Raw genomic sequence first — 57,671 nt, 5'->3', positions numbered from 1 at the left:
ATCTGCAGCTAAGGCGAAGACAATGATTAAACGCAAAGTTATCTCTGTTTTTCTCTGCTGTTTCTTTATGACAGCGTGCGATGAAAAAAAAGAACCGGAAGCGCCGCCGCCCCGCGTCGTTAAAGTTTTTACGCTTGAATCGGACATGGCGCAAAATATCCGGGTCTTTCCTGCGCGTATTCAGGCCGGAGATAATACCGATCTCGCCTTTAAACGGCCTGGCCAGTTAATTCAGCTCGATATCCGGGATGGCACCGCGGTGAAAGCGGGACAGGTTCTTGCCAGCCTGAACGATGCCGATGCGAAGCTGCGGGTGCGGGACCGGCAGACGGCGCTGCAACTGGCAGAGCGGCAGTTTCAGCGTTTCCGCACGCTGGAGCAGCGCAGCGCCGTGTCGAAGTCAGAGATGGACGTGCAGCGAGCTAACCGCGACACCGCCGCGACGGCCCTGAAAATTGCGCAGGAAGAGTTGCAGTTTCTTACCCTGCGCGCGCCTTTCGACGGGGTGATTGCAAAAGTGCAGGCGCGAAATCATCAGGTGGTGGCCGCCGGGCAACCCATTGCGCTGCTGACGCGATCCGATCTGCTGGACGTTATCTTTACCGTGCCGGAAACCCTCTTCTCCGCGCTGGACGTTCAGAACCGTCACTATCAGCCCGAAGTGCAGTTTCACGCCCTGCCGGGCCGCATTTTTACCGCGCAGTACAAAGAGCACACCAGCCAGACCAACGCCGCGACGCTGACCTGGGAGGTGGTGCTGACCATGCCGCGTCCGGCCGATCTTCCGGGCGTCAGCGGCCTCAGCGGCTCGGTTCGCGTCAGGCTGCATGATCTGCCGAATGCCGTCGCCCAGCCGCGGCTGGTGGTGCCGGTGGCCGCCGTGTTCAATCCGGACCACAGCCCGACGAATCAACCGCACGTCTGGCTGGTCGACGAGGCGGACGACAGCTTGCGCGTCATTGACAGGCCGGTTACCACGGGGCGGCTGACGGCTCAGGGCATTGAGATCCTGAGCGGGCTGAAGCCGGGAGACCGTATTGTCGCCGCCGGTGTGGGGGAGCTGCGCCAGGGTGAAGCGGTGCGCATCTGGCAACGTGAGCGGGGGTTATAATGGGTATTCAGGCGCATTTTCTTGATAAGCCCGTCCGCATCTGGCTGGTCATTCTGCTACTGGGCGTGGGAGGGATCTACGCCCTGCTGAATATTGGCCGGCTCGAAGATCCGCTGTTTACGATTAAGTCGGCGGTGATTGTCACCCACTATCCCGGCGCATCCGCGCAGCAGGTGGAGGAGGAGGTTACGCTGCCGCTGGAAAATGCGCTGCAACGCCTGCCTTATCTGGACAACGTCACCTCCATTTCAGGCAACGGCCTGTCGCAGATTACCGTGAATATTCACACCCGCTATCTGGCCGATCAGCTGCCGCAAATCTGGGATGAGTTGCGCCGCCGGGTTGGCGATGCGGCCCGACAGTTTCCACCTGGTGTGCAGGCGCCGCTGGTCAATGATGACTTTGGCGACGTGTATGGCTACTTCTTCGTCATCCACGGCAAAGACTTTACCAACAGCGAGCTGCGTAACTACGCCGATCAGCTGCGCCGCGATCTGGTACTGGTGCCGGGTGTGGCGAAAGTAGCGGTGGCAGGCGTTGAGCAGGAGGAGATCCGCATCGCGCTCTCCACCAGCAAAATGACCGCTTACGGCATAACGCCGCAGCGCGTGGCGGACCTGCTGAGCCGCAACAATGGCGTGGCCAGTGCCGGTGCGCTGCGGGTTGAGAGCGAGTCGATCCGCTTTCATCCCACCGGCGAGCTGGTGACGCCTGACGATCTGGCTGATCTGCCCCTTCTGCCCGCCGGCAGTCCGCAGAATCTCCATCTGCGTGATATCGCGACCCTGACACGCGGCGTGACCGATAATCCGGCCAACCTCTACTTTGCTGACGGGGAAGCGGCGCTGGCAATTGGCGTTTCGTTTGCGCCAGGCGTCAATGTGATCGACGTCGGCAATGCCCTCACCGCGAAGCTGGAGCAGGATCAGCAGGACACCCCCGTGGGGATCAGCCTGAAGGTTTTCTATAACCAGGCGCACGAAGTCAGGCAGTCGGTCGATGGCTTTATCCTCAACTTTCTGATGGCGCTGGCCATCGTGGTGGGCACGCTGCTGCTGTTTATGGGCCTGCGCAGCGGCATGGTGATTGCCGCCTCGCTGGCACTTAACGTGCTCGGTACGCTTCTGATCATGCTTCTTTTTAATCTCGAGCTGCAACGGGTGTCGCTGGGTGCGCTGATTATTTCACTCAGCATGCTGGTGGATAACGCCATCGTGGTGGTGGAAGGGATAAAGATCGATCATCAGCGCGGCCGCCCTCTGCAACAGGCCATTGCCCGCATGGTGCGTCGCAGTGCCCTGCCGCTGCTGGGTGCCACGGTCATCGCGATTCTTGCCTTTGCGCCGATTGGACTGTCGCAGGATTCCACCGGTGAATATTGCAAATCGCTGTTTCAGGTGCTGCTGATCTCCCTGATGCTGAGCTGGATAACCGCCCTCACCCTGACGCCGGCGTTTATCCACTGGAGTGAACGGCGACGGGGTGCGATTCAGCCTGAGCAGAACGCCGCCTCTGCGCCTTATCAGGGAGTGGTTTTCCGGCTCTATCGCAAGGCGCTGGGTGGTCTGTTGCGTTTTCGCCTGACCACACTGACGGTGATGGTGGCACTGTTAGCCCTGTCGCTGTATGGCTTTACCCTGGTGAAGCAGAACTTCTTTCCTTCCTCCGGCACGCCGATCTTTTTTACCGATCTCTGGCTGCCCTACGGCACCGATATCCACTACACCGCCGGGACGGCAGCGGACATTGCGCGCTTCATCAATCAGCAACCGGGCGTCGCGGCGACGGTAACCACCGTCGGCCAGGGCGCGCTGCGCTTTACGCTTACCTATGACGCCGCACGCCAGTACAGTAACTTCGCTCAGATTATGGTGAGGGTGAAGGATGGCAGGCAGATGGAGGCGCTGTCGCTGAAAACCGAGAGGTTTATCCAGCAGAACTATCCGCAGGTCAGGCCACGCATTAAGCGCATTCAGTTCGGCAGCGCCAGCGACAGCGCGATCGCACTGCGGGTTATCGGCCCCGATCCTGAAGTCCTGCGTCATATCGGCAGCCAGCTGGATGCGATTTTCCTGGCTGATGGCTCAGCCTTCCCGCTACGTAACGACTGGCAGGAGCGCAGCAAGGTGCTCCGCCCGCTCTACTCGGCGCTGCGCGGGCAGGAGCTGGGCATTGATAAGCGGGATATTGACCAGGCGCTGAGGATGAATTTCAGCGGTGACGCGGTAGGCCTTTTCCGTGACGGTTCGCGGTTGATGCCGGTAATGCTCTACCCCGCCGATGAGGAGCGGCAGAGCGTCGATCATATTGAGAATATCCAGCTCTGGAGCGCCGCGCTCCAGCACTTTGTGCCGATGAGCAATGTGATCGCTGACTTCCGGCTGGCGTGGGAAAATCCGCTGATTATGCGTCGCGATCGGACGCGCGTTCTGACCGTGCAGACCGATCCCGATCCGGCTTCGGGGCTGACCGCCGCCCAGGTGGTGGCCCGGGTCCGGCCCCAGATCGATCAGCTCAGACTGCCCGCGGGCTACCGGCTGGAATGGGGTGGCGAGCTGGAGAGCTCACGTGAAGCGCAGAGCGGCCTGCTCAGTTCGCTGCCGGTGGGCTTCCTGGCGATGTTCATCATTACCGTGCTGATGTTCAACTCGCTGCGCGACGCCGTGGCTATCTGGATTACGGTGCCGCTGGCTTTGATTGGCGTGACCTGTGGCTTTCTTCTCACCGGCATTCCGTTTGGCTTTATGGCGCTTATTGGCCTGCTGAGTCTGTCGGGTATGCTGATCCGCAACGGGATCGTGCTGATTGAAGAGATCCGGCTGTTCCGCCAGGAGAAACCCTTGCAGCAGGCGATTACTGATGCGGCGACGTCACGCCTGCGCCCTATCCTGCTGACCGCCTTCACCACGGTACTGGGTCTGCTGCCGCTGCTGCGCGACGTTTTTTTCCAGAGCATGGCGGTGGTGATTATCTTCGGCCTGGGATTCGCCACCGTGCTGACGCTGCTGGTGCTGCCGGTACTCTATCGCTGCTTCCACGGTCGGGAGCAGGAGGCGCAGGGTGAATAAGAGCGGGCTGGCGATGCTGAAGACGCTGGCCTGCATCACGGCGGTGTCGTTTTTTACGCTTTATCAGAGTTACGATCGTTACTACTACGATGTCAGCCTGACGCTCAACGTGCTGAGCTTCGTCTCCACCATCGCCACGCCGCTCTATTTTCTGCTCAGCGGCTATATGGATGCGGGTGAGCAGCCTACCCCTGCGTGGCAGCTCGGCAGGATTCGCCGCATTCTGCTGATCTTTCTCTTCTGGTTCAGCTTTTTCTGGCTTGCCGGGATGCATCACAAGGGGTATCTGATTCAGCCGTGGTTTGTGATCGCGCTGATTGTGATTTATGTGTCGCATCCCCTGATCGACCGGCTGGTCCGGCGGCCGGGCGTGATGGCGTTACTCATTTTTCTGCTGCTGCTTTTCGCGTTCACCTATGACCTGCTTGCCAGTCTCTCTCCGGAGAGGCGGTTGTTTTCACTGCCGCCGCAGTATCGCATCTGGACATGGGTGCTCTACTACCTGTCGGGCCGGCTGATTGCCGCACCGGCGGTCATGCCCTTTTTCACTTCACCGCGGGTGATAAAAACCAGCCTGCTGCTGCTGCCTGCGGTCTACCTGTTTACCTGGCTCTACGAGCGGTATTACTTTATTGCGCGTTTCCTGGCGACCAGCAACGAGGTGCTGCTGACCGGTTCACAGGTTTATCTGCTGGTGATACTGATCGTCATCAGCATCAACGCCATCCGGCTGCCGGCGCGCGCCCGGTGGGTGACGCCGCTGCTGACCACGCTGGGAAAGACCATGACGGGTGTTTACATCCTGCACTATCTGATTTTTGGACTGCTGGCCGCAGCGATCCGCATCGAGACGCTGGGCGATAAGCTGCTGGTTATCGCCCTGACCCTGATATTCAGCATGACACTGTCACTGCTGCTGCTGCGTATCCCCGGCGTGCGCAAACTGATCAGCCTGTAGCCGCGCTGCTGCCGCTTCGGTGGCCGCACGGCGCGTGGCGATAAACGTCGCCATCTTCGCCCGGGCTGCTTCGACTTCCTGAGGGGGAGCACTCTGCGGAGAACCGCTGTTATAGGGCGGCGCGGGATCGTACTCCATCTGCAGCTGAATCGCTCTGGCTGTCGCGTCATCTGCAATCTCCGCCACCAGCGTCAGGGCAAAATCGATGCCGGAAGTCACGCCCGCTCCGGTGATGCGATTGCGGTCCCGGACCACCCGCTCACTCACCGGCTGCGCACCCAGCAGAGCCAGCTGATCGAGGGAACCCCAGTGTGAGGTGGCCCGGTAGCCCTGTAACAATCCGGCGGCCCCCAGCACCAGCGAACCGGTGCAGACCGAGGTGACCCATTGCGCCTCACCGGCTCGCTGCCGGAGGAAGTCCAGCGTTTCCGTGTCCGACATCAACGCAATCTGGCCCGGCCCGCCGGGCACAAAAATCACATCCAGTGGCGGGCAGGCTTCAAAGGTGGTGGTCGGTACAATCGACAGGCCACGATCGGATCGCACCGGCTGACTATCCTTCCAGATCAGATGGCACGCCACGCCGGGCGTGCGCGCAAAGACTTCCCAGGGACCGGTCAGATCAAGCTGGGTGAGTTCAGGGAACAGCAGCAGACCTATCTGTAACGGACGAGGCATGGAAAACTTCCTGTCAGGAGGTAAAGGATCATCATGCCGTGATCCCAGATCCGAATACAACGCCCCGCCCCTTTTTTCGGTCTGAGGAGTCCCGCGTCGTCAGGGCACACCGAGAAACCGCAGCAGCGCCGTCATCGCCGCCGCTCCGAGAATAATCATAATCAGCGGTGCCCGACGCCAGGCCAGCAGCAGGGCAAAGCCGACTCCGGCTACCCGGGCCACCCCGGCAAAATGGTGACCTTCAAACAGCGTCGTGGTCGCGGCCACCGCCAGCAGCAGGATGGTTGCAGCATCGGAGAGCATCTGCTGTGAGCGCTCACTGATAGGAAGACGGTTGCCCAGCCTGACACCGGCAAAACGCATCAGCCAGGTGCCGGCGGCCAGCAGGGCGATGCCTGCGATGAGGGTTCCCTGATGCGTCATTTGCGCGATCTCCATGTCAGCAGGCCCAGCAGCGAAAACAGCACCGGCATGCCTGCCGGTACCAGCGGCGTCGCCACCAGTGACAGCAGCGCGCCAACGGTGGCGGGGATCCGGGTGCGTCGCTGCCGCAGCGCCGGGAAGATCAGAGCGATAAGAATCGCCGGAAACACTGCATCCAGCCCGATGACCGAGATATCGGGGATGAACTGACCAATCATCGCCCCGGTCATCACGGTGATCGGCCAGATCAGCCCGATACCGATGCCGCACAGCCAGAATGCGCAGCGCCGCTGAGCCAGCTGCGGCTGAGAGATGCCAAAGACCACGCTTTCATCGTTCATGATGTGACAGCCAAACCAGCCCCGTGGTCCCTGACCCACCAGATCCTTGACCGCGATGCCAAACGGCAGGTGACGCGCGTTCACCAGCAGGCCCGCCGCGGCGGCGGTAAAGGGACTGCCTCCGCCGGCTACGATGCCGATGAACAGAAATTCTGACGCCCCCGCCAGCACCAGCGTTGAGAGGGCCAGCGGCACCCAGAGCGGGAATGCGTCGGCAGACGCCAGCGAGCCATAGGATAAACCGACAATACCGTCAGCGACGCAGACAAGAAAGATCGCTTTGATCACCCCCTTGTCCAGAACCTGCATGTGCGGAAAAAGCATCACTCCCTCTCATAATGAACATATAATCCGATATAATGAACACGTTATAATCGATTTACAAGTCGAACGTTTCGTTCGATATAAAAAACATTGCATCTGTCAGGAGTGCAAGTGAATACCCCTATCAGCATTATCGCCAGTGCATTAGTGCGGGAACGTCAGCGGGCAGGCCTGTCGCTGGCCGAAGTGGCACGCCGTGCCGGGATTGCCAAATCGACCCTGTCACAGCTGGAGGCCGGTGTGGGCAATCCCGGCATTGAAACGTTGTGGTCACTCTGCGTGACGCTGAACATCCCCTTTTCGCGCCTGATGGAGCCGGACACCCGTCAGCTGCAGGTGATCCGCCGAGGAGAAGGCCTGTCAGTGACCGCTGAGCTGGCCGATTATCAGGCCATTTTACTGGCTTCCTGTCCTCCCGGTGCCCGGCGTGATATCTACCTGCTGGAGGTTCAGCCTGGCAGCGAGCGCGTTTCACATCCGCATAATCCCAATACGGTCGAGCATATTATTATTGCCCGCGGCCGGGCGCTGGTCGGGCCGGTCGATACGGCGGTCGAACTGAACGTCGGGGATTACATTACCTATCCGGGTGACGAACCTCATCTTTTCCGCGCACTGGAAGCGGATACGCTGGCGATGATGATTATTGAGAATCACTGATCACCCTGCGGTCAGGAGAGACTGACTCTGTTCGGGCGTCAGGTGGGTAATCAGCTGCACCTGACACGCCAGCGTGATGGCCGGATAGTGCTCACGCATCCCCGCCAGCAGCACCGCATCCGGCCACTCTGCCTCTTTTCCCAGTGCGGCGGCGACATCGGATAACCGCAGGGTGTCGATCCGCGTCACCCACACCACCACCGAGTCCGCCGCATTCTGCTGATTGACCAGCCTCAGCGGACCGGTGACGATCTCGCCCTCCTGCCAGCGCACCGTCGAGGTTTTTTCGCCACGCCTGACGTCAGGCATCAGGCGCGGGACGAGCATGAGTTGTTGCATGACCTCTCCTTTTTTTGCGTCCCGGTTGAAAAGAGCGCCATAAATGTTATGTTATAACATATCAATTGGTCACTCATTACAGGTAATACTATGCCACTTTCCACCCTGACATCAGAAGATCCGCGTCTCCCCGTTGCGGTTCTCTCCGGCTTTCTCGGTGCCGGTAAAACCACCCTGCTTAACCATATTCTCAACAACCGGGAAGGACGCCGCATCGCGGTCATCGTCAATGATATGTCTGAAGTGAATATTGACGCGGCCCTGGTGCGTAACGGCGGTGCGCAGCTGTCGCGCACCGATGAAAAACTGGTTGAAATGAGTAACGGCTGCATCTGCTGCACGCTGCGTGAAGATCTGCTGGTAGAGGTAAAAAGGCTGGCTCAGGCGGGACGTTTTGACCATCTGGTGATTGAATCCACCGGTATTTCGGAGCCGCTGCCCGTAGCGGAAACCTTTACGTTTGAGGATGAAGAGGGTGAAAGCCTCTCCGCCTATGCCCGGCTGGACAGTATGATCACCGTAGTGGATGGCTTTAACTTCCTGCGCGACTACCGTTCGGTGGACGATCTGCAGTCGCGCGGCGAGTCGCTGGGCGCGCAGGATGAGCGCGCGGTGGTGGATTTGCTGGTGGATCAGATCGAGTTCTGTGATCTGCTGGTGCTGAACAAAACGGATCTGCTCAACCCGGCGGAGCTGCATCAGCTGCAGGGCATGCTGCGGGCCCTCAATCCCCATGCCCGCATCGTAAACAGCGAATTCGGGCAGGTTCCGCTGGCGACGCTGCTCAACACCGGCCGGTTCGATTTCGACCGGGCCGCGCAGGCTCCCGGCTGGCTGCAGACGCTGCGCGGTGAGCATCAGCCGGAATCAGAAGAGTATGGAATTCGCAGTTTTGCCTGGCGTGCCCGTCGTCCTTTTCATCCGGCGCGCTTCTGGCAGGTGGTCAATCACCAGCTGGAGGGCGTGATCCGCTCTAAAGGGTATTTCTGGCTCGCCAGCCGGCCGGGTTATGCGGCGCTCTGGTCACAGGCGGGCGCGGTAGCGCGCCAGGGTTACGCCGGACGTTGGTGGGTCAGCGTGCCACGATCCGACTGGCCGCAGGATGCGGACACCCTTAACTTCATCGCTGAACAGTGGCAGGAAGGCGTCGGGGATGCACGTCAGGAGCTGGTCTTTATCGGTATTGAGATGGACGAGGCACATATACGGGACGCGCTGGAACAGGCGCTGCTGACCCCTGAGGAGATGGCGATGGGACCGGAGCAGTGGGTCACCCTGCCCGATCCGGTGCCCGCCTGGTTTGATGAGGTGACGGCCTGACAGGAGAGTTGACGGCACTTCCGGGCTCCGTAATAGTGAACTGACCCGGCGGGCGACCCTCGCCCGCCGATCTTCATTCCGGGGAAGCCAACTATGCCACAACGTATTGCCGTTATCGGTGCCGGCGTGCTGGGTTTAGCCGTTGCACAGTCGCTCTCCCGCCGCGGCGCGCAGGTGACGGTCTTTGATAAAAACCTTCCCGGCTGCGGCACCAGCCAGATCAGCTATGCCTGGGTTAACGCCAACGGCAAAGATCCCGCCCGTTACCATGAGCTTAATGCCGCTGCGATTGACGAACACAAGCGCTGGCAGGCTGCACACCCGTCATCGCCACAGTGGCTGCTGGAAACCGGTACGCTGGAGTGGGCGAGCGATGAAGCCACTCAGCGTCAGCTGGAGCAGCGAGCCGCGAAACTCTCCGCCCTGCACTATCCCGTCGAAACCCGCGATCGTGCCGCGCTGCTGAGCGCACTGCCGGAGCTTCGACTCGATCCCCGCGTTCAGCAGGGATGGTTTTTTCCTTCGGAATGCCTGCTCTATCCGAGCCTGTTTATCGCCTCTCTGATAGCCGACCTGCGGGCCAGTGGTGGCCAGCTGGTCTGCAACAATGAGGTGACCACGCTGACCGAATCAGACCGCGATGTTCAGCTTACCCTGGCCAGCGGTGAAACCTGGCAGGGGGATCAGCTGGTGCTGGCCTCCGGCCGCTGGGCCCCGGAACTGATGAGCCAGTGCGGGCTGCAACTGGCGATGACCAATGCGAACCGGGCCGATCCTGTTGCCTGCAGTTTTCTGGCACAGACGCAGCCGTTACCTGTCTCGCTCAACTGCAATCTGATTACGCCGGAACTGAATGTGCGCCCGGATGGCGCGGGTCGTCTGATGCTGCAGGCACTGGATCTGGATCAGCACGCCGATCCGGCCCGTCCGGCTTCTCCTGATGGGCTGATTGGAAAAGAGATGCTGCGACGCCTGCAGCGGCTTTTCAGGCAGTGTGAGGGCGCGAGGATTGAGCGGATAGCAACGGGACAGCGGTCGCGGCCGTCCGATGGACTGCCTGCGCTGGGGTATATCAGTGATGCTTCACGTGTCTACCTGATGGTCAGCCATAGCGGGATGACCCTTGCCCCGTTGCTGGGCAGGCTGGTGGCAGAGGCGATGCTGAGCGGAACAGCTTCACCGATGCTGAGTGCTTTTGCTCCGCATCGGCTGCTGCGTCCGCTCAGTGCGGGTTCCAGACCCGCACCTGCCTATCTTCCGGCTGCACAGTAACGCTTAGCGGCGATTCTTCCACACGGTCTGGACGTTACAGAACTCATGTACGCCGAAATGTGACAGTTCACGGCCGTACCCGCTTTTTTTCACGCCGCCGATGGTGACACGCGGATCGGATGCGCCGTTGCCATTCACAAAGACGGCCCCGACCTCCAGCTGCAGTGCCAGCTGATCGGCGATCGCTTCGTTACCGCTCCAGACGGTGGCGCTGAGGCCAAAGTCGCTGTCGTTGGCGATCTCCAGTGCATGTTGTGGATCGCGTGCGACCGCAATGGCGGCGACGGGGCCGAACAGCTCCTCTCGGAAAGCGGTCATGGCAGGCGTAACATCGGCAAGAATAGTCGGAGCATAATAATTCCCCTCCCCTGCTACCTTCTCGCCGCCCAGTACCAGACGGGCGCCTTCACGCAGTGTCGCCTTAACCTGACCATCCAGTTCATCGCGCAGATCGGCGCGTGCCATCGGGCCCAGGAACGTCTTTTCGTCCAGTGGATCGCCCATGGTCAGGGCCTGCACGGCTGCGGTGAAGCGTTTTTCAAAGGCTTCTGCGATTGGCGCTTCCACAATAAAGCGCTTGGCAGCCATACAGACCTGTCCGGTGTTCTGGAAACGTCCGATGACGGCTGATTTCACGGCTTCATCAAGATCGGCGTCTGCCAGTACGATAAAGGGATCGGATCCGCCCAGTTCCAGTACGGTCTTTTTCAGTGCTGCGCCCGCCTGTGCGGCAATGGCGGCACCTGCCCGTACGCTGCCGGTCACCGCAACAGCGGCAATCCGGTCATCCCTGATGGCGACGGAGACCCCATCATTGTCGACGTTAATCAGGTTAAAGCCACCAGCTGGCAGATCGGTTGCTTCAAAGAGTTCCGCCATCAGCGTGGCGCTTCCCATGACGTTTGGCGCGTGTTTCAGCAGGTAGGTGTTCCCGGCCAGCAGCATGCTTACTGCACCGCGCAGAACCTGCCACAGCGGGAAATTCCACGGCATCACCGCCAGGATGACGCCCAGAGGACGAAACCGCTGCCAGGCATCGGCAACCTGCGTCGGCTGATCGGCCAGCATAGCCGGGCCATGTTCAGCATACCAGTCGCATAGGTTCGCGCATTTCAGAACCTCTGCGCGCGCCTGAGCAATCGGTTTGCCCATCTCGAGGGTAATGGTGCGGGAGAGATCGTTTTCCCGCAGTCGGATCTGTTCGCCCAGCTGACGCAGGACACGAACGCGATCGTCCATGCTGCTAAGCTGCCACAGGGCAAAGGCAGAGGCGCTTTTTGTCAGTGCCTGTTCAAGTTCTGCAGGGCTCTGAAGAGGATAACGAGCCAGAATTTCGCCGGTTGCCGGATTGCGTGAGAGTACATGTTCAGTCATGGTGCCCTTTCCTTATTCTTTCAGTGATGAAAAGACGATACGCGCTGAAGTTGATGATGAAAAATGAATAATAGTGAGGAAGTTGTTTATTTTTCGAGAATGCAGGTGGCAGTATTGCTGCGAACCGGCTTCCGGCGCGAAATGTGAAGAGAGACGAGATGCAGCCTGAACGCTTCTGAAGCATAAGCGAATGAGGAAGTTATCCACTTATACAGTGACCCGATCCTAAAAAACGATCCTTAATAGATCATATAGAGATCCTAAGAGATCCCCGATCGTCGCAGGCCGCACCCACCAAGGGCTGAAAGGGTGATCGTGTTCACTATAATCAGTAAAGTGTTCACTGTAATCAGTACTTTATTCACTGTACCAGGTAGCATGTTCACTGTAAACAGTGCTAATGTTCACTGTAGTCAGAAAATGATCCCTTTCATCCACAGAATGAAGATCCTACGCCATGGCAGATAAAGACAATGAAAACAAAGCGTTGCTAGAACCTTTTCTGTCAGTGACCAAAAACAGTGGTGAAGTTATTCAGCTTCATCCCAACAAGAATAATACCGTTCAGCCGGTCGCCTTAATGCGTCTGGGACTGTTCGTGCCGACCCTGAAATCGACGGCTCGCGGTAAATCCGGTGCGATGGCCTCAACGGATGCGACTAAAGAGCTGAAGAACCTGACGCTGGTGAAAGCCGAAGGTTACGAAAAGATTACCATTACCGGCGCGCGGCTGGATATGGATAACGATTTCAAAACCTGGGCGGGCATCATTCAGTCGTTCTCCCGTTATCCCACCAAAGGCGATACCGTCACACTCCCCTTTATCGACTTTGTGAAGATGTGCGGCATTCCCTCGGCAAACTCTTCAGCCGCACTGCGTAAGCGCCTGGACGCGTCGTTACGCCGTATCGCGACTAATACCCTCTCCTTTGAAGGCAATGGCAAGGCGTATCACACCCACCTTGTTCAGTCTGCTTATTACGATCGCGAAAAAGATATCGTGCGTATTCAGGCTGACCCAAAGCTGTTCGAACTCTATAACTTTGATCATAAAGTCCTGCTTCAGTTGCGCGCGATATCCCGTCTGAAGCGCAAGGAGTCTGCTCAGGCGCTCTATACCTTCCTGGAGAGTCTGCCCACCAATCCTGCCCCTATCTCCCTGGCACGCCTGCGCATGCGCCTGAATCTGGGCTCCAAGACCACGACGCAGAACCACGTGGTACGACGTGCGATGGAGCAGCTGAAAGAGATTGGCTATCTGGACTATTCAGAAGTAAAGCGTGGTCGCTCAGTCTTTTTTATTATCCACAGTCGTACGCCAAAGCTGGATGGCATCAGCAATCTGGAGAGTATCGACTCCCTGGATGACATCGAATTTGATGACTAACGGCTCGCGTTCACTGTAATCAGCAGACCGCGTGGCAGTGTCACTTTCCCGCTGCCGGTGGGAAGCGAGCCTCTCCTGACCATTCACTGTAATCAGTCACCACCACCCATTCACTGTATTCAGCAACGTTCACTGTAATCAGTAGCCTTTTACCTCTCAGAACGATAACAGCGATAATCCTTTTCCTGCAGGTTCCACCTTTTCAGACCCTTAGAAGAAAGTGTGTACTCACATACATTTCAAGGCATCCTTTCTGTGCTGACGTTTACTGATTACAGTGAACGTTCCAAACCGTCCTCTTTTGACCTGCTGCTGATTACAGTGAATGCAGGAGTCTCTCCCTGCTTTAAAGCAGCGTGATGATGATGCACCGGTTCAGCGCGCTGTGATCCTCTGCCGCCAGGGCCGGAATAGCAGGGTTGCGTGACTGATTACAGTGAACAGTTAAAGGCTAAGGCTGCCGTGATACAGGGTTGCGGCACGTTGCGTGACCGCTACTGATTACAGTGAATGTTTCTGACGCCTGCCTGAAGCTTGCATGCTGATCAGGAGACGAGCGGAAGCGTTGTACTGACTACAGTGAATGTTGTACTGATTACAGTGAATGCCCGGTAGTTAACAAACAATTCCTGCTCCTGTTTGCTGATTACAGTGAACGTTAGCAGGGAAATCAGAGATACCTTTTCAGGGAGGTTGTCAGTTACTGCGTCAGGCAGGGCCCTGATTAATCCTTACAGCAGCCAAACCGGATCTGACATTTTTGCTGATTACAGTGAATGTCAGCCTGGACTTTGTTCAACTACCGACTACAGTGAATAGTAGCCCACAGTGGACGCGACTGATTACAGTGAACGTTACCAGCCACACGCAGTTAGCTATCCGCCGCTGAAGTGACAGTTTCACCTATTATCTGCTGTTCCGCGTCATGTTTACCCTCCGCGAAGAAGGTCTGCAGACTATTGCTGATTACAGTGAATCTTTGCCCTGCCCTCTCTGCCTGACATGGCCTATAACCTCCCCTTGCTGATTACAGTGAACATCAGACTGGTCATCGTCGGCAGACTGAACGCTACTGATTACAGTGAACGTTTTGCTTTGTGCTGGCTGAGCCACGAAGCGACTCTTCCCTCTGGATGCAGATATCTGCAGGTTGCACAATTCTGATCTGGCGCGCCATCCAGCCGATCGTTACCGGCATTGTGATTAGGCTGCTGCTGATTACAGTGAATGTTTCCCACTTATCTCCCCATCCCTCCTGCTATTACCCTCTTCCATGTCATTGCAGTAATTCACTGCAAACCCTTAAGCGGTTCACTCATTACAGTGAACGTTGTGCTGCTTACAGTGAATGTTTCCGTTTCTGAGCGCACAGTATCGTTCCGCTCTGCAGCAATAGTGTGATGAAGCTCACTATCACCCGTGCTGTTACATAAAAACGCAGATTGTGTTGAGAAGATAATTTATTGCCTCATGTGCAGGATTTCTGTATAAAGTCGTAAATCCTACATATCTGGAGCAACTATGGCTAACGACGACAAGCAGGTGATGAAAGTTGCACAGCGTTCAGAACGCATGCTGCTCAGTCTCACCGAGCAGATTCAGGCGCAGAAGCAGGAACTGCATGAAAATACCTATTATCAGGTCTACGCCAAGGCGGCGTTAGCCAAGTTGCCTAAACTGACCCGAGCCAGCGTCGATTATGCCGTCAATGAGATGGAAGAGAGTGGCTATCAGTTTGATAAACGCGCCGCAGGGACGTCTGTTAAGTACGCCATGTCGATCCAGAATATTATCGATATTTATCATCATCGTGGCGTGCCAAAGTATCGCGACCGCCATGGTGAGGCCTATACCCTCTTTGTCGGCAATCTGAAGGGCGGCGTTTCCAAAACCGTTTCTACCGTTTCGCTGGCGCACGCCCTGCGCGCCCACCCCCATCTGCTGTTTGAAGATTTGCGTATCCTGGTTATTGACCTCGATCCGCAGTCCTCAGCCACGATGTTTCTGAACCACGAGCGCTCGGTAGGGCTGGTGGAAGCGACAGCTGCGCAGGCGATGCTGCAGAATGTCTCGCGGGATGAGCTGGTTAATGAATTTATCGTTCCTTCAATCATTCCCGGTGTAGATGTGCTGCCAGCCTCGATTGACGATGCCTTTATCGCTTCGCGCTGGGATGAGCTTTGCGCTGAGCATCTGCCACAGCAGAACGTTCATGCCGTGCTGTATGACAACGTTATCGCTAAGCTGAAAAAAGATTATGACTTCATCTTTGTCGACAGCGGGCCGCATCTGGATGCGTTTCTCAAGAACGCCATCGCAGCTTCTGACCTGCTGATGACGCCGGTTCCTCCGGCCCAGGTTGACTTCCACTCAACGCTTAAGTATCTGACTCGCCTGCCAGAGCTGATCGCGATTATTGAAGATTCTGGCGCAACCTGCCGCTTACAGGGCAACATCGGCTTTATGTCCAAGCTCTCAAATAAAGCAGACCATAAACTCTGCCACAGCCTGGCAAAAGAGATTTTTGGTGGCGATATGCTTGATGCAGCCCTTCCCCGCCTGGATGGTTTCGAACGTTGTGGTGAATCCTTTGATACGGTCATTTCCGCGAACCCGTCGACCTACGTTGGCAGCAGCGAAGCCCTGAAAAATGCGCGCTCCGCCGCAGAGGATTTTGCCAAAGCCGTTTTCGACCGTATCGAATTTATTCGCCTGAACTGAGGTTTGTATGAGCGCAAAAAGAATCACGATTGGCAGAACCTTCAGCCAGACGCCACTGGAAAATGATGCACCTGACAGCCAGCACAGCCAGACTTTCGTGCTGGCCACCGGCAAGCGTGCGCAGTTTCGTTTTGAACGCATTGCCGCAGGCAATGTTGAAAGCAAAACTTTTGTCACGATGGAAACCAACGGACGCGATCAGGCAGGACTGACACCGGATTCCCTGCGTGACATTATCCGCACCATCAAACTGCAGCAGTTTTTCCCTGCGATTGGTGTGATGCGTGACGGACGCATTGAGATCCTTGACGGCTCACGTCGCCGTGCCGCTGCGCTTTACTGCAAGACTGGCTTAGATGTCCTGATAACCGAATCGCCTGTCACCGCCGATGAGGCGCGCAGACTGGCGCAGGATATTCAGACGGCCCGGGAGCATAACCTGCGTGAAGTGGGGATGCGGCTGCTGACGCTGAAGGATGGCGGATTATCCCAAAAAGAGATTGCCGAAAATCAGGGGCTGTCTCAGGCAAAAGTCACGCGTGCGCTTCAGGCTGCCAGCGTGCCTGCCGATCTGATTTCGCTATTCCCTAATCAGGCTGAACTCACCTATCCGGACTATAAGGCGTTATTACAGGCAGCGGAGAAGCTGAACGAGTCAGGACAAAGCACAGAGGCGCTGATTGAAGCCATCTCGATGGAAATTGATGTGGTGTGCGCCCGCGAAGGTCTGGCGGAGGATGAGATTAAAAATCACATCCTGCGACTGATTCGTCAGGGAAGCCAGACGCTGATCAAGGAACCGGAGAAAGATAAAACGCACTCTGTGGCGCTCTGGTCATTTGCTGACAAAGATCGCTTTGCCCGCAAAAAGGTGCGTGGCCGGATGTTCAGCTATGAGTTTAACCGGCAGTCGAGAGAGCTGCAGGAAGAACTGGATAAAGTCATCGCCGAGACGCTAAAAAAATATCTCAATCGCTGAGTTCACGCTTTTCTCATCAGCCAGCCTTCGGGGCTGGCTTTTTTTTACGGTTTAACCTTCATACGCCGTCTGACAGACGACCTGAAGCCGAATTTCAGGCTGAAATCGCCATGATTTCAGCGTGTGGATAATGATTAACCTGTTGAATAGAATGTGTTTATTCATGAAGATTCTGCTTTCAACCGTCATGAAATCGCCACGTCATCAGCCCCTTTGACGCGCGCTTCGTTGCCGCCTGGTTTACGCTGAGGGCATAACCTCGCCTTTCTCTGCTTTAACTTTTTATTGCTCCGGTTCGGGCCGCCTGGTCAGCGTAACGGCATACTGCTGTCGCTAAGGTGCTTCATTAGTGACCAGCCCGGCCCGACTGATTTTGAGTCGTCGTGCCTTAGCTCAGAATTATTCAGCGCCGCCAGGCGAACCTTCAGTTAAAGTGCGCTTGTCTGCGTGGTGATTCTGCCCTTAACCCGTTGTATTTAATCTTTATGTACTGAGAATTTCAGCCTGAAATCGCCATTTGCGCCACTACCCCGTCACCAGCGTGGTGTTTACAAACGAACAGAAAGGAGGAGAAACGAAGCCTGTCTGAGTCATAGCCGGATGAAGCTCAGCCAGTATGAAAAGATACTCAGAAAATATCCCTCAGTTATCCACAGAAAAAGTGGATAACTTTTCTCTCCGGCAATAAGCCTGCTACTGTTTACAGTGAATCGGGAAGTCAACGGTTCCGGGGACTGCAACGACAGACTTTACGCCCTCCTTCCCACGGCTGTCCCTTTGCACTTACCGCCACACTTCGCCCCTGGCCACTGGCATCGATAAGGTAGCGCAATCATCCAATCTGGTCATAACCCGAGATATTCCACCTGCGCTGTCCACTGCAATCAGTAAAAGGCCGTTCAGGTGTCATCCAGGGTTGTCAGGATAAAATCGAAAAATGCACATTTCAGCCAGCCAGCTGACGCGGTATCCGCCGGACAGCATCACCATGAGCGATGTCATCACACCGGCAGAGGGTTAGTCAGTCAGCGCGACTATCACGCTGATTAACCTGTTTTAAAAGTCACGCTTTATAAAAAGTGCCTTGCCAGAGCTAACTCCAGAATACCGTCTACACTTCTTTACACAATTGGTGCGAATGTTCCATTTCTGGTCCGTATGAAATTTAATCAGGCGGGCCGCTTAACTTTTATGACAGGGATATGATGAGTATTAATACTTCAGACTCGGGTGATACAGGCGACCACGCGCCAGCCGATACGGTTCGCCAGCGTATTTTTCTGGTGGTACTGGTGGCGACGATGGGAGCGCTGGCTTTTGGTTACGACACCGGCATTATCTCAGGTGCATTACCTTATATGACGTCCCCGCCTGCTCAGGGCGGGCTGGGGCTTAACTCCTTCACCGAAGGACTGGTCGCCTCTTCGCTGGTGTTCGGGGCCGCGATCGGTTCTTTCCTCAGTGGTTTCTTCTCTGACCGCTTTGGTCGCCGTATTACGTTACGTTCACTGGCGGTGATTTTCGTGCTGGGTTCACTGGGAACTGCGCTGGCGCCTTCGGTCAACGTCATGGTGGCAATGCGCTTCCTGCTGGGTATCGCTGTCGGCGGTGGCTCGTCGACTGTGCCGGTGTTTATCGCCGAGATTGCCGGGCCGCGCCTGCGTGCGCCACTGGTCAGCCGTAACGAGCTGATGATTGTTACCGGGCAGCTGGTCGCCTACGTTGCCAGTACGCTGCTGAGCTATCTGCTGCATGATGAGCACCTGTGGCGCTATATGCTGGCGATTGCGATGGTACCGGGGCTTCTGCTGTTTATCGGCACCTTCTTTGTGCCTGCATCACCACACTGGCTGGTGGCGGAAGGCCGACTGAAAGAGGCGAAAAAGATCCTGAAGTACCTGCGCGAGACGCCGCGTGAGGTGCGCCATGAGATGGCGCAGATGAAGAAGCAGGCGAGGGCGGCAGAGCGGGGTCCTGATGCAAAAACCCTGATCCGTGAGAAATGGGTCATCCGGCTGATGATCATCGGCGTCGGTCTGGGCTTTGTCGCGCAGTTCACCGGCGTCAACGGGTTTATGTACTACACGCCTATTATCCTGAAGTCGACCGGTCTGGGCACCAGTGCCTCGATCGCCGCCACCATCGGTAATGGCGTGGTATCGGTACTGGCCACCTTTGTCGGCATCTGGGCTATCAGTCGCTTCCCGCGTCGCACCATGCTGATCACCGGACTTTGCCTGGTTGTCACCGCGCAGATTCTGCTGGGCAGCGTGCTGACCTTTATGAGCACCAGCCTGATGCAGAGCTATCTGGCGCTGGCCTGTATTCTGCTGTTCCTGTTCTGCATGCAGATGTGCATCTCGCCGGTCTACTGGCTGATGATGTCGGAGCTGTTCCCGATGCAGCTGCGCGGCGTCCTGACGGGCGGTGCAGTGTCACTTCAGTGGATTTTCAATGCGGTAGTCGCGTTTGGCTTCCCGCCGATCATGGAATATGCCGGCAGCACCACCTTCTTTATCTTTGCCGCGATTAACGTCGGATCGCTTATCTTCGTGATGGCGATGGTGCCGGAAACGCGCGGAAAGAGTCTGGAAGAGATCGAATCGCACATGAAAGAGAAGTTTGGCGAAAAGCAGAAAGCGGCTGAAGCCTGATAATTCCACCCCCGGATTCGGCACACGCGCCGAATCCGGTTTTCCTCTCCGCATTCCCCTCAATCTGCCTTTTTCTTCCTCCGACTGATGCGTCAGAACAATAAACGTTCACTGTAATCAGCATAGAGGTGTGGTCTGTTTTTATACCGCTCTGGCGATTTCAGGCTGAAATCGCCAGAAAACAACGCATTACTCTCCCGGTAGTTATTACAGAAACGGTCAGTCCGATGAAGCATGACCGCAGACAAAGAATGCCTGAGGCGCTGCGCTATACTCCCTTGTCATCTGCTCTGCACACCAATCGTAAGGGGTTCACCGCGCGGAGGGTTCAGAAAACGCTGCTGTTCTGTCGCGCTTTTATTCAGAGAGTCTCAGGTGCTGAACGGGCCGTTTACTCATACTCCCGGCCATCACAGTAACGGCAATGTGCCGTTCGCAGGGTTCGCTGTACATTCTGATTTTTCTGGAAAGGAACTATGACCCGGAAGCTGAAAACCATTTCCCGCAGGCTATGGCATGTCATCCTGGTGGCTGGGGGGCTGATACTTCTGTTACTGATTTTTCGTATCTATGAAGCAGAACGCGGACCTGAGCTACAGCGCTGGCATACCTGGGTCCCGCATGAGCTGACCGTTGAAGCGCTCGATAAGGCGAGCTATGCCGACTATCTCAGAGCAGAGAACCGGCTGTTCGATGAGATGAAGCAGCAGGTCACTGATCGGCTCAGCGATGATGAGAAAACCCCGCTCAACCGCTACTCTGCCGACAGCATGATCTATCCGGGCCATTTTGCTCAGGACTGGAACCGCTCCTATATTCTGCACCCGACCGGCAAACCCCGTGGAAGCGTTGTCCTGTTGCATGGGCTGACCGACAGTCCCTATAGCCTGCGGCACGTTGCAGAAGTGTATCGTCAGCAGGGCTATGTGGCGGTCGCAATAAGGTTACCGGGTCACGGTACGGTGCCCGCAGGGCTGACCGATGTTGACTGGCAGGACTGGATGGCTGCGACACGTCTGGCGGTAAGAGAGGCGACGCGGCTGGCAGGCAAGCAGACGCCTCTGCATCTGGTGGGATTCTCGAACGGCGGGGCGCTGGCCGTAAAATATGCCCTCGACATCCAAAATGATCCCACGCTGCGTCAGCCGCAGCAGCTGATTCTGTTATCGCCGATGATCGGCGTAACCCGTTTTGCCCGCTTCGCGGGCATGGCCGGTCTGCCCGCTGTGTTGCCGGCCTTTTCGAAAACGGCCTGGCTGAACATCGTGCCGGAGTTTAACCCGTTTAAATATAACTCCTTCCCGATACACGCAGCCCGCCAGACCTGGCTGCTGACGCAGGCGCTGCAGAAGGAGATTCAGCAGCAAGCCCGTGACCAGCGACTGTCAGATTTCCCGCCGGTGCTGACCTTTCAGTCCGTGATGGACTCAACCGTGAGTACGCCTTCGGTCATCCGATCGCTCTATCACTACCTGCCGGAAAATGGCAGTCAGCTGGTGCTGTTTGATATCAATCAGGCGGTCAGCGTCAGTCCGTTATTCCGCCGCTCCTCCTACACCGCGGTCAGTCAGCTGTTGCCAGAGGCGCGTCGGGATTACGCCACGACCCTCATCACCAACGCATCACCCACCTCGCTCAAAATGGTGACCCGAAGCGTGCCTGCGGGAGAGACTAAGGAGAAGAGGGCGCCGCTGGCGATCGACTATCCTGCCGGCCTCTACTCTCTGTCACATGTCGCTATTCCGTTTCCGGCGGAGGATGGGCTGTATGGCAGTGCGCCTGAAAGGAAAAATGAATTCGGCATCAGTTTTGGCACGCTGTCGCTGCGCGGTGAGAGTGCCGTGCTGATCGTGGGGCTGGACTCGATTATGCGTGCGACCTCTAACCCGTTCTATCCCTACATGATCGCGCGCATTACGCATCACATTGACTGCAGTGACAGGCCCCCACTGGCGGCCTGCCTCAGTGACTTCTGAATGCAGCATCACAACCGGCCTGCAGCGTGCAGGCCGGGATTTATAGTGTGTTCAGTTTTGCCATCACCTCGTCTGACAGCACCAGGCTGCGGCTGGCGAGGTTCTCCTGCAGATGCGCGGGGGAGGAGGTGCCCGGTATCAGCAGAATATTGGGCGAACGTCGCAGCAGCCAGGCCAGGGCGACCTGCATAGGGGTGGCGTTCAGGGACGCAGCCACCTCATTAAGTTGCTCCGACTGCAGGGGAGAAAAACCGCCCAGCGGGAAGAAAGGCACCCAGGCGATGCCCTGCTGAGCAAGCTGATCCACCAGCTCATCATCCTGCCGATGCGCGAGATTATACATGTTCTGCACGCAGACAATCGGCGTCATCGCTCTGGCCTCAGCGATCTGCGTAGCCGTGACATTACTCAGACCGATGTGGCGAATCAGCCCGCGCGCCTGCAACGCCAGCAGTGCCTCCAGTTGAGGGGCCAGAGAGCCCTCTTTGGGTTTAGCCGGATGCAGCATACTGCGAAGATTCACCACATTAAGAACGTCCAGGCCCAGGTGGCGGAGATTATCTTCTACGGCCTGGGTCAGCGCCTCCGGCTCCATCGCCGCCTGCCAGCCGCCTCTGGCATCACGACGTGCCCCCACTTTGGTGACAATACAGAGATCCTCCGGATAGGGATGGAGCGCCTTCCTGATTAATTTGTTGGTTTCGTGCGGACCATAAAAATCGCTGGTGTCGATATGGTTGACGCCAGCTTCAATAGCGTCACGTAAAACCTGTATCGCGCGCGCTTCATCTTTAACCGGGCCAAACACGCCAGGCCCGGCCAGTTGCATAGCGCCATAGCCAAGACGGTTAACTTCGCGATCGCCTAACTTGAAAGTCATGGTGGTATCTGACATGAAAACCTCCTGCGTGGATGTCGATTAAGTGTAATGGTGATTCAGCGATCCGGCAGGTGTTCAGCTATACCAGCTGAGACCCTGTGGCACCCGCGAAAAACCGGCGTGGCGTAAAGCGTTAAGCAGGGGAGACTGGGTTACCGGTTTGCCATTTGCCCGCTCCAGCGTAAACATGGCGGAGTTTTCCCGTTGCAGCGCCGCACCCAGCGCCGCCACCGCCGCCTGTTGCCGTGCGGGATCGTCGGTAAAGGTCAGTAACTCTTTACCGCCGGGGGTCAGGTAGAGGAGCAGTGCGCCACCGGCAATCACCACGCGTCCGCCCGGACGACGGGTGGGGCGTGTACCGCTGCCATGAACCGGCCAGCTCAGCATCGCGCCAAACGGATTAGCCGGATCGGGTGCCGCCAGTACGACGGCGTCAGCCTCAGCGAGCGGGTTCTCTGCCAGCTTACGCAGTCGTTCAATCGTCTGATGATCGGCAAACTGTGCACCGCCCGCACCGTCGACAAAACGTCCGCGTAACAGCCGGCCGGCATCTTCCATACTGCGCAACACCGGCTGCAGAGCCGGAAACCCTCCCGGGACCTGTTCAGCGACCGCGCTGCCGCGGGTGATCACGCCATAGCGGTCAAGCAGGTTCTCCGCCAGCGACAGGGCCAGTCGGGCAGGCGCAACCGGCTGACGCGGGAGCCGCGACCAGCGTCCGGCCAGAGTGTTGACCGCCGGTCTGCGGGCTGTCAGCGCGCCAGGTGTAAAGCGCTGGCCAAAACGCGTGCGCAGGGTACGTGCCGGACGCGCACGGGATGCACCGGGTGTCGTGAGCAGGCCCCGTACCGCAATCCAGCTGTCTGCGGTGACATAACCCTGCCACACCAGTTGCCACAGCGCCTCACAGAGGCTGTCAGACGGCAACTCTGCCTCCCCCTGCTGCGCCATGATCTCGTGAACAAACCAGGCGCCACCCCGGCTGAGTGCGTCAATAACCTTCTGCTGTAAGGGCGTGACAGGCTGGATGGTGTCAATGACCGGCAGCGTCTCCGCGGCACATTCCGTCAGGTGCAGCGAGATCAGCCCATCGTTGTGGCCCAGCGCCTTATGACCACACCAGATCACCTCGCCACGGCTGAGCAGTTCATCAAGCATGGCGGGTTGATAGTCGGCCACTCTGGCGCGCAGGATCTGCGACTCCCAGAGCGAGGCGGGTAACGGCACGCCGGCGAGCTGCTCAATGACCCGCAACACGCCCTCGGCACCCTGCTGCTCCTGACGCCGTTCATTCAGCACGCCGTGGCGCTCCAGCAACAGAGTGACCCAGACAGCGGGCGGAACAGGGCGCGTGGCTTCACGTGCTGATTGCAGTGAACGCAGTCGCAGTCGCGAGAAGATATCGGCGGCGACCCACGCCGGTTCCGATTCGCCTGCTGCCGATCCCATATTCAGCAGGCTGCCCTGCTGAAGCAGGGTCAGCAGTACCTCATTCACCACGGCGACACCCAGACCATAGCGGGCTGCCAGTGACCGGGTGGTGAACAGCGTATGGGTGCGTGCATACTGGCCGATCAGATCATGCAGCGGGGCAGCGGGTGGTAACAGAAATGTTGCTGGCAGGTCATCAGGTAACGCTACCGCCAGCGCATCGCGCAGTCGGGCAGCATCTTCAATGACGGCCCAGCGATCTTCACCCGCGATAATGACCGGAATAATGCGCCGCGCAGCCGCAAACTGCGTTAACGCCCCGGTGACCTGCTGTGCATCCCCGCTGAAGCGTGCCCGTATCTCCGTTACGGAGAGCGGACCAAGATCGCGCAGCAGATCGATAATGCCTTCGGCGTGCTGTGCCTGATAGCGGGGATCACGGCGCTGTAAAGCCTGTTCAACCCCGACGATGACAGCGGGTTCCAGCAGGTCACGCTTGCGGGTCTGGCCAAGCAGTTCACCCAGCAGGTTGCTGTCGAGTGACAGCAGAGAGGCACGACGTTCCGCCTGAGGGGCATCGCTGGCATAGATAAATTCAGCGACATAACCGAACAGCAGCGGAGCGGCGAAAGGGGAGGGCTGTCCGGTGGTGACTTCGCTGAACTGCACCTCGCCCTGCGCTATCTGCTCCATTAAATGGTGCAGGGCAGGCAGGTCATAAACATCCTGCAGACATTCGCGTGCGGTCTCGATCAGGATCGGAAAGTCATCATGCGCGCTGGCAACCGCCAGCAACTGACCGGCGCGCAGCCGCTGCTGCCAGAGCGGGGAACGCTTGCCCGGATTGCGCCTGGGCAGCAGCAGCGCGCGCGAGGCACACTCACGAAAGCGGGCGGCGAACAGCGCAGAGTGACCGACACTCTCTGTAACAATCTGCGTGAGCCTGTCACTCCCGAAGACAAAGAGTTCCGCGCCCGGTGGCTCCTCCTCGCTGGCGGGGAAGCGGGCGACGATGCCATCATCGCTGGCCGCCACAGAGGCATCCAGGCCCATCCGGTGCTCAATACGTGCGGCAATGGCCAGTGCCCAGGGAGCATTGACCCGCTTTCCCCACGGCGAATGGAGAATGACCCGCCAGTCACCCAGTTCATCACGGCAGCGTTCGATCAGCAGCGTGCGGTCGTCCGGGATGACGCCGGTTGCGGTGCGTTGATCCGCCAGCAGGGCCAGCAGATTGGTCACTGCATGGGGATTCAGGCCCAGCGACAGCAGCTGTTTCTCCGCCTCAGCCGGGGAGACGTTATTCAACTGGCGCAGAAACAGCCCGAGGCTGGCTCCGGCATCGGCCGACCGGCCAACCCCTTCTCCCCGCCAGAAGGGCAAACGAGCCTGACGGCCCGGAGCAGGCACCACCACCACCTGGTCGTGCGTGATCTGCTGAATCCGCCAGGAGGAGGCGCCCAGAGTGATGATGTCATTGATGCGCGACTCATACACCATCTCTTCATCCAGCTCCCCGACGCGACGTGAGCCAGCCTGCTCTTCGCCTTCCGGCAGCATCACGCTGAACATGCCGCGATCGGGAATGGTGCCGCCACTGGTCACGGCCAGATGCTGAGCGCCGGGACGCGCGCTCAGCAGACCGCTCTCACGATCCCAGATCAGCTGTGGCCGTAGCTGCGCGAAACCATCCGAGGGATATTTCCCGGCCAGCATATCCAGCGTGGCGTCAAACAGGCGGCGCGACAGCCCGCGAAACGGGTCGGCCCGGCAGACGAGGCTGTACCATGCCTCGGCCTGAAGGGAGTCCATGGCAACGGCTGCCAGCGTCTGCTGCGCCAGAATATCCAGCGGATTAAGGGGCGGGCTAAGCGCATCGAGCTGGCCGGCACGCATCGACTGTAAGGTAACAGCGGCATCCAGCAGATCGTGTCGCGTCCGGGGAAACAGGATGCCGGTTGACATGCCGCCAACCTGATGTCCGGCTCGCCCCACGCGCTGCAGAGCGCTGGCGACCGAGAGCGGAGCGCCTACCTGAATCACCAGATCCACCGGCCCCATATCGATGCCAAGTTCAAGGCTGGAGGTGGCGACCACGCAGCGCAGGCTGCCCTGCTTGAGGGCCGATTCGATCCCGGCGCGCTGCTCTTTGGAAACGGAACCGTGATGCGAGCGGGCGATAGGGTCAGCATGGCTGTCGCTGCTTGCGGTATCCGGATCTTCCGCCGCCGCCTGCCTTTCAAAAAAACGCGCATTGAGACGAGCAGTGAGTTTTTCAGCCAGCCCTCGCGAATTAACAAACACCAGCGTGGCGCGATGGGCCATCACCTGCTGCAGAATGCGTGCTTCGATATGCGGCCATATCGATCCGCTGGCTGACAGCGTTTCGCCGCTGAGGTCGCTGTCACTGGCGATGTCCGTCATATCCGGCACCGGCACCTCGATAGTCAGGTGCAGGGTGCGATCGGAGGAGGGGTTAACCACCTGGACGGGCTGGCAGCCACCCAGGAATGCAGCGATACGCTCAACCGGCCGCACCGTGGCGGAGAGTCCCACGCGCTGAGCGGGCCGCGGCAGCAGTGCATCCAGCCGCTCCAGACTCAGGGCGAGCTGAGAGCCGCGCTTCGAACCCGCTACAGCATGCACTTCATCAACAATAACCGTGGTGACACCCTGCAGCGTCGTGCGCGCTTTTGAGGTCAGCATCAGAAACAGCGATTCCGGGGTAGTGATCAGAATATCGGGTGGGCGGCGCAGCAGCCGGGCGCGCTCTGCAGCTGGCGTATCGCCGGAACGCATTCCGACAGTCAGGGTGATCGCGGGCTCATCCAGCGCCTGCCGCTCAGCACAGACGCCGTCAAGCGGAAGCGTCAGGTTGCGCTGCACATCCGCCGCCAGCGCTTTGACCGGCGAAATGTAGAGCACGCGGGTCGTGGTTTCACGTGAGGGTGCGGGCTGTTCTGCCCGGACCTGAAACAGCGCATCAATGGCGGTCAGAAAGGCGGCCAGCGTTTTTCCTGAGCCGGTAGGGGCAATCACCAGCGCATGCTCTCCGCTGGCGATGGCCTGCCAAGCCGCCTGCTGTACCGGGGTCGGGGCTTTAAAGGCGGCAGAAAACCAGCGCCGGGTAGCAGGGGAAAAGCGGTCCAGGACCGGAACGGATTGGGATTTCGGCATCATTCTCACGGCATCGCACAGCAACTGCACCAGTCATTAATGCGTTGAGTGTAAGTGAAAATCGCCGATTGTGGATGACGCGGCTGCTAACCGGCCGCGTCATCCCGGGATCAGGAACCGGCTGCGCCCGCCAGCGCACGGCCTCTTACTGCCAGCAGCGACACCATCGCCAGCACCAGGATGGTCATCCCGTAGCACCAGGCCGTCCGGGTCAGTCCGAGATGCGGCGCGACAATACCGGCGGCAATCGCGGGCAGGGCAAACGCGAGATAACTTTTGATCAGAAAGGCAGAGAAGAGGCCCGCGCGTTCATGACTTTCCGCTAACTGCATGATGATTTTCAGCACGTTAGCGAAAATAGAACCAAACCCCTGGCCCGCAAGGGCGGTGCCGATATAAAGCCAGGCCACACTATGCAGCGAAAGGCCGGTCAGCGTCACGCTCACGCCGGTCATCAGCATCAGCGTCCCGATGACCAGTGCGCGGGCGGGCGGTAGCGGACGAAAAAGAAAGACCGCTGCCGTTGCGCTCAGCATCAGCGTCGCAACAACCGAGCCGCCGATGAAGGGCGAGGTGAGTCCGGTGGCGTTTGCCACCATTGTGGGCATCAGAGAGAGGTAGAAACCGCCGAGCATCCAGGTGGCGATATTCACCGGTGCCACTCTCAACAACGGGCCGAGCGCACGGCGCGGTATGCTGACCTGAGGGCGCAGAGCGGCCAGCACGCCCGGCTGAGGCGAAATGGTTTCAGGGATAAGCGGCAGCAGTGCCATGGCAATCAGCATCAGTAACAACAGGAGTGCGTACAGCGTTACGGTAGGATAGGGGGCCAGACTCACCAGAATGCCGCCCGCGAGGGTGCCCAGCGTCATCCCCAGAAACGCGGTAAACGAGTTGAGCAGCGGCCCGCGTGTTTTGCTGGCATCCAGCAGGCTGGCACCGAATGTCGGTAACGCAATTCCCGTGGCAAACCCCTGCACCAGACGGGCTGCAATCAGGGTTGTCGCCGACCCGGCGGTCATAAAGATCACCAGGGCAATGGCGTTGAGCGCCAGCGCCAGCAACATCAGCGGACGTCGCCCGGTATAGTCGGACACTTTCCCTACCGTCAGCAGCGCCGCCAGCAGCGCGAAAGCATAGGCCCCAAAAATCAGCGTCAGCATCGTCGGCGTCAGGTGAAAAAGAGTCCGGTAAAGGGGATAGAGCGGTGTGGGCGCACTGCTGGTGGCGGAGATCAGCGCGGCGCTGGTAAAGCTGAAGATCGTGGTGCGGGTTGCGGCCTGAGGCGTCAGAGCATGGGTCATGATAAGTCCCTTAATGCAAAATATTAGCTTTAAAAGAGGTATACGCCTGCTCAGGGCTTAATGCAATATCTTTGCTTTAACGAATCCTGCTGTCTGAATGACACGCCTCTCCGGCGCATTGATCATCTGACGCTGAGACGGCCAGAGGCGGGGGAAATGTTATTAAATCAATCTAAGTGAGTATCCCGGAAACCGGGTTTGAGGAGGCCTGAACATGAAAATAGCGGAGATCGATCATATTCATTTGTACGTTGAAGATATTGCACAGGCCGAACAGTGGTATAACGCAGTGCTGGGCTTTTCACGCGATGTTTCGCTCGGTTTCTGGGCTGAACAGGGTGGGCCGCGGGTTATCAGGAATAACAGAGCATCACTCTCTCTCTTCCTCAGAACTACCCAGCATCCCGGCCATACCGTCGCGTTCAGCGTGGCCGCCCCGGCATTCAGCACGCTGATTCCCGTCCTGAGAGAGAACAGCATCCCGTTCAGCATCAGTGACCATGAGGTGTCGATGTCGGTCTATTTCAACGATCCCAGCGAAAATAAGATTGAAGTCACCTCTTACGACTACAGTCAGGCAAAGAGCATTCTGGCGCGCTTCGCCTGACGCAATCTCTTCCTGCTCTCAGCAATGAGCCTGCTGATCCCTGAAAAGCGATCGGCAGGCACGAAGGATCAATAGAGCGAATTCTTCAGGCGTTCTGGCAGCGCTTTGTCATAAGCGTCACCATCAATTTCCGCAATCTGCCGGAGAATGGAGCCGGTGCTGGGCAGGCTCTGCCGCGGGATCTGCGTTGTCACATCCCAGAGTCCGGCGCGGAGAATCGCCCGGCTGCACTGAAAGAAAACAGTGTCGACGGCGATACGCAGCACCGTTTTTGGCGGCTGGTTGTTGACGGCAAAACGTTCCAGCAGCGCCGGATCGGTGCTGATTGCGGCTGTGCCGTTTACCCGCAACGTCTCGCCAATACCGGGGATCAGAAACAGCAGCGCCACCCGATTGTCATGCAGAATGTTGCGCAGACTGTCGATGCGGTTGTTGCCGCGCCGGTCTGGCAGCAGAAGTGTTCTGTCATCCTCAATGTCGATAAAGCCGGCCGGATCGCCGCGCGGTGACACATCCAGCCCGTCAGGTCCCGATGTGGCCAGGGCAACAAACGGCGAAGCGTCGATAAACGGACGATAGGCGGGGTGGATATGATCCGTCACCTTAGCGATCGACGGCCGGGCTACCGTGCCGTAAAGACGTTCAAGTTCGGTAAGTTCAGTGATGACGCTGCTCTGTTCCGTCATGTGGCTCCATCCTCTTCATCAGTCAGAATGTCCATGATGCCGTGGCGACACGCCACCGTCGGGGCGCGTCAGATGAAACAGAAATTTAACACTAATAACCGCAGCGTCAGAACAGCTATGTTGTCATTTGTGATACCGGCCCGTCTGTAAAGCGCTGAAGGCACTCCGCTGCTCTCTCCTGAGAGGAGGCTGACCTGCGCGGTGTTGGTTACCAAAGACATTGCTGATATAAAAGTAAGCCGCGGCGTATTCCGTCCCCACAAGGAGCAGAAAATGTATTGGGAATCAGAGCGGTTGCTCTACAGATTTACCCGCCAGGAAGATATTGACGACCTCTTCAGAATCTACAGCGACCCTGAAACACACAGATTTAATCCGCGCGGCCCGTGGCCCGACAGATCGTATGCTCTGCAGTCCATGGAGCGCATCCTGCAGGGGTATCGGGAACAGGGGTTTGGCGACTGGACGATATTTGAAAAAGCGAACCCGGAAAAAATTATCGGCTTTGGCGGCGTCTTCAGAAGCCAGTTCGATGGCCGTCAGACCAATAATCTCGGCTATCGTTTTGAGCCAGCCGCCTGGGGAAAAGGTTATGCCACCGAACTCTCCCGCCGGGCCATACGCTATGGCTTTGAAGAAGCTGAACTCAGCGTCATTACGGGTGTGGTGCGCGAAAATCATCTCGCTTCGCGGCGGGTGCTGGAGAAAGCCGGATTAACCTTCCTGAAAAAGGTCAACGATCTGGAAGGCTTCTCGCCGAGCCTGATGTTTACCCTGACCCGCAGCGACTGGCTCAGAGCAGGCAACGCGCCTTCCTCTTTCGGTAGCACGCTTTAACGCCTGTAAAATTTCAGATGCGGTACACTGCGATAATCCGTTAATGCAATTTCGTTGCTTTAATTTTACATCTGAAGCTGATGAGACAGGAGGAAAAGATGGCGAGGGAGATGGTCCGACAGGGCGGGCGCAGTGCGCGTATTCAGGCGGAAGTGCACAACACCGTGAACCGGTTGCTTGAGACGCTTGACCGTTCCGCGATTACGGTGCCGATGATAGCGGAACAGGCAGGCGTGACGCCCTCCACGATTTACCGGCGCTGGGGCGACCTGACGCAGCTGCTGGCCGACGTGGCAGTAGCGCGGATGCGGCCCATTGCTGAACCGGAAGATACCGGGTCGATGAAGGGCGATCTTACCCTGTTTATCCAGCAGTATGCGGAAGAGATGTCGTCAAAAGTCGGCCGCGACATGCTGGCCGACGTGATGAACAGTCATGCGGAGGAGGCCAGCCAGAAATGTTGCGGGTTTACCTATCAGCATCTTGAAACCCTGCACAACCGAGCTGTCGCGCGGGGCGAAGCGGGCTTTGACATCGATCGCGTCATGGATGTGGTGGTGGCGCCCGTCATGTACCATATTCTGTTCGGCGATCGTGACGTCTCTGCGGAGTACTGTGCTTCCCTGATTACGCGGGCATTCTGACGGCGGGTCAGCGTTGAACAAACGGCAGAGCAGCTTCAGCGATCAGCTGCTGCAGCAGCGTGCGCGCCGGATCTTCGCCCCGATCTGCGCGGGCGAGCGCGATGCCCAGCGTGCCAGGCGGGGGCAGCCGCTGTGATTCCGTCACCAGCCTGTCGGGCATACCGGCGCGGGTGCGGAGCGTCACGCCGAGACCGGCCTGCAACGCTGCCCAGATCCCGCTAAGACTGTGACTGGTAAACACCACCCGCCACGGAATAGCGGCTGCGTCCAGCGCGTCGATGGCACGCGAACGCATCACACACGGCGCATCAAACACCACCAGCGGCAAAGGCTCGCCGCGCTGTAACATGCCCGCCAGGTCAATGTCCGGATGGTAAATCCAGGCTAACGGACACTGACCGATCAGCGGCGTGCCAGCCTGCGGTTCCGCCTGCCAGAGCAGGGCAAGATCCAGTTCATGACGCGCCAGCGCCGTAAGCAGTGGCAGATTTCTGTCGACGCGGGCGGTCAGCATCACCTCCGGGTGCTGCCGGTTAAACGCGCCCAAAATCGCGGGCATCATCGCCTCGCCAAAATCCTCCTGCATACCGATGCGTATTTCACCCTGCAATGCTTCGCCTCGCACGGCCCGCAAGGTTTCATCATTCAGTGACAGCAGGCGTCTGGCGTAGCTCATCAGCTGCTCACCGCTGCGGGTCAGCTGCAGGTGTCGCCCTTTTTTCATCACCAGTGCTGTTCCGCATTGCTGCTCCAGTTTTTTAAGCTGTGCGCTGATGGCGGACGTCGATCGGCACAGGTGCTGCGCCGCGGAGGCAAAACTGCCTGCGTCAATGCCCGCCACGAAACTGCGCAGCGCATCCATATCGAGACACTCGGGCACTTTATTCATGACTGTCCTGTTAACGTGGATGGTAGGTGCTGATTAATTTGATTTTCAGGATCATATCCTCAGGCGACACTCTCGCTGACAACACAGGAGAGCGCAATGAAAAATTCACTGGATCGGGAAACCCTGGCGCAGCGCGCGCCCAAACTGGCTGAACTGACGCAGCAGGTGCTGTTTGGAGATATCTGGCAGCGCGGCGTGCTGTCTCCGCGAGAGCGCAGCCTGCTGACGCTGGCCACGCTGACGGCGCTGGGACGTGTGCAGCAGTTGCCCTGGCACATCGATTTCGCCCGGCAAAACGGGCTGTCGCAGGAGGAACTGATTGAGAGCTTCACCCATCTGGCCTTTTATGCCGGCTGGCCCGCCGCGGTTACCGCCCTGAGCTATCTGGAGGAGAATGCCTGATGCCATTTACCCGGATTACCTTAGGTGAGAGTTACAGTGACACCGCGCTGAAGCAACTCTCCATCCTCCTTCAGCAGGCGCTGGTTGCAGAATTTGATGTGCCTGAACGTGACTGCTTTCAGGTGACAGAAAGGCTGCCGGCCAGTCAGCGGGTCTTTGACCGGCACTACCTGAGCGGCGGACGGAGTGACAGGTTTGTACTGTTTCAGGTGTTGGCGGGCAGGCCACGCACCCGGCATCAGAAGCAGAGCTTTTATCGCGCGCTCTGCACGGCGCTTCAGGCGGAGATGGCCATCGACCCTGACGATGTGATGATCATTCTTCAGTTCAACAGCACCGAGGAGTGGAGCTTTAGCGGTGGCCGGATGCTGGCAGAGGAGGAGGCGCGATGATTGCGATGCACTACCGGTTTACCCTGCCAGCGGATTATGACATGGCGATCATCAAAGAGCGCATCAGACAGAATGGCGCCCGGCTGGATGGATTTCCGGGGCTGGTGGCAAAGGCGTTTCTTTACAGCAGTCAGAGTGAAGGCACGCTGCATGAAAACCGCTATGCACCGCTCTATTTCTGGCAGGAGGCCAGTGCGATGCAGCGCTTCCTGCAAAGTCCCGGTTTTGCCACTCTGGTCAGTGACTTTGGCTGGCCGATCATCGAAAGCTGGCTGGCGTTTGAGGGGCACTCTGTGGTCAGGCATCTGACCGACGCGCGGTTTATGACGCTGAAGCGCTGGACGATCGCTCTCCACTTCGACCTGGCGGCACTGCCGGTCAGGGGAGACTTCAATGCCTGGGACATCAGCCGCTGGCAGGGCGTGGAGATCTCGGCCAGCGTTCAGCCTCCAGCAGACGGGCAGGAGAGCTATCACATTGGCTATCTCGCACGCGGGGCTGCCGCGGCAGAGATGTTGCTTTAGCGAGAGAGAGCGATCAGCGCTTTAATAATTCCTGACAGGCCGCGCTGTCTTCTGCGGCGCGCTGTTTTGCATCAGGCGTCAGCTGCCGCCAGCGACCGATCACGCTGCTGCCCAGCGCGGGTTTATAACTGTTTTTCTGCAGCGCATAGTCAGAATTACTGCCCTCGATTACCTTTTGCATCTGCGGCGCCAGCTGCTGTTCATCTTGATGACTGATGGCGCAGAACACGGCGATGTAATAGGCCGTCTCTTCATCACTCTCATGCGGCATCAGCCACCAGGCCGCGGCGGCCAGAATCAGCAGGAGGGGAAGAATGAATTTGAGTTTTGTCATGTCAGTCACGCGTTGGGTGAAAATCAGTCTGCCGGATAGGGCAGGACGCAGGCCGCGTATCCTGCCACAGAGTCTGCGCACGGGTCACGCCGTTCAGCAAAATTTATGCCTGGCCTGCTGAGCATCGTACCTGCGCCTGCGAGCGCAAAAGGTCATGTTCACTGTGAACGGCACCCTGGCATTGCCAGACATTTTTAATTCATCGCTTCGCAGGGAAACGCCAGCAGTAAGCTTTTCAGCAGCCTTTCCAGCTCAGCGCGATCTTTCGCTGTCAGCGGTGCCAGCACGGCCTCCTGCGTGGCGGTGTGGATCGCCAGTGCGCGTTCAATCTGCTGCTGCCCGTGGGGTGTCAGCCCGACCAGCAGGCTACGCTTATCCCCTGCGGCAGCCACACGCTCAATCAGATTCTGCTGTTCCAGCCGGTTCAGACGATTCGTCATCGCCCCGGAGGTGACCAGCAGGGACTGATAGAGTTGGGTTGGCGACAGACGCCAGGGTGAACCCGCCCGTCGCAGGGTAGCCAGCACATCAAATTCACCTTCCTGAAAGCCAAAAGGCTCCAGCGCCTGACTGCGCGCCTTCGCCAGATGTTTCATCAGACGCAGCATCCTGCCGAAAATCTGCATAGAAGAGGCGTCGAGTTCGGGCATCGCGCTGTCCCACTGGCTGACAACGAAATCAATATGGTCCTGCATGAATCACCTGTAGTTGCTGAGGTTATGTTGTCGGGTTGTGCGCTACGGCTTAACACCGGCCATGATTTATCTTAACGTTAAGATAAATCATGGCGGCCTGCGGCTGTCATTGTGAATCCTCTCAGGGCCTCAATGATGAAAAATACAGCACTGTTCCCCATTTTGTTTGCCGCCATTGCCTTTCTTATCGGACTCAACCTGCGACCCATGCTGGCTATTATCGGTCCGCTGTTTCCGGCGTTGCAACTGCAGGCCGGGCTGTCAGCGATGACCTTCAGTCTGCTGACTACGCTGCCCGTGGCGATGATGGGGGTGGCTGCGCTCTACGGTCCCTGGCTGATCGCCCGGCTCGGGCCGGTATCGGGCATCGCTGCCGGTTTACTCTGTCTGACGGTGGCTTGCCTGTGGCGGGGTTTTAGCCTGAGTGTACCTCAGCTGATCTTTACCGCGCTGGCGGGCGGGGCAGGGATTGGTGTGATTCAGGCGCTGATGCCGGCGCTGATCCGGCAAGGCTTTGCTGACGCTGCAACAACGCTGATGGCGCTATTCAGCACCGGCATCATGGCGGGGGCGGCGCTGACCGCCGCGACTGCCGAACCACTCTATTCCTGGCTTGGTTTGCAGCCTGCGCTGGCGCTCTCCGGCGGCATGGCGCTGGTGACGCTGCTCATCTGGCAGGGGGTTGTCAGGCGTGCGCCGCAAACGAGTGTGGGGGCGACAAAACCCGGACACCTGCCTGTCAGGCGGATCGGGCTGCTGACGATCTTTTTCGGTATTGGCACTGCGGCCTATACGCTGGTGCTGGCCTGGCTGCCTCCCTTTTATATTCAGCAGGGCTGGAGTGCGCGTCACAGCGGCTATCTGCTCGCCATCCTGACATTAACCGAAGTGGCCGCAGGCTTCATCGTGTCGGCAACGTTACATCGCTTTCCCGATCGCCGACCGCTGCTGCTCGGTGTGCTGGCCCTGCTGCTGGCAGGACTGCTGACTCTGGTGTTCTGTCCGGACAGGCTGCCGCTGATCCCGACGCTGCTGCTGGGAGCGGGTATCGGTGCGCTCTTCCCGCTGTCGCTGGTTGTTACCCTGGATCATGCTCGTGACGCCAGAGAGGCGGCTATTCTGCTGTCACGTGTGCAGGGGGGCGGATATCTGATTGCGGCCCTGATGCCGCTGGTGGCGGGCGGGGTGCGCGACAGCGGCGCATCGCTCTCCCTGGCGTGGCTGATCATGAGCGCGGGCGTCGTGATACTGATGATCATGGCCTGGCGTTTCAGGCCGCTGAATGCTGCATCTGAACAAACCGATTGCTGAACCCCGCCGATCTGGCATGCTGAGAATTCATCCCTGAATCTGGAGAGCATCGTGAAAGTCATCGGTCTGTTAGGCGGCATGTCGTGGGAATCTACCGCGCTCTATTACCGCATACTCAATCAGCAGGTTAAAGAACGGCTGGGCGGCCTGCACTCGGCGGAGCTGGTGCTCTACAGCGTCGATTTTCAGCGCATTGAGCAGCTGCAGGCGGCGGGAGAATGGCAGCAGGCGGGTGAGATACTGGCCGACGCGGCGCGCAATCTGGAACGGGCCGGTGCGCAATTCATCGTACTCTGTACCAACACCATGCATAAAGTGGCCGCGCAAATCAGTGCGGCAACAACGATACCGCTGCTGCATATCGCCGACGCCACGGGACGCCGTATCCGGCAGGCGGGGTTGCGTAAGGTCGGTTTACTGGCGACACGATTCACCATGGAGCAGGCGTTCTATCGTGGGCGGCTTCAGGAACAATTCGATCTGACGGTGATCACGCCGGATGAAGAGGATCGTCACTTTGTCCATGAGGTCATTTACCACGAGCTCTGTCTGGGCGAGATCAATCCCGCTTCGCGTCGCCGTTACAGAGAGATCATGGCACGGCTGGTCGGGCAGGGGGCGGAGGCCATTATTCTGGGCTGTACCGAAATCACCCTGCTGGTGGATGCCACCGATGCCAGCGTCCCGCTGTTCGATACTACGCTCATCCACGCCGAAGAAGCGGTCATTCAGGCACTGGCCTGACGTCAGCGAGGCAAACAGATGAAAATTGAAAATCTGCCCTTTGGTCTGACCCAGTGGGATCAGATTGAAGAGACGGTCCATCCCGGCGAGCAGGGGCATGCGACCTGGCGAACCGTGAAGTTCAACGATATCCGGGTGCGGATGGTGGACTATTCACCGGGCTATGTCGCCGATCACTGGTGCACCAAAGGCCATATCCTGCTCTGCCTGTCGGGTGAGCTGCACACCGAACTGGCCGATGGCCGCCGTTTCGTTCTGACGCCGGGTGTCAGTTATCAGGTGGCAGATGACGCTGAACCGCACCGTTCCTTTACGTCAGCTGGCGCGCAGCTGTTTATCGTAGACTGAGATTGCGCTCCGGTGTTTCATCGCGTCGTTGACACTTTTAAAAGTAAACTGAATCTGCTTTATAAAAATCAGCAAAATTAATGGCTTATTTCATCAGAGTTATCTGGTTCTGACAGGAATTATTCGTATCAGGCTGTATGCTTTAGGTTTTATGGATTTATTGCAATCACCTGATGTGGGGTAGCCTGTGCTGATAAAAAAGAAGAAAGTGCGTTCGCATACCGAAGATCGACTGCTGGCGCTGGTGCTTGCCACCACCGCCGGTATCCTTAATGCCATGGCGCTGGGGGCGTTTGGGTTTTTCCCCTCGCACATGAGCGGCAACACCTCGCAGATCTCTGCCGAAGTTACCACCAGCGATCTCCACACCATGCTGTTTCTGATGGCACTGATTATTGCCTTCGTTTTTGGCTGTACCGTTGCCCGGCTGGCAGTGGTGGTGGGGCATAAATACCGGTTACGCACTATTTTCTGTCTGATCATTCTGGCGGAGGGGCTGGCACTGACGGCGGCCTCGATCTTCGAGCTGATGTACTATCGGCCCAGTTATAACGGAGAGATCCTGATCGTGCTGGGCTTCCTGATGGGGATTCACAACGCCACCTCGACGCAGCTCTCCAACGGACGTGTCAGATCGACCCACATTACCGGGACGCTGACCGATGCGGGTATTGCGCTGGGTTCATGGATTTTTGCTCACACTTCGCACGCTGTACATCTTGAGACGGACGACCGTCGCTTTTTCCAGAAGGTGCTGCATACCCATCTGACCACGGTCTTCTCCTTCTTAAGCGGCTGTATCGCCGGACTGCTGCTCTTCAAGGCCTATGGATTTAATGCCATGGTTGGCCTGGGGGTTTTCCTGATGCTGGTAGCGCTGACGGCGATCGCCGTCACCGTACAGCGTACCCGCAGAGTACTCTACTGACATAAAAAAACGCCGGCCCGGTGTCCTCTGTGCATCGGGCCGGTTGCTTACTGCCGGGTTCGGGTTGGCCGCACCACAATTTCGTTCACATCCACCTCTTCCGGCTGCTCAATCGCATAACGCACGGCGCGACCAATGGCGTCCGGCTGCAGCGCGATGGCACGATACTGCTGCATCGCCTCCGCCGCTACCGGATCGGTGATTGTTGATGCCAGCTCACTTTCGACCACGCCGGGGTGAACACAGGTGACGCGCAGCTCGCTGTTCTCCTGCCGCAACCCATCGGAAATCGCCCGCACTGCAAACTTCGTGGCACAGTAGACTGCCGCGGTGGGCGACACCGCCAGCGCGCCGATGGATGCGATGTTAATGATGTGACCACACTGGCGGGCCAGCATGGACGGCAGTACCGCAGCAATGCCATACAGCACGCCTTTGATATTGACGTCGATCATCTGATCCCACTCTTCCACCCGCAACGACGCCATCGGCGACAGCGGCATAATACCCGCGTTGTTGATCATCACATCCACCCGGCCCCATTTCTCCAGCGCATAGTCAACGAACTGCGTGACGTCATCGCGGCGTGTCACATCCAGCGCTTTGATTGCCACCTCAGAACCATTAAAGCGCAGCTCTTCCGCCAGGGCAGCCAGACGACTTTCACGACGTGCACCCAGCAGCAGAATGGCATCGCTCTTCGCCAGTTCGCGTGCAATGCCAGCACCGATACCGCTTGATGCACCGGTAATTAAAATTACTTTCTGCGTCATCTTTTCTCTCCACTCAGGTTGTGAGTGGCGATCTTACGACGGGTCGATTATAAAGATAATCCACCAACCGCTTTACAGACTGGTAACTGAAACTAACCAATGAACAGTGATAAAAATGCGCTCGAAATTTTTGTTATCGTGGCACAGACGCGAAACTTCCGGCTGGCGGCAGAACAGCTGGGCGTGACGCGTCCGGCCATCAGTCAGAGTCTGCGGCGGCTGGAGGACCGGCTCAATATCACGCTGATGCAGCGCACGACGCGGTCGGTTCAGCTGACGGAAGCGGGACAGCGACTCTATGCCGAGGTGGCCCCGGCAATCAGCGCGCTGAATCGCGCCGTTAACGACATTGCTGAACTGGCGGCAGAGCCACGAGGACAGCTGAGGCTGGCGATCTCCTCCATCGCGGAACGCATGCTGGGGGGCGAGCTACTGGCGAGCTTTATCACCGCCTATCCACACGTTGAGCTGGACATCACCGTGACCGATGAAGAGTTTGATATTGTCGGGCAGGGTTATGATGCGGGGGTGCGACTGGGGGAGGTGATTGCTCAGGATATGATTGCGGTGCCGGTCTCGGTTGCTCAGCGTCAGGTCGCCGTGGCGTCACCGCACTATCTGGCGCGTGCAGGGACGCCGCAACATCCGCAGGAGCTGGTGCATCATCGCTGCATTGGCTGGCGCAAGGAACCGGGCCTGGCCCCATACCGCTGGGAGTTTGCTGAGCAGGGGCGCGAGTTTGATGTTGCCGTCAATCCGCAACTGACGACCAATGATATGGGCGTGATGATCCGCACCGCCTGTGCTGGCGGCGGCATCAGTTTTGGGATGGAGGAAACTTTCCGGCCCTACATCGATCGGGGCGAGCTGGTGACGTTACTCGACGAATGGCTGCCCACGTTTGCCGGTTTCTATCTCTACTTTCCCAGCCGCAAAAATCTGGCTCCCAAGCTGCGGGCACTGATTGACCACGTCAGGCTGTCACCCCAGCCGGCCCCGGTTCAGCGCTGATTTTTTATCCGGGAGGAGGCTTTTCAGGCCGTCATGTTGTAACGGGTGATGATGTTGATTCTGGAGTAGGGCGCGGGTGGCTCAGATGCCGGCAGGAATCCATGAAACGCCAGCAGGGTTCTGAAGGCGTGCAGCGCATCGAGCTGTAAATTATGCTCGATCAGGGCATCGATTTTACCCTGATGCAGTAGCGCACAGTTCTCGCGATCGGGATCGTGCCCGATGAAGGCGTTCAGCATGCGCTTCTCTCCGGCAAAAGCGCGCAGAATGCCGGGATTCCCGCCGCCCACGGTATAGACCGCATCTGCATCCGGATGCTGCTGCAAAAAACGCGTCACCGACTGATGCATCCGGTCATCAATCCCATATCCACCAGCGACCACGCTCACCTGATGCTGAGGAGCAAACTGCGCTATTGCACGCTGAAAACCGTCGATTCGCTCCCTTTCACCGATGAAGTCATGGCTGCCGGTCACAGCCAGGATGTGCGAACGGGTCACCCGCAGCCATTTTGACATCAGAAAGGCCGCCACCTTTCCGGCATCAAAATTATCCATACCGATGTAGCGCAGGCGTGCGCTGCCGGGCAGATCGCTCATCATGGTGACCACCGGCACACGCTGTTTCAGCAGGGCTTCAAGGGTAGGGTAGAGCGCTTCAGCGCAGGCGGCTTTAAGAATGACCCCGTGACTGTGAAGCGCATTTTTATTCAGCAGCGCGTTAATCCCCTCTGTTGTGAGATTTGCCCCGAGGTGAAAACGCAGCTGAAGTTTAAACGCGGCAAAGCTGGCGATCTGGCTGCTGAGAGCCTCACGGATCAAAGGCTGGAACCGGTCAGGAGTATGCATGATGACGTCAAAATAGATCGTCCGCCCTCTGGCCAGTCCCGCTTTGTGCATCAGTTCCAGGTCGGCTATTGCCTGCTGAATGCGGTGTTCTGTGCGGGCATGCACGTTGCCGCGCTGATGCAGCGCGCGATCGATGGTTGCCAGACTCAGTCCCGACTGGGCAGCGATCTGTTTCAGGGTGAATTTTGCCATGTGCCCGCCCGTTAGCCGGAGAATAAAGTCTGTTTTATCATACTGCATGATATTACCCGAATGGGTTATGTTGCAGTATGAGAGGTGGTGCAGGCTGGCAGGGAAATGAATAAGCCGGAAGCGTGTAAATAAGCTGTTCAGCCGGGGCTTTATCGCCTGAATATAAGTAAAGCGATAACCCTTGTGCCGCCTTTGCTATTCAACACGCCGTTGTTATCTTAGCCGGAAATAATGCCCGGGAGGATTCCGGGGTTGGCTAAATAATAGACATTCTGCCGCTTCGCTTATATTTCCGCTGTAACGGCTTTTTTGTTTTTTACTTCTCGCTAATGATAGACTGTACATTCATACACCGTTGGGAGGTCGTGTGAAGTACGACAACGATAGTGAGATCCGTGCACTGGTTGGCGCGGTAGTCAGTGATTTAATCAAGGCGGGAGAGCCGGTTAATTTTCACGACATCACGGACGCGCTGTTTCGCCTGAGCGAAGAGACGCGTGACAGCCGGCTGAAAGCACTGTGTCTGGAAGCAATCAGCTTCTTCACCCGCAAAATGCATTAAGGCTGATGGCACCAGTCAGAGGTGCCATCTCCAGTCTCATTTCTATTCTGACCCCGCCACCTTCACCTGGCCTGAAAATATACGGCAAAGTATTCAGCGTTAAAGCTGAAAGGGCAGTCTGACCGTTCTCGCCTGTTATTAGAAATCTGATTATCACGCTGCGGTAACTTTTGCCGGAGAGAGGCCGCATTTCAGGCTACCTGTTCTCTGCATCATTATATTTGCAGCGCTCATAATCATTCATTCTGCCTTACCGGCTTCACAGAATATGCGAAAGCGATACGATAATTAATATCAATTGTATTTTCATTGAGTCATCCGCTCTGACATGCCGTCAAAGGAAGTGATAATGAAAAGCCAGAAATAATCAATAATCAGCGATGGGGGAGAATGAGATACCCTGCGCTACCGATGCAGCGCAGGGCCGCCTGTCAGATGCCCGCATCGTCAGGTGTGCGGCCTACCACAATTTCCAGTGTCTTACGCAACACATCACCCCTGACTACGTCAGAAGTGCATTCCAGCTCTGCAATCAGATAGAGGATGATGGCTTTATTGGTTACGCGCCCCTGGTCAGCCACAATGTCGCGAATGATTGCGCCCAGCAGTTCAGTTTCCTGAGCAAGCAGATCGCCTTCACTACGGAAATACTCAATGATGGATGAATCTGTTGAAGAGTGTTGCATGGTTATTCTTTCTCTAAAGAAAAGGAGTCAGACGCAATGGTTGAAGTCAAAAACGAGTGTAGACGCTGTTTTCGTTTTGCCCAGCCGGCCTAAAATTTTTTTAATGTGGCTGCCGCTTCGCTTAAAGTCAGCCGCGCACATCAAATACGCAACATTTTTCAATCAGTGTTTTTTGGAGCCGTCAGGCGGCCCGTCACTGTTCATACGATGTGCAGTATTTTCACGTTCGGTAACGTCACCCTTCACACGTTTGCGTGCTGCAACCATACCGTTACGGACTTCAATGATGGCTTTGCGAATAATCGAAACCTTCGCAGCATCATCCTTGGCAGCAGCGGCCATCACTTCAAGCTGTGCGATCAGGGCATTGCTGGATACCGGTTTGTCTGACTTGAGTAATGTCAGAACGGCTTCGCCGATCATGACATCTGTCAGTTTCTCGTCTTCACTTCTGTACATACTGGCTTCTCTGATTACGAATCAATGGCCATGCTGCGGGCCCGTATCCGTCAGGAGGTGCGATTGCGGGCACCTGATACGGGGAGGCAGTGCTGGGCTTCTTAACTAAACTGAATCTTCCTGAACGAGGGCTGAAAGCAGACGTCCTGAGTTACTCTGCGGGCCGTGGTAGGGCATTAATCTTCGCGGCGAAAAAGCATCGCGATCAATTCATGCAAATGATTCTCTTGTTCTGGTGTGGCGGCGAACTCGAGGCGACGCAGAAGCTTGCTACAGATCGCTTTGCGACTGAGGGTTTGGCCTGCGCGCAGAATTTCAACGACAACCGATCCCAGCGTCTCCTGTTGGGAAGGTGAGCTGGCCTGATTGAAGTAACGGGCAATATCGCTGATCGTTTCCGGGCTTTGACCGTTCTGACGCATGTTGATGTCCTCGAGTGATTAAGAATGCCACGCTCTGGATATGCAAATTATACACCTTTCCAAAACTTGTACAGGATTTTGAATTTTTAGCGTTAATTTTTTTGTGCAAAAAATGCTATCGCTTTTAAAACAGCATGTTACGAGGATGTCAGGCGAGGTAAAAATTGTACCAGATTTTTGTATCGATATCACCCCTGACGCTCCGACCTGTACAAGCAGGTCGGCAGGGAGATAAGTACGATGCTCAGTGTTTAATGACGATGTCATCCGCCGGGGCGGGAATGGCTGACTCTTTACCGAACGATCGGGAAAGCCAGTTTGCCGGGGCATTGCCGCGCGAACCGATGGTTTTAAACCCCATCAGCCACTGACGCGCACATTTCAGTTTTTCAAGGCGAATCTCATTAACTTCCGAGTTAGCCATGACCTGTAGCTCATTTATCAGCAGTTCAACGTTGACTTCCTGACCGGCAGTAAACAGGTTCATTGCTGCTTCGCCAATGATGACATTTGCTTTTTCATCGCTGGAAAAATACACAATATTCTCCTGGGTGATTGCGGTAAGTAACTTTAACTGTAGCAAAAAAAATTAAGAAACTTAATCAATTCAGCCTATCGATAAGATAATATTAATTGTCCATTTCCTGAACGGATAAAGCGTTCTGACGCTCGTGTCATGACGGGCGATATCCGGCTGAATCGCCTTTTCCAAATCATCTTATTTTTGCCGATTCGCTTAACCCGCTCTCCATTTAAAGCGAAACGGCATAAACAGCCTGTTTTCTGCCCGCGTCATTCTCACTGACTGACCCCGGGGTTAAGAAATAAAGCATTCTTTTTCATTATCTTAATCATGGTATTTACATAACTTCACATCTGACACCCGCCGCTGAAGAAACTTCACACAGGTGAGCTTTCGCACAGGTATAGCCTGTGCTATAAAAAATAGCTCAGGCTATTTGTGTTCTGTTTTTAACCACCTCCGGAGAGTGCCGTATGGCCCCATTTAAAAAAATCACCGCGATATTACTGAGTGCGCTGCTGACCACACTGATGGCCACCAGCAGTAATGCTGCAGAAAAATTTAAGGTCGTGACGACGTTCACTGTCATCGCGGATATGGCGAAGAACGTGGCGGGTGAGGCTGCGGAGGTGACCTCAATCACTAAACCGGGAGCTGAGATACATGAGTATCAGCCAACCCCGGGCGATATAAAACGCGCGCAGGGCGCACAGCTCATCATGGCGAACGGCCTCAATCTGGAGCGCTGGTTTGAGCGGTTTTATCAGCACCTGGAGGGGGTGCCGGAGGTGATTGTTTCTGCCGGCATCACGCCAATCGGGATCGGCGAGGGGCCTTATAACGGTAAACCGAATCCACACGCCTGGATGTCACCGGACAATGCGCTGATTTACGTCGATAACATTCGCGATGCGCTGGTGAAATATGATCCGGCGAACGCGGAAACCTATCGCCAGAATGCCGCCGCCTATAAGCAGAAAATCAGTGCTGCGATCGCACCTCTGCGCCAGCAGATAGCCGGGATCCCGGAGAACAAACGCTGGATGGTGACCAGCGAAGGGGCCTTTTCTTACCTGGCTCGCGATCTGGGGATGAAAGAGCTCTACCTGTGGCCGGTCAATTCTGACCAGCAGGGGACGCCGCAGCAGGTCAGAAAAGTGATCGATCAGGTCAGGAAGCAGGGCATCCCCGCAGTGTTCAGTGAGAGTACCGTCTCCGACAAGCCTGCCCGTCAGGTCGCCAGAGAAACCGGCGCACATTATGGTGGGGTGCTTTACGTTGACTCCCTGAGTCAGGCTAAAGGGCCGGTGCCAACCTATCTGGATCTGCTCAGCGTGACGACGGAGACGCTGGTGAAGGGCCTCAAAGCCGGGGAGACCGCGCAATGAAAGAGACTATCGTGGTGTCCGATGTTACCGTCACCTGGCGCAACGGCCATACCGCGCTGCGGAATGCCAGCTTCAGCGTGCCGGGTGGATCGATTGCGGCGCTGGTGGGTGTGAATGGCTCGGGGAAATCCACCCTGTTTAAAGCGCTGATGGGATTTGTCCGGCTCGCCAGCGGCAGCATCTCGATTCTGGGCATGCCTACCCGCCAGGCGCTGCGTCAGAGTCTGGTGGCCTATGTGCCGCAGTCGGAAGAGGTGGACTGGTCTTTTCCGGTGCTGGTAGATGATGTGGTGATGATGGGGCGTTACGGTCATATGGGTCTGCTGCGTCGCCCCAAAGCGCACGACCGGCAGAGTGTGACGGAGGCGCTGGCGCGGGTGGATATGCTCGAATACCGGCATCGCCAGATTGGCGAACTTTCCGGTGGCCAGAAGAAGCGGGTCTTTCTGGCGCGCGCTATTGCCCAGCAGGGCAGTGTGATCCTTCTGGACGAGCCTTTTACCGGCGTGGACGTTCAGACCGAGGCCAGAATCATCAGCCTGCTGGGCGAACTGCGCGATGAAGGCAAGACCATGCTGGTTTCCACGCATAATCTGGGGTCGGTGACCGCATTCTGCGACTACACCGTGATGGTAAAAGGCACCATTCTGGCCAGCGGCCCGACGGAGACGACGTTCACGGCTGCTAACCTCGAACGCGCATTCAGCGGCGTGCTGCGTCACGTTATGGTGAAAGGGCTGGATGACCAGATTATCACCGACGATGAGCGTCCCTTTATTGCGCCGCGCGGTGCACACCAGGAGGGACGCTGACCATGGAACTGTTGCTGGAGCCCTTCAGTTACCACTATATGCTCAATGCGATGTGGGTCTCCGCCATGGTCGGCGGACTCTGCGCTTTTCTCTCCTGTTATCTGATGCTGAAAGGCTGGTCGCTGATCGGTGATGCGCTGTCACACTCCATTGTCCCTGGCGTGGCGGGCGCCTATATGCTGGGCCTGCCCTTCGCACTGGGGGCGTTTCTCTCCGGTGGCCTGGCGGCGGGCAGCATGCTGTTGCTGAATCAGCGCACCCGCCTGAAGGAGGATGCGATCATCGGTCTGATCTTCTCCTCCTTTTTTGGTCTTGGCCTGTTTATGGTGTCGCTCAATCCGACAGCGGTAAACATTCAGACCATTGTGCTGGGCAATATTCTGGCCATTGCGCCTGCGGATATCCTGCAGCTGGCGCTGATTGGCGGCATCTCGATCGCGGTTCTGCTGGTTAAATGGAAGGATCTGATGGTGACCTTCTTTGATGAGCAGCACGCCCGGGCGATTGGTCTGCAGCCTGAACGGCTGAAAATCCTTTTCTTTATCCTGCTGGCGGTCTCAACCGTGGCGGCACTGCAGACGGTCGGCGCGTTTCTGGTGATCTGTCTGGTGGTGACGCCGGGTGCGACGGCCTGGCTGCTGACCGACCGCTTCCCGCGACTGCTGGTCATTGCGGTGGCGATTGGCAGCCTCACCAGTTTCCTCGGCGCATGGGCGAGTTACTACCTGGATGGCGCGACGGGCGGCATTATTGTGGTCGCCCAGACGCTGCTCTTTCTGCTGGCCTTCATCTTTGCACCGCGACATGGTCTGCTGGCTAACCGGCGTCGTGGCCGGCATCAGGCTAAAAAGGAGGCAGGCTGATGTGGATAGCTGAACCTTTTCAGTTCGCATTTATGAACAATGCGCTGCTCATCGCGCTGGTGGTGTCCATACCCTGTGCGTTGCTGTCGGTGTTTCTGGTGCTGAAAGGCTGGGCGCTGATGGGTGATGCCATGAGTCATGCAGTCTTTCCCGGCATTGTGCTGGCCTGGATGGTGGGGGCACCGCTGGCGGCAGGCGCGTTTGTGGCGGGGCTGTTCTGTGCCGTCGCCAGCGGCTTTTTGCAGGATAACAGTCGTATAAAGCAGGATACGGTGCTGGGGATTGTGTTCTCGGGCATGTTTGCGGTGGGGCTGATTCTTTATGTCGCGGTGAAACCAGAGGTGCATCTCGACCATATTCTGTTCGGGGACATGCTCGGTATTAACAGAGCGGACCTCATTCAGACGCTGATTATCGCCGTGCTTATCGTGCTGGTGATTGTGGTGAAATGGCGTGATTTTATGCTGTTCAGCTTCGACCCGCAGCAGGCACAGGTAAGCGGTCTGCCCGCGCGCTGGCTGCATTACGGCTTACTGTGTATGGTCTCGCTGACCATCGTCGCTACCCTGAAAGCGGTGGGGATTATTCTGTCGATCTCACTGTTGATTGCGCCCGGCGCGATCGCGATTCTGCTGACCCGACGCTTTTCACATGCCCTGCTGGTGGCAACCGGGGTATCGGTGCTGGTGTCGCTGAGCGGGGTTTATCTCTCGTTCTTCATCGACAGCGCGCCCGCGCCGACCATTGTGGTGCTGTTTGCCGCGGTATTTATCGTGGCGATGGTCGTGACAGGCCGAAAAACACGGCAGCGCGAGCGTCTTAAAGGTCATCATCACGGCAGCGATGCGGAAACGGGCAGAGGCTGAACCGGCCAACATCCGGGGGCGAATCTGTTCGGGAGCGTTGTCGGTTGCAGACGGCAGCAGATCAGTGCAGGTGCCTGTAAACAAAAACGTCGCGCCCGGAGGGGACGCGACGTTTTTTTATTGCTGCTTACTGATTCCGGTTTTCAGGGGTGGGCTTTGTCGGTTCGGGCAACTCTTTACGTAGTTTTTCGACCTGTTCCGCTTTCACCGGTGGAGCCTGATTACCCCAGCTATTGCGGACAAACGTCACCAGGTCAGCCACCTCCTGGTCGCTGAGACGCCAGGCAAAATCTGGCATCGCCAGCCCGGTCACCGCATCCTTTGTAACCGCCATTTTGCCTCCTCGCAGCACAATGCTGATAACCGACGAAGGGTCATCACTCAGGACCGCAGAGTTACCGGTAAGGGAAGGGAAGGTTTTTGCATACCCCTTGCCATCGAGGCGGTGGCAACCAGAACAGTTATCCATATAGAGTCTGGAACCCGGCATGCTGACATCGCCCCTGATGAGTGCGGCGGTTGTCGCATCTTTGCGGGGTGCAGGAGGCGTTTCAGACGCCGATGAGCCGATTGATTTCAGATAGGTTGCGACCGCATTGAGATCGGACTGGCTCCAGTATTGCGTACTGTGCTCAATCACGTCGGTCATCGAACCAAAAGCAGCCGAGGTGTTGGTGCGACCTGTTCTCAGGAATAGCGCGATATCCTCATTCGACCAGCCGCCCAGTCCCGACTTAACATTTCCCGTCAGATCGGGCGCGTGCCATCCTTCCAGTGTTCCGCCGGTCAGATAACTTTTCCCCTGCTGATCCAGCGCTTTCTCCTGATAAGCAATGCCGCGCGGCGTATGGCAGGTGCCACAGTGACCCAATCCCTGGACAAGGTAGGCACCCCGGTTCCACGCGTCGCTTTTCGTGGTGTCAGGGGCGTAAACCTTATCGTCGTGAAAAACGCTGTTCCATATGGCCAGAGGCCAGCGCATATTCAGCGGCCAGGGAATGTCGCTTTTTATGTTCTGCTGGTGGACGGGTTTAACGCCATGCATCATATAGTCATATAACGCATGCATATCCTCATCATTAATTCTGGCATAGGCGGTGTAGGGCATCGCCGGATAGAGATGACGTCCATCTTTCGCAATACCCTCGCGTAAGGCTTTGGCAAAATCGTCGTAGGAATAGTCACCGATGCCGGTCTCTTTATCGGGGGTGATATTGGTTGAGTAGATCGCGCCAATTGGCGTCGACATCTTCAGTCCCCCGGTAAAACTCTCCCTGCCCGCAATGGAGTGACAGGCAACGCAGTCGCCCGCTGTAGCAATATATTTCCCCTTGCTGATGTTATCCGGCGCAGTCTCTTCCGCAGCAGAGGCGAAGCTAAACAATAAAGTTAAAAAGGGCAGTAACTTTACACAGGTTATCTTCATCGTCTTATTCCTTTAAGCCTGAACCATCGGGCCGGGGTTCTTCAGGTAGATCGTTTTTATGGCGTTCGCTGAAAAGAGCGTGGTCGCGCCGACGATTCCGGTTGGGTTATAGGCATGGTTTTGCGGGAAGCAGCTTGCGCCGGCCACGAAAACGTTGGAAACGTCCCAGCACTGAAGATATTTATTCACCACGCTGGTCGCCGGGCTGTCTCCCATGATGGCGCCGCCTGTGGTGTGAGTGGACTGATAAGGGCGAACGTCGTAGTGGGCAGAGAGGGACTTGAACCCCATATCGTAAGAGTCAGGTCCGATCGCTTTGACGATATTTTCCGTTTTGCCCGCCATGAACTGGGTCATCCTGAGTTCATTCTGCTGCCAGTCAAAGGTCATCCTTAACAGCGGCAGTCCGTAACCATCTTTGTAGGTCGGATCGAGGTCAAGGTAGCACTGTTTATAGGGCATGACGGAGGAGCTGACGCCAATGCTCATGTTATGCAGATAGCTGTCACGGATAGCCTTTTTCCAGCCCGTTCCCCATTTGGGCGCGCTCTTCGGCGTGACCGTCTGTTCAATCGGCCGGCCACCGGTCACATGGGCAGAGACGGTGCTGCCGCCGATAAAGCCCACTCCGGCGTGATCGAAGTTTTCACTGTTGTAATTGTCTATATAGGCCCCTGAGGCACCGGTAGCGGCAAAGTGGTTAAACCACGTCTTTTCATTGAAGAAGAGTTTGGCGCCACCCAGCATCTGATAGGCATAATTTTTTCCAACCACGCCTTCGCCGGTTTCCGGATTGTAAGGTTTACCAATCTTAGAGAGCAAAAGCAGCCGGACGTTATGGAGCTGGAAGGCACTGAGAATGACAACGGACGCGGGCTGTTCGACCTCACGGCCATTTTCATCGATATAGGTGACGCCGGTGGCCAGTTTGCCCGAACTGTCTTTGTTGACGCGTAACACGTGTGATTTACAGCGCAGCTCAAAGTTGTCGTACTGCCTGAGCGCCGGAATAATCGTGGTTTGCGGTGACGCTTTTGAATAGTTGTAGCAGCCAAATTTTTCACAAAAACCGCAATAGTTGCAGACGCCGAGTGCGACACCATAGGGGTTGGTGTAGGCTTCGGTGCATATCGCCGCCGGGCCGGGGAAGGGGTTATATCCCATCTCTTTCGCAGTTTTTTCAAACAGCATGGCGGAGTACTGATAAAGCAGCGGTTTAGTCGGGAAAGGATTCGCACGCTGCGCTTCGAACGGGTTACCGCCGTCAATGCGCTCTCCATTAAGATTTCCGGCCTGGCCTGAAGCCCCGCAGATCCGCTCAAACTTATCGAAATAGGGTTCCATTTCACTGTAGGTGAAAGGGTAATCCTGAAGGGTCATATCTCCCGGAATAAAGCTGGCACCATATTTTTCAGTGACGACCGTTTTCAGTCTGAGATCGGCTTCCAGAGGACGCCACAATAATCCATTCCAGTGAACGCCCGCTCCGCCGACACCATCGCCCGGCAGGAAAGAGCCCATACGGCGATAGGGCAGAGCCGTATCTTTAGTGGTGTGCCTGACCGTGACACTCTCTTTTGAGATGTTCTGAAAGAGTTTAAGTCTTACGCCGTAGGTTAACTCATCAACGATGCGCGGATAGGCGAAATCAGGATAAGTGTCCCGTTGCTCACCCCGTTCAAGCGCGACAATCTTCAATCCCGTTGATGCCAGTTCCATCGCCATCAGCGAGCCCGCCCAGCCAAAGCCAACAATGACTACATCAACCGGTTCTTTTTTAATCGTCATTTTAATGCACCATACTTACCAGAAATACTGACCGGACCTAAGGGATAAGGTTTGTCCGGATTTTCCATTACCTGAATAAAATCCGCGCGTGCGCCCGGAAAACCGATCAGTTTCCAGGATGCCATGGTCTGATTACCGCCATGCACGGGATCGGCTAAATAGCCCTCTTTGGTGTTTTGTAATAATTGAGAGAAAAAGAGTTTTCCGGAGAGAGCGTCGAGGCTTAATTTGCCGGCATCCAGGTCATGTAAGATGGCTTCCTGTTTGTCTCTGGCTAAATCGGCAAAATTATGCTGGAAATTATCGCGGCAATATTTATTCAGGCTGGCGATCCCTCTGCGGTAAATATCGCGCGGCACCAGATTAGTCTGGTAGCCCATTTCCGGAATCGACTCCTGAAAAGGGGGGCTCATATACCAGAGGTAGCCATGACCGTAGGGGAGTTCCATCTGTCTGTCGATGTAGACCGGGACACCTTCACTTACCGCACCGGGGCCGAACTCATCCTCAGGGATCAGCAGGTCGGTAGCCGCTAAAATGAACCGCCACTCGTCATTATTAAAAAATACCGGGACGTAATGAAACGTTTCTCCTTTTTCTTTGGCCGATGCGACCGCGCTGACTGCTGTTGTTCCCGCGACCGCGGCAATGGGAATGAGTGAAAATGTTTTCCGAAGAAATGATCGTCTGGATGACTTCATCTGGCGCTCTTTTAAAATTTATACCGATTCTTCCTGAGCACAGAGATATTCCTTTCTGTACCCGTTTCCTTTGCTCGCCCTTATCTGAAAAAGGGCATAATTAATAACGTTGCGTAATTTTTGTTGTGCAATCATCAACTTCAGATTGTGTCTGAGCCTTCCTGGCGGACATAAAAATGAATCCCTGCTGTTTCCATTGATTTTATCCAGTAAAACACCGTTTCGCCTAGTGAAACAGGTGAGTTTTGTTATACACAAGTTTAACAAAGATGTTTTTTTGTTATTAATGTTGTCATTTTGTTGCGGAGGCTTGACGGCGGGCGTGATTTTTCACAACACCATCAGCCGCCTGACAGCAAAAGGCCAGGGCAGTAAATCCACCCTGGCCTGCTGGATCAGATCAGTTAAGCGTACAGATTATGCTGAATGAGGAGATCAGCCAGCGAACCCTCATGGCTGGCAGAGGGGGTGTGATAAAGATCGTATTGATGGCCTTCAATGTTGCGCTGCCCATCCTCACTCCAGACACCGCCTTCAGTGGTACTCAGCGTGACCGCATTGCTCTCTGCCTCTTTTATCGTCATCAACTCACGGGTATCGCCAGTCAGCGGTAACTGCTCTTTTTGCTCCGGCGTAACGCTGTTGCTGCTGAAGGCATTCAGGTCGATGACCCCGCTATTGCTGACTGACAGCCCGAGCGAGGCAAAGTCCAGCGCCTCGTGCGAGCCGTTTGGCATCAGGGTGTCGTGACCGGCAACGCTGTCCAGATGGGTAAGCAGATTTAACAGAGAAGGCGAGGGCGTTTCACCGCTTTGTGTCTCTGGTGTGTCGCTATGGCCATCACTGTTGTGATGAAAGGAAGTGCTATCCATCGCGCGCGCAGGTGCTGGCTGTGGATCGGACGTATAAAGCTCGATGACGTGCGAAACGTGGTTAACGTTACCTGCCGCATCGCGAATGCTTGCGGTAAGCATATACTCGCCCGGTTCAGCGGTGTGCGTATTCAGCGCCTCAGGCTGAACGGACCATTTGCCTTTGCTGGTAACGGTGGTTTGCCACTGGTGGTCACCCAGACTGACTGTGACGATATCGCCCGCTTCACCTGTACCAGATATCCGCTGCTGCAGGCTGCCAGCATTAAGATCGATTTTCTCTCCTTCTGTCAGATGGGTAAAAGCGATTCTGGGGGCGCAGGCATCTGCCTGATAGGTAGTGGTTATCGTAGCCGTGTGGCCTGTTGCGTCAGTCGCGGTCACGACAATGTCGTGCTGACCATGACCGAACCCTTTTTTCATTGTCTCCGGCGTCAGGGACAGGTTCCAGTGACCATCGTCACTGACTTCAGCAAGGCGATGTTTGCCGCCAGTCATCACGGTGACCGTCTGACCACTACCGGTTACGCCAGTTGTGCCAGTCAGCGTCGCGCCCTCTTTTTTCTCTGCACGATTGAGCCAGCCGTCACCAAATGGGGTATCAATGACAGGGGCAGGCTCGCCGGGGTGATCCACCACGGGCGGGGTACTGCCGCCGTCGGTGGGATTATCCGGCACGGACGGCACCGGGTCGCCGCTGTTGTCACTGACCGGTGAAGTCAGGTCGACCGTGACGTAGCCACCCTGTTCAAACCAGTTTCCCGCGCCATCCAGCACGCCAAACGACAGGCTGTTGCCGCCCTGAGAGAGCTCCGACGCGCTGATTTCTGCCCGCCAGCTGCCATCAGGCTGGATCACCGCATAATTCCAGTGAAAGGTATCATCAACCTGTACCGCAAAGGTCTGGAGCGGCAGCGGCGCTTCAAGCGTGCCGCTGATGACGTACCAGGTCTCACCGTCATGCTCTGTCTGATTTGCCTGAGTGATGTCGTTGACCGTCACCTTTGGGTTGCTGCTGTTGTAATGCGTAATCAGCAGCAGATCCTGGCTGAGGCTGGTACTGTTACCATTCTGATCCGTTGCGCTGACGTTAATGAGGTAGTTCCCGTCCTGGATAGTCCTGACGTCGCTGTCAGAGAGCTGAACCTGCCACTTATCCTGATAGACGCTGCCCTGCCAGGTTCTGCCGTCCAGAATCAGTTCAACCGGGGTACCGGAGGGGAGATGGGCAGCCGTACCGGAGAAGATAATGCCGTACATCCCCTCCTGATAACTCACCGCATTGTCGCCGGTGACCGGATCCAGCGTCAGCTGCGGTAACGCATCAGACGCATAGATTTGCACGCTTGCTGAGGCAGAGCGGCTGTTACCCGCTTCATCGGTTGCTTTGGCCACGACAGAGTAACTGCCTTCCTCCATCCCCTGCAGCGTTTCTGCAGGCACCGGGAACTGCCATTGACCGTTCTGATCGACGATGCCACTCCAGTGCAGGGCGCCAAAGGTAACCTCAATCGTGCTGCCCGCCTCACTGCTCCCGGCGATCACCAGCGCGCTGTTGATTTCCTGACTATCGATCACTCCATCCCCGGCCAGTGGATCAATCCTGACAAGCGGATCCTGCGTATCGGTAATAAAGGTTGCCTCACTGGTTCCAGACTGGCCCCAGCGATCGGTAGCGGTCACCGTGATGGTATGGTTCCCCTCTGCTAACTCTGCGTCGGCCAGCTGGAGGGCAGAAAGCGAGACTGACCAGTTGCCCAGGCTGTCCACGGTGCCCGCATAGTTAACCCCATCCACGTCCAGGGTGATCTTCTGGCCCGCCCCGGTCACGCCGGTAGAGCCGCTCAGCGTTACGGGCTCAAAGCGCTCACTGGCGTTCATCAGTCCATCGCCAAACGGCGTGTCGATGGTCGGCTGTGGCGGGGTTGCATCAGATGGCGGAACTGACGGCTCGACGGTAATCGCTTTGCTGGCGGTAGTCGTACCGCCAGCGCTGTTTTCAAAGGTGACGCTGATGCGGTTAGACCCGACCGGCAGCGCCTGCATATCGGCAGCTGGCAGGATGACGCTCCAGCTGCCATCGGCTGCCACCGTTGTCGTATAGGACTGACCATTCAGCATAATGGTCAGCGTGCTCTCTGCGGCCAGGTTTTCTGTGGTGCCGCTGAACGTTTGTGATGTGAGTTTCTCTTCGGCGCTTAATACGCCGTCACCGGTAAAGCTGTTAATGGTTAAAGATGGCGGGGCACTGACGGGCGGAACCGGCGTGCCACCGTCGGCTGGTGGGGTATTGCCGCCATCCGCTGGATTGTCGTCGGTGATCGGCGGAACGTTACCCCCGCCCTCAACCGGCGTGGTGAGGTCGGCTGTGACATAACCACTCTGTTCAAACCAGTTTCCCGCACCATCCAGCACGCCAAACGACAGGCTGTTGCCACCCTGAGACAGCTCCGACGCGCTGATTTCCGCCCGCCAGCTGCCATCCGGCTGGATCACCGCATAATTCCAGTGAAAGGTATCATCAACCTGCACCGCAAAGTTTTTGAGCGGCAGCGATGTTTCCAGGGTGCCGCTAAGGAGATACCAGGTGTCTCCGTCATGCTGTACCGCATCCGCCAGCGTGATGTTATTAACGGTGACTTTTGGATTGCTGCCGTTGTAGTGGGTAATCAGGAGCAGATTCTGACTCAGGCTGGTACTGTTACCCTCCGGGTCTGTTGCGCTGACTTTTATAAGGTGGTTGCCGTCCTGGATAGTCCTGACGTCGCTGTCAGAAAGCTGAACCTGCCACTTATCCTGATAGACACTGCCCTGCCAGGTTCTGCCGTCCAGCGTCAGTTCAATCGGAGTGCCGGAGGCAAGGTGCGCGGCGGTGCCGGTGAAGAGAATGCCGTAGATCCCCTCCTGGTAACTCACTGCATTGTCGCCGGTAACGGGATCCAGTGTCAGCGCCGGTAACGGAATCGCGGCAGTGGTTGCCTTCATGTCGTCAGATGCAGCGTGCGCGCTCAAAGTGGAAGTTTCAGCAGCGGACGCCAGCGTTAAGGTGGCGTTTTTTTCGCTGCTGCTAACCCCCGAAGTGACAGTTGCACCGTTTAACGCCGGATCTGTCGGAGCCAGGTAGAGGCTTTCTGTGGTTTCCACCGTTGATAAGGCGGGCTCAGACTCTGCCACAGGCTGGGTCGGGAGGGGCGTTAAGAACTTCGCATGGTCAGAAGAATGCCACTCTGGTGTAAGCGTGGCGACACTCTGCGTATCGGCTGTGACATCCCGGCCAAATCGCGCCTGATGCAGTAAATTTCCCTCCTGAAAACGCAGCGTACTCTGCTGGCCTGCAAAATCAGTGAAGAAGTTCTGATAGCGAAGCGAGTCGTTTTCCTGCAGGTTGAGAATGAGATCCTGCCCCTGTTTCTGAAAAGAGGAAACCTGAGACGGCGGGCCCTGAAGCGTAATAATCGCGGGTTCATTCAGAACAGAGTGTAATTTGTCTGCAGTAAACTGAGACAGTGTCTGACCGTTTGTCAGCGAAACAGCCGTGACGCGGCTCGTGCCTGAAAATGCCATGGAAATCTCCGTATATACCAGGTGGTGAGTAGGCGGTGCCTTTAAAATAAAGCGCGACTTTATTTATTTCAGGCACGCAACGCCCAGCGCCCAATAAAGTTATAGAGCCGGGCCCGGTACTCAACGGATCAGACATCATCCGCAGCAAGGATAAGGGTTAAAATCAGAGCCAGATTAACTATTCCGTTTGGAAGAGAGAATTTATCTGCTGGCAAGATAAAATAGCACCATTCATTGCAAGAGGTCGGGCGTCGGCTCATTTAGGCTTTATAGACTTTAACGACTTCTCGTCATTAAAAACGTGAACGGTTGACGCTGGGTAGAGATAAACTAATCCCCGTCTGCATGCGTGGCTATTAGGGAAAATCTGGAATTTTCCCGTTTTGCGTTAATGCTTCAGGGTGATTTAAATATTCCTTGAAAAATTAGCCGGAAGCTTTTCATTTCACGGCTGAATTTCCCGGACGTTAAAACCATAAAATCTTATCCGTCCTGTGACTATTCTTCCGCTGCAGGGTTATCTTTTTCAGGAGAATAGTGCTGATAAACGCATGCCAGCTTATGTCCGTCAGGATCGCGCAGATAGGCAACATAGAAATCGGGTCCGTACGCGGTTCGTGTTCCTGGCTCGCCTTCATTCTTTCCTCCCGCAAGGAGGCCAGCGGCATGAAACCGTCTGACAATGTCGGCGTTATCGGCGCTGAAAGCGAACATTGTTCCGTTTCCCGCCGTTGCGGGCTGACCGTCAAAGGGAGGGCAGAGGCAGAAGCTGAATCCTTCATCCGGATTATTTCCTTTTCCCCACATTGCCCAGCTTTCTGTCCAGGCAGGCTGCCGTTCATAGCCCAGGACGTCGAACAGAGCGTTATAAAAGTCAACGGAGCGCTGAAAGTTATTGGTTCCTGTCGTGATATAAGCCAGCATTTTCTTGCCTCCTGTTACCGGTTGTGAGCAGACCTTTTACCTTTCAGAGTAGCAACCAATAATCTCCCCTGATATGCCTGTTAACGGTTTGGGGTGAGGGCTGCCCTGATATCAGCAGTAATGTCGGCTTTCTGTTATCTGCTTTGCGCATTCCCTTACATTGCTCTCAGATAAAGAGTCTTTCCCTTATAAGATGGCGAATAAAACCTTTCTTTAACATTTATATTGCACGACATGTGAAATAATTTTATTACTATTTAATCACTTATGCGCTGCTGCGCGCGGGATGCATTCATAAAACAGAATAAGGAGATTTATGACAACTAAACCCGTCGCAGAGGAGGGCACGGCGGCAGGATTAATCCAGACGCTGAAATCATTTCCGGCAACAGTTCATGCGCTGCTCTTTTTTACGCTGGTCATCCGCTTCAGCTATTTCATGGCCTGGCCTTTTATCGCCGTGATCATGGCACAGCATTATCATATGTCACCGATTGCGATTGGCGTGGCGATGACCAGCAGCGCACTGTTTTCAGTGGTGCTGGGTATGTATGGCGGGCAGATCTCAGACAGGCTGGGTCGACGCGTCATTCTCCTCATGGGCTGTGGTTTTTCTGCGCTGGGCTACATCATTCTTGCTCAGGCCGCAGGCTTCGGGCTGTTTTTCATTGGCCTGATGATCATCGGCATTTCCTTTGCCTGGGTTGACCCTCCTCTGCGTGCACTCATGAGTGATTTGCTGGTGGACCGCCGCCGCCGAGCGCTTGCTCTGCAAATGCGCTACTACCTTATCAACGTCGCCGCGGTATTTGGTCCGCTGACCGGAATTGCGTTCGGGCTTACCTCTCAGAAGGGCACATTCCTGATTACGGGTTTGTCATATATTCCTTTTTTCGTTTACGTCCTGCTATTTGTGCCCGCGGGCAAATTGCTGAAAGCGTCACAGGCTGGCAGTGAGGTTTCGTTAAAACTGCATCAGGTCGTACGTATTATTGCCAGTGACAAAATCTATATTGCCGCGCTGCTGTGCAGCATTTTGTGCAGTATTGTATTCATCCATTACGAAGCCATCCTGCCCCAGTACCTCCTTTTACTGGATGGGGACGCCGCCATAAAACTGGTTACTCTGATACTGGTGACGAATGCCTGCACCGTTCTGGTCTTTCAGACCTTTATCATGCGGTTTCTGGCACCGGTTTCCCTGCCAAAACGCATTCTTCTGGGCGGGTTAATTTTCGCACTTTCGCAAATCTGCTTTTTTTGTACGCGTTCG

The 57,671-nt window shown here is 56.6% G+C and carries 52 protein-coding genes (2 of these 52 running past the window's edge); 28 read left to right on the top strand and 24 right to left on the bottom strand.

The features are described 5' to 3' along the window. Positions 1-147, bottom strand: partial view of a hypothetical protein gene (locus tag F3I47_RS22360; protein ID WP_223812734.1) — the start only. The gene continues 261 nt to the left of window position 1, outside the view; the window shows 147 of its 408 coding nt (coding positions 1-147); its start codon is at positions 145-147; the stop codon falls past the left edge of the window. Here F3I47_RS22360 and F3I47_RS14390 point away from each other — a divergent pair. The 3 genes from F3I47_RS14390 to F3I47_RS14380 are packed head-to-tail and all read left to right on the top strand — an operon-like array spanning position 68 to position 5,137. Then, positions 68-1,111, top strand: a complete 1,044-nt coding sequence (locus F3I47_RS14390) for an efflux RND transporter periplasmic adaptor subunit (RefSeq protein WP_223812732.1) — start codon at positions 68-70, stop codon at positions 1,109-1,111. The two genes, F3I47_RS22360 and F3I47_RS14390, sit on opposite strands and share 80 nt — an antisense overlap. Beyond that, entirely contained in the window at positions 1,111-4,179 is a 3,069-nt protein-coding gene (locus tag F3I47_RS14385; RefSeq protein ID WP_150029256.1) for an efflux RND transporter permease subunit, read from the top strand. Before F3I47_RS14390 ends, F3I47_RS14385 begins: the two co-directional genes overlap by 1 nt. Continuing rightward, positions 4,172-5,137, top strand: coding sequence for an acyltransferase family protein (locus F3I47_RS14380; RefSeq protein ID WP_150029255.1), 966 nt, complete (start codon positions 4,172-4,174; stop codon positions 5,135-5,137). The genes F3I47_RS14385 and F3I47_RS14380 overlap by 8 nt, the downstream gene beginning before the upstream one ends. On the opposite strand, the gene F3I47_RS14375 is transcribed toward F3I47_RS14380, so the two are convergent. The 3 genes from F3I47_RS14375 to F3I47_RS14365 all read right to left on the bottom strand — a co-directional run bounded on the left by F3I47_RS14375 (position 5,087) and on the right by F3I47_RS14365 (position 6,903). Beyond that, positions 5,087-5,815, bottom strand: coding sequence for a DJ-1/PfpI family protein (locus F3I47_RS14375; RefSeq protein ID WP_150029254.1), 729 nt, complete (start codon positions 5,813-5,815; stop codon positions 5,087-5,089). The two genes, F3I47_RS14380 and F3I47_RS14375, sit on opposite strands and share 51 nt — an antisense overlap. A 99-nt stretch (positions 5,816-5,914) precedes the next feature. Further along, on the bottom strand, positions 5,915-6,238 hold the full coding sequence (locus tag F3I47_RS14370) for an AzlD domain-containing protein (RefSeq protein WP_058957249.1): 324 nt from the start codon (positions 6,236-6,238) through the stop codon (positions 5,915-5,917). Next, positions 6,235-6,903 (bottom strand): AzlC family ABC transporter permease, encoded by a 669-nt coding sequence (locus F3I47_RS14365; protein ID WP_190311328.1) that lies wholly within the window; start codon positions 6,901-6,903, stop codon positions 6,235-6,237. The genes F3I47_RS14370 and F3I47_RS14365 overlap by 4 nt, the downstream gene beginning before the upstream one ends. A gap of 111 nt (positions 6,904-7,014) precedes the next feature. Between F3I47_RS14365 and F3I47_RS14360 the strand changes: the two genes are divergently transcribed. Further along, positions 7,015-7,563, top strand: a complete 549-nt coding sequence (locus tag F3I47_RS14360; protein WP_046102838.1) for a helix-turn-helix domain-containing protein — start codon at positions 7,015-7,017, stop codon at positions 7,561-7,563. Here the strand turns inward: F3I47_RS14360 and F3I47_RS14355 are convergent, their stop codons facing one another. Then, positions 7,564-7,902, bottom strand: a complete 339-nt coding sequence (locus F3I47_RS14355; protein ID WP_150029253.1) for a hypothetical protein — start codon at positions 7,900-7,902, stop codon at positions 7,564-7,566. Between the two features lie 90 nt (positions 7,903-7,992). Here F3I47_RS14355 and zigA point away from each other — a divergent pair, with 90 nt between their 5' ends. Together zigA and F3I47_RS14345 are read left to right on the top strand one after the other, a co-directional pair. Continuing rightward, a complete protein-coding gene (gene zigA, locus F3I47_RS14350; RefSeq protein WP_150029252.1) occupies positions 7,993-9,222 on the top strand; it encodes a zinc metallochaperone GTPase ZigA in 1,230 nt (409 codons plus the stop codon). 93 nt (positions 9,223-9,315) lie between these two features. Then, a complete protein-coding gene (locus tag F3I47_RS14345; protein ID WP_150029251.1) occupies positions 9,316-10,494 on the top strand; it encodes an FAD-binding oxidoreductase in 1,179 nt (392 codons plus the stop codon). 3 nt (positions 10,495-10,497) lie between these two features. On the opposite strand, the gene F3I47_RS14340 is transcribed toward F3I47_RS14345, so the two are convergent. Beyond that, positions 10,498-11,868 (bottom strand): aldehyde dehydrogenase family protein, encoded by a 1,371-nt coding sequence (locus F3I47_RS14340; RefSeq protein WP_150029250.1) that lies wholly within the window; start codon positions 11,866-11,868, stop codon positions 10,498-10,500. 457 nt (positions 11,869-12,325) lie between these two features. On the opposite strand from F3I47_RS14340, the gene F3I47_RS14335 reads away from it, so the two are divergent. From F3I47_RS14335 to F3I47_RS14315, 5 genes are all read left to right on the top strand, one after another. Continuing rightward, the gene (locus F3I47_RS14335) at positions 12,326-13,255 is read left to right on the top strand and encodes a RepB family plasmid replication initiator protein (RefSeq protein ID WP_009092744.1); all 930 of its coding nucleotides are present in this window, start codon (positions 12,326-12,328) and stop codon (positions 13,253-13,255) included. A gap of 1,521 nt (positions 13,256-14,776) precedes the next feature. After that, the gene (locus F3I47_RS14330; RefSeq protein WP_009092746.1) at positions 14,777-15,976 is read left to right on the top strand and encodes an AAA family ATPase; all 1,200 of its coding nucleotides are present in this window, start codon (positions 14,777-14,779) and stop codon (positions 15,974-15,976) included. Positions 15,977-15,983: 7 nt separating this feature from the next. Further along, entirely contained in the window at positions 15,984-16,955 is a 972-nt protein-coding gene (locus tag F3I47_RS14325) for a ParB family protein (RefSeq protein ID WP_150029249.1), read from the top strand. A gap of 1,205 nt (positions 16,956-18,160) precedes the next feature. Beyond that, a complete protein-coding gene (locus F3I47_RS14320) occupies positions 18,161-19,609 on the top strand; it encodes a sugar porter family MFS transporter (protein WP_009092748.1) in 1,449 nt (482 codons plus the stop codon). Positions 19,610-20,085: 476 nt separating this feature from the next. Then, positions 20,086-21,585, top strand: a complete 1,500-nt coding sequence (locus F3I47_RS14315; RefSeq protein ID WP_150029248.1) for a carboxylesterase — start codon at positions 20,086-20,088, stop codon at positions 21,583-21,585. Positions 21,586-21,625: 40 nt separating this feature from the next. Here the strand turns inward: F3I47_RS14315 and F3I47_RS14310 are convergent, their stop codons facing one another. The 3 genes from F3I47_RS14310 to F3I47_RS14300 all read right to left on the bottom strand — a co-directional run bounded on the left by F3I47_RS14310 (position 21,626) and on the right by F3I47_RS14300 (position 28,377). Beyond that, complete coding sequence (locus F3I47_RS14310; protein WP_150029247.1) at positions 21,626-22,480, bottom strand: aldo/keto reductase family oxidoreductase; 855 nt, start codon at positions 22,478-22,480, stop codon at positions 21,626-21,628. 60 nt (positions 22,481-22,540) lie between these two features. Beyond that, on the bottom strand, positions 22,541-27,073 hold the full coding sequence (locus tag F3I47_RS14305; RefSeq protein WP_150029307.1) for an ATP-dependent helicase: 4,533 nt from the start codon (positions 27,071-27,073) through the stop codon (positions 22,541-22,543). 110 nt (positions 27,074-27,183) lie between these two features. Continuing rightward, positions 27,184-28,377 carry an MFS transporter gene (locus F3I47_RS14300; protein WP_150029246.1) on the bottom strand — a complete coding sequence of 398 codons (1,194 nt, stop codon included), beginning with the start codon at positions 28,375-28,377 and terminating at the stop codon, positions 27,184-27,186. 214 nt (positions 28,378-28,591) lie between these two features. On the opposite strand from F3I47_RS14300, the gene F3I47_RS14295 reads away from it, so the two are divergent. Further along, positions 28,592-28,984, top strand: a complete 393-nt coding sequence (locus tag F3I47_RS14295) for a VOC family protein (RefSeq protein ID WP_150029245.1) — start codon at positions 28,592-28,594, stop codon at positions 28,982-28,984. A 68-nt stretch (positions 28,985-29,052) separates the two neighbouring features. On the opposite strand, the gene F3I47_RS14290 is transcribed toward F3I47_RS14295, so the two are convergent. Then, positions 29,053-29,670 (bottom strand): pyridoxamine 5'-phosphate oxidase family protein, encoded by a 618-nt coding sequence (locus F3I47_RS14290; protein WP_150029244.1) that lies wholly within the window; start codon positions 29,668-29,670, stop codon positions 29,053-29,055. A 273-nt stretch (positions 29,671-29,943) separates the two neighbouring features. On the opposite strand from F3I47_RS14290, the gene F3I47_RS14285 reads away from it, so the two are divergent. Beyond that, positions 29,944-30,507, top strand: coding sequence for a GNAT family N-acetyltransferase (locus F3I47_RS14285; RefSeq protein WP_150029243.1), 564 nt, complete (start codon positions 29,944-29,946; stop codon positions 30,505-30,507). Between the two features lie 98 nt (positions 30,508-30,605). Further along, positions 30,606-31,151, top strand: a complete 546-nt coding sequence (locus F3I47_RS14280; RefSeq protein WP_058957261.1) for a TetR/AcrR family transcriptional regulator — start codon at positions 30,606-30,608, stop codon at positions 31,149-31,151. A 7-nt stretch (positions 31,152-31,158) separates the two neighbouring features. Here F3I47_RS14280 and F3I47_RS14275 read toward each other — a convergent pair whose 3' ends face one another. Beyond that, positions 31,159-32,040: a LysR substrate-binding domain-containing protein gene (locus F3I47_RS14275; protein ID WP_150029242.1), complete on the bottom strand. Its 882-nt coding sequence runs from the start codon at positions 32,038-32,040 to the stop codon at positions 31,159-31,161. Positions 32,041-32,136: 96 nt separating this feature from the next. On the opposite strand from F3I47_RS14275, the gene F3I47_RS14270 reads away from it, so the two are divergent. From F3I47_RS14270 to F3I47_RS14260, 3 genes are read left to right on the top strand one after another with little or no spacing between them, the layout of a single operon-like run. Then, positions 32,137-32,442, top strand: a complete 306-nt coding sequence (locus F3I47_RS14270) for a carboxymuconolactone decarboxylase family protein (RefSeq protein WP_150029241.1) — start codon at positions 32,137-32,139, stop codon at positions 32,440-32,442. Beyond that, positions 32,442-32,834 (top strand): tautomerase family protein, encoded by a 393-nt coding sequence (locus F3I47_RS14265; RefSeq protein WP_150029240.1) that lies wholly within the window; start codon positions 32,442-32,444, stop codon positions 32,832-32,834. The genes F3I47_RS14270 and F3I47_RS14265 overlap by 1 nt, the downstream gene beginning before the upstream one ends. Beyond that, a complete protein-coding gene (locus F3I47_RS14260; protein ID WP_150029239.1) occupies positions 32,831-33,358 on the top strand; it encodes a DUF4865 family protein in 528 nt (175 codons plus the stop codon). Before F3I47_RS14265 ends, F3I47_RS14260 begins: the two co-directional genes overlap by 4 nt. A 13-nt stretch (positions 33,359-33,371) precedes the next feature. On the opposite strand, the gene F3I47_RS14255 is transcribed toward F3I47_RS14260, so the two are convergent. Both F3I47_RS14255 and F3I47_RS14250 read right to left on the bottom strand, forming a co-directional pair. After that, positions 33,372-33,692: a hypothetical protein gene (locus tag F3I47_RS14255; protein WP_150029237.1), complete on the bottom strand. Its 321-nt coding sequence runs from the start codon at positions 33,690-33,692 to the stop codon at positions 33,372-33,374. Positions 33,693-33,886: 194 nt separating this feature from the next. Then, the gene (locus F3I47_RS14250; protein WP_150029236.1) at positions 33,887-34,387 is read right to left on the bottom strand and encodes a MarR family winged helix-turn-helix transcriptional regulator; all 501 of its coding nucleotides are present in this window, start codon (positions 34,385-34,387) and stop codon (positions 33,887-33,889) included. Between the two features lie 135 nt (positions 34,388-34,522). Here F3I47_RS14250 and F3I47_RS14245 point away from each other — a divergent pair, with 135 nt between their 5' ends. From F3I47_RS14245 to F3I47_RS14230, 4 genes are all read left to right on the top strand, one after another. Continuing rightward, a complete protein-coding gene (locus tag F3I47_RS14245) occupies positions 34,523-35,698 on the top strand; it encodes an MFS transporter (RefSeq protein ID WP_150029306.1) in 1,176 nt (391 codons plus the stop codon). A 51-nt stretch (positions 35,699-35,749) separates the two neighbouring features. Then, positions 35,750-36,442 carry an aspartate/glutamate racemase family protein gene (locus tag F3I47_RS14240; RefSeq protein ID WP_009092763.1) on the top strand — a complete coding sequence of 231 codons (693 nt, stop codon included), beginning with the start codon at positions 35,750-35,752 and terminating at the stop codon, positions 36,440-36,442. An 18-nt stretch (positions 36,443-36,460) separates the two neighbouring features. Continuing rightward, on the top strand, positions 36,461-36,790 hold the full coding sequence (locus F3I47_RS14235; RefSeq protein WP_058957266.1) for a DHCW motif cupin fold protein: 330 nt from the start codon (positions 36,461-36,463) through the stop codon (positions 36,788-36,790). A gap of 187 nt (positions 36,791-36,977) precedes the next feature. Next, positions 36,978-37,718, top strand: a complete 741-nt coding sequence (locus tag F3I47_RS14230; protein ID WP_009092765.1) for a YoaK family protein — start codon at positions 36,978-36,980, stop codon at positions 37,716-37,718. Positions 37,719-37,765: 47 nt separating this feature from the next. Here F3I47_RS14230 and F3I47_RS14225 read toward each other — a convergent pair whose 3' ends face one another. Next, positions 37,766-38,491, bottom strand: a complete 726-nt coding sequence (locus tag F3I47_RS14225; protein WP_046102819.1) for an SDR family oxidoreductase — start codon at positions 38,489-38,491, stop codon at positions 37,766-37,768. 99 nt (positions 38,492-38,590) lie between these two features. Between F3I47_RS14225 and F3I47_RS14220 the strand changes: the two genes are divergently transcribed. Further along, positions 38,591-39,502 carry a LysR family transcriptional regulator gene (locus F3I47_RS14220; protein ID WP_009092767.1) on the top strand — a complete coding sequence of 304 codons (912 nt, stop codon included), beginning with the start codon at positions 38,591-38,593 and terminating at the stop codon, positions 39,500-39,502. A gap of 23 nt (positions 39,503-39,525) precedes the next feature. Here the strand turns inward: F3I47_RS14220 and F3I47_RS14215 are convergent, their stop codons facing one another. Further along, entirely contained in the window at positions 39,526-40,542 is a 1,017-nt protein-coding gene (locus F3I47_RS14215) for a substrate-binding domain-containing protein (protein ID WP_150029235.1), read from the bottom strand. A 367-nt stretch (positions 40,543-40,909) separates the two neighbouring features. Between F3I47_RS14215 and F3I47_RS14210 the strand changes: the two genes are divergently transcribed. Continuing rightward, positions 40,910-41,104, top strand: a complete 195-nt coding sequence (locus F3I47_RS14210) for a hypothetical protein (RefSeq protein ID WP_009092769.1) — start codon at positions 40,910-40,912, stop codon at positions 41,102-41,104. Between the two features lie 431 nt (positions 41,105-41,535). On the opposite strand, the gene F3I47_RS14205 is transcribed toward F3I47_RS14210, so the two are convergent. From F3I47_RS14205 to F3I47_RS14190, 4 genes are all read right to left on the bottom strand, one after another. After that, positions 41,536-41,790 (bottom strand): biofilm/acid-resistance regulator YmgB/AriR, encoded by a 255-nt coding sequence (locus F3I47_RS14205; RefSeq protein ID WP_009092770.1) that lies wholly within the window; start codon positions 41,788-41,790, stop codon positions 41,536-41,538. A 162-nt stretch (positions 41,791-41,952) separates the two neighbouring features. Continuing rightward, positions 41,953-42,249 carry a hypothetical protein gene (locus F3I47_RS14200; RefSeq protein WP_150029234.1) on the bottom strand — a complete coding sequence of 99 codons (297 nt, stop codon included), beginning with the start codon at positions 42,247-42,249 and terminating at the stop codon, positions 41,953-41,955. A gap of 176 nt (positions 42,250-42,425) precedes the next feature. Further along, the gene (ycgZ, locus tag F3I47_RS14195) at positions 42,426-42,671 is read right to left on the bottom strand and encodes a regulatory protein YcgZ (protein ID WP_150029233.1); all 246 of its coding nucleotides are present in this window, start codon (positions 42,669-42,671) and stop codon (positions 42,426-42,428) included. Between the two features lie 244 nt (positions 42,672-42,915). Further along, positions 42,916-43,209 (bottom strand): hypothetical protein, encoded by a 294-nt coding sequence (locus F3I47_RS14190; protein ID WP_009092773.1) that lies wholly within the window; start codon positions 43,207-43,209, stop codon positions 42,916-42,918. Positions 43,210-43,667: 458 nt separating this feature from the next. Here F3I47_RS14190 and F3I47_RS14185 point away from each other — a divergent pair, with 458 nt between their 5' ends. Genes F3I47_RS14185 through F3I47_RS14170 form a run of 4 tightly spaced genes read left to right on the top strand, consistent with a single transcriptional unit; the run spans position 43,668 to position 47,123 of the window. Further along, entirely contained in the window at positions 43,668-44,582 is a 915-nt protein-coding gene (locus F3I47_RS14185; protein WP_150029232.1) for a metal ABC transporter substrate-binding protein, read from the top strand. Continuing rightward, positions 44,579-45,394, top strand: a complete 816-nt coding sequence (locus tag F3I47_RS14180) for a manganese/iron ABC transporter ATP-binding protein (protein ID WP_150029231.1) — start codon at positions 44,579-44,581, stop codon at positions 45,392-45,394. The genes F3I47_RS14185 and F3I47_RS14180 overlap by 4 nt, the downstream gene beginning before the upstream one ends. Before the next feature lie 2 nt (positions 45,395-45,396). After that, positions 45,397-46,257: an iron/manganese ABC transporter permease subunit SitC gene (gene sitC / locus F3I47_RS14175; RefSeq protein ID WP_046102811.1), complete on the top strand. Its 861-nt coding sequence runs from the start codon at positions 45,397-45,399 to the stop codon at positions 46,255-46,257. Next, a complete protein-coding gene (locus F3I47_RS14170; protein ID WP_150029228.1) occupies positions 46,257-47,123 on the top strand; it encodes a metal ABC transporter permease in 867 nt (288 codons plus the stop codon). Before sitC ends, F3I47_RS14170 begins: the two co-directional genes overlap by 1 nt. A 127-nt stretch (positions 47,124-47,250) precedes the next feature. Here F3I47_RS14170 and F3I47_RS14165 read toward each other — a convergent pair whose 3' ends face one another. From F3I47_RS14165 to F3I47_RS14145, 5 genes are all read right to left on the bottom strand, one after another. Further along, a complete protein-coding gene (locus tag F3I47_RS14165) occupies positions 47,251-48,549 on the bottom strand; it encodes a cytochrome c (RefSeq protein WP_150029226.1) in 1,299 nt (432 codons plus the stop codon). Positions 48,550-48,561: 12 nt separating this feature from the next. Then, positions 48,562-50,337 carry a GMC family oxidoreductase gene (locus F3I47_RS14160; RefSeq protein WP_150029224.1) on the bottom strand — a complete coding sequence of 592 codons (1,776 nt, stop codon included), beginning with the start codon at positions 50,335-50,337 and terminating at the stop codon, positions 48,562-48,564. Continuing rightward, a complete protein-coding gene (locus F3I47_RS14155; RefSeq protein ID WP_111207238.1) occupies positions 50,334-51,038 on the bottom strand; it encodes a gluconate 2-dehydrogenase subunit 3 family protein in 705 nt (234 codons plus the stop codon). Before F3I47_RS14155 ends, F3I47_RS14160 begins: the two co-directional genes overlap by 4 nt. 404 nt (positions 51,039-51,442) lie before the next feature. Then, on the bottom strand, positions 51,443-55,474 hold the full coding sequence (locus F3I47_RS14150) for an Ig-like domain-containing protein (protein ID WP_150029222.1): 4,032 nt from the start codon (positions 55,472-55,474) through the stop codon (positions 51,443-51,445). Between the two features lie 498 nt (positions 55,475-55,972). Further along, entirely contained in the window at positions 55,973-56,398 is a 426-nt protein-coding gene (locus F3I47_RS14145; RefSeq protein ID WP_150029220.1) for a VOC family protein, read from the bottom strand. A 316-nt stretch (positions 56,399-56,714) separates the two neighbouring features. Here F3I47_RS14145 and F3I47_RS14140 point away from each other — a divergent pair, with 316 nt between their 5' ends. Next, on the top strand, positions 56,715-57,671 hold the 5' portion of the coding sequence (locus F3I47_RS14140) for an MFS transporter (RefSeq protein ID WP_150042078.1). The gene runs 294 nt beyond the window's last position; 957 of the gene's 1,251 nt are visible here — the first part of the coding sequence; its start codon is at positions 56,715-56,717; the stop codon falls past the right edge of the window.

The organism is Pantoea sp. M_10, assembly GCF_008631515.1.
GTDB lineage: Bacteria > Pseudomonadota > Gammaproteobacteria > Enterobacterales > Enterobacteriaceae > Pantoea > Pantoea anthophila.
The sequence above is the reverse complement of the archived record's forward strand: the minus strand, read 5'-3'. Positions and strand labels throughout refer to the sequence as shown.

Coding starts and splice junctions, on each gene's coding strand:
- F3I47_RS14390 (WP_223812732.1), top strand. CDS start 68: ATGACAGCGTGCGATGAAAAAAAAGAACCGGAAGCGCCGCCGCCCCGC.
- F3I47_RS14385 (WP_150029256.1), top strand. CDS start 1,111: ATGGGTATTCAGGCGCATTTTCTTGATAAGCCCGTCCGCATCTGGCTG.
- F3I47_RS14375 (WP_150029254.1), bottom strand. CDS start 5,815: ATGCCTCGTCCGTTACAGATAGGTCTGCTGCTGTTCCCTGAACTCACC.
- F3I47_RS14370 (WP_058957249.1), bottom strand. CDS start 6,238: ATGACGCATCAGGGAACCCTCATCGCAGGCATCGCCCTGCTGGCCGCC.
- F3I47_RS14365 (WP_190311328.1), bottom strand. CDS start 6,903: ATGCTTTTTCCGCACATGCAGGTTCTGGACAAGGGGGTGATCAAAGCG.
- F3I47_RS14355 (WP_150029253.1), bottom strand. CDS start 7,902: ATGCAACAACTCATGCTCGTCCCGCGCCTGATGCCTGACGTCAGGCGT.
- zigA (WP_150029252.1), top strand. CDS start 7,993: ATGCCACTTTCCACCCTGACATCAGAAGATCCGCGTCTCCCCGTTGCG.
- F3I47_RS14345 (WP_150029251.1), top strand. CDS start 9,316: ATGCCACAACGTATTGCCGTTATCGGTGCCGGCGTGCTGGGTTTAGCC.
- F3I47_RS14340 (WP_150029250.1), bottom strand. CDS start 11,868: ATGACTGAACATGTACTCTCACGCAATCCGGCAACCGGCGAAATTCTG.
- F3I47_RS14335 (WP_009092744.1), top strand. CDS start 12,326: ATGGCAGATAAAGACAATGAAAACAAAGCGTTGCTAGAACCTTTTCTG.
- F3I47_RS14330 (WP_009092746.1), top strand. CDS start 14,777: ATGGCTAACGACGACAAGCAGGTGATGAAAGTTGCACAGCGTTCAGAA.
- F3I47_RS14325 (WP_150029249.1), top strand. CDS start 15,984: ATGAGCGCAAAAAGAATCACGATTGGCAGAACCTTCAGCCAGACGCCA.
- F3I47_RS14320 (WP_009092748.1), top strand. CDS start 18,161: ATGAGTATTAATACTTCAGACTCGGGTGATACAGGCGACCACGCGCCA.
- F3I47_RS14315 (WP_150029248.1), top strand. CDS start 20,086: ATGACCCGGAAGCTGAAAACCATTTCCCGCAGGCTATGGCATGTCATC.
- F3I47_RS14310 (WP_150029247.1), bottom strand. CDS start 22,480: ATGTCAGATACCACCATGACTTTCAAGTTAGGCGATCGCGAAGTTAAC.
- F3I47_RS14305 (WP_150029307.1), bottom strand. CDS start 27,073: ATGCCGAAATCCCAATCCGTTCCGGTCCTGGACCGCTTTTCCCCTGCT.
- F3I47_RS14300 (WP_150029246.1), bottom strand. CDS start 28,377: ATGACCCATGCTCTGACGCCTCAGGCCGCAACCCGCACCACGATCTTC.
- F3I47_RS14295 (WP_150029245.1), top strand. CDS start 28,592: ATGAAAATAGCGGAGATCGATCATATTCATTTGTACGTTGAAGATATT.
- F3I47_RS14290 (WP_150029244.1), bottom strand. CDS start 29,670: ATGACGGAACAGAGCAGCGTCATCACTGAACTTACCGAACTTGAACGT.
- F3I47_RS14285 (WP_150029243.1), top strand. CDS start 29,944: ATGTATTGGGAATCAGAGCGGTTGCTCTACAGATTTACCCGCCAGGAA.
- F3I47_RS14280 (WP_058957261.1), top strand. CDS start 30,606: ATGGCGAGGGAGATGGTCCGACAGGGCGGGCGCAGTGCGCGTATTCAG.
- F3I47_RS14275 (WP_150029242.1), bottom strand. CDS start 32,040: ATGAATAAAGTGCCCGAGTGTCTCGATATGGATGCGCTGCGCAGTTTC.
- F3I47_RS14270 (WP_150029241.1), top strand. CDS start 32,137: ATGAAAAATTCACTGGATCGGGAAACCCTGGCGCAGCGCGCGCCCAAA.
- F3I47_RS14265 (WP_150029240.1), top strand. CDS start 32,442: ATGCCATTTACCCGGATTACCTTAGGTGAGAGTTACAGTGACACCGCG.
- F3I47_RS14260 (WP_150029239.1), top strand. CDS start 32,831: ATGATTGCGATGCACTACCGGTTTACCCTGCCAGCGGATTATGACATG.
- F3I47_RS14255 (WP_150029237.1), bottom strand. CDS start 33,692: ATGACAAAACTCAAATTCATTCTTCCCCTCCTGCTGATTCTGGCCGCC.
- F3I47_RS14250 (WP_150029236.1), bottom strand. CDS start 34,387: ATGCAGGACCATATTGATTTCGTTGTCAGCCAGTGGGACAGCGCGATG.
- F3I47_RS14245 (WP_150029306.1), top strand. CDS start 34,523: ATGAAAAATACAGCACTGTTCCCCATTTTGTTTGCCGCCATTGCCTTT.
- F3I47_RS14235 (WP_058957266.1), top strand. CDS start 36,461: ATGAAAATTGAAAATCTGCCCTTTGGTCTGACCCAGTGGGATCAGATT.
- F3I47_RS14225 (WP_046102819.1), bottom strand. CDS start 38,491: ATGACGCAGAAAGTAATTTTAATTACCGGTGCATCAAGCGGTATCGGT.
- F3I47_RS14220 (WP_009092767.1), top strand. CDS start 38,591: ATGAACAGTGATAAAAATGCGCTCGAAATTTTTGTTATCGTGGCACAG.
- F3I47_RS14215 (WP_150029235.1), bottom strand. CDS start 40,542: ATGGCAAAATTCACCCTGAAACAGATCGCTGCCCAGTCGGGACTGAGT.
- F3I47_RS14205 (WP_009092770.1), bottom strand. CDS start 41,790: ATGCAACACTCTTCAACAGATTCATCCATCATTGAGTATTTCCGTAGT.
- F3I47_RS14200 (WP_150029234.1), bottom strand. CDS start 42,249: ATGTACAGAAGTGAAGACGAGAAACTGACAGATGTCATGATCGGCGAA.
- ycgZ (WP_150029233.1), bottom strand. CDS start 42,671: ATGCGTCAGAACGGTCAAAGCCCGGAAACGATCAGCGATATTGCCCGT.
- F3I47_RS14185 (WP_150029232.1), top strand. CDS start 43,668: ATGGCCCCATTTAAAAAAATCACCGCGATATTACTGAGTGCGCTGCTG.
- F3I47_RS14180 (WP_150029231.1), top strand. CDS start 44,579: ATGAAAGAGACTATCGTGGTGTCCGATGTTACCGTCACCTGGCGCAAC.
- sitC (WP_046102811.1), top strand. CDS start 45,397: ATGGAACTGTTGCTGGAGCCCTTCAGTTACCACTATATGCTCAATGCG.
- F3I47_RS14170 (WP_150029228.1), top strand. CDS start 46,257: ATGTGGATAGCTGAACCTTTTCAGTTCGCATTTATGAACAATGCGCTG.
- F3I47_RS14165 (WP_150029226.1), bottom strand. CDS start 48,549: ATGAAGATAACCTGTGTAAAGTTACTGCCCTTTTTAACTTTATTGTTT.
- F3I47_RS14160 (WP_150029224.1), bottom strand. CDS start 50,337: ATGACGATTAAAAAAGAACCGGTTGATGTAGTCATTGTTGGCTTTGGC.
- F3I47_RS14155 (WP_111207238.1), bottom strand. CDS start 51,038: ATGAAGTCATCCAGACGATCATTTCTTCGGAAAACATTTTCACTCATT.
- F3I47_RS14150 (WP_150029222.1), bottom strand. CDS start 55,474: ATGGCATTTTCAGGCACGAGCCGCGTCACGGCTGTTTCGCTGACAAAC.
- F3I47_RS14145 (WP_150029220.1), bottom strand. CDS start 56,398: ATGCTGGCTTATATCACGACAGGAACCAATAACTTTCAGCGCTCCGTT.